The sequence below is a fragment of the Corynebacterium sp. HMSC074A01 genome (assembly GCF_001831515.1).
In the GTDB taxonomy this organism is placed as follows: domain Bacteria; phylum Actinomycetota; class Actinomycetes; order Mycobacteriales; family Mycobacteriaceae; genus Corynebacterium.
In genome coordinates this window covers 54,214-109,662 of the sequence record NZ_KV825619.1, presented here as the reverse complement: position 1 = coordinate 109,662, position 55,449 = coordinate 54,214, and the positions used below count along the sequence as shown (strand labels likewise).

The following is a 55,449-nucleotide window of genomic DNA, read 5'->3' as shown; positions in this document are numbered from 1 at the left end:
CCCCCGGCACCGTGATCTTGGTGCCGGGGGCTTGAAGCGTTGGGTCCTAGCGGTACTGCCCCTCCCCGATCGTCTCGTACGCCCACCGCATGAGCGGGTAGAGCACGATGATGCCAACGGAACCAATCGCGATGCCCTCCAGAGTGACCTGGCCAACCGTAAAGGACAGGTTGCCGATACCCACGATGAGCGCCACTGCGGCCGCAGTGAGGTTAACCGGGTTTGTGAAGTCGACCTGGTTGTCTTGCCAGATGCGCACGCCCAGCATGCCGATGAGCCCGTAGAGCACCAGGCATGCCCCGCCGAGCACGCCGGCCGGGATGGTGAAGATCACCGCACCGAACTTCGGGACAAAGGCCAGTGCGATAGCGAACAACGAGGCGACCCAATAGGCAGCAGTCGAGTAGACCTTGGTCGCGGCCATGACGCCGATATTCTCGGCGTACGTGGTCGTGCCGGAGCCGCCGAAGGTACCGGCAAGGGTGGTGGCGATGCCGTCGCCAATCAGCGCCTTGCCCTGCAGCGGGTCGAGGTCGCGGTGCGTCATCTCGGAGACGGCTTTGACGTGGCCGACGTTTTCCGCGATCAGCACCACCAGTACCGGCAGCGTCACCAGGATGGCGGAGAGGTGGAACTCGGGGCTGTGGAACTCCGGCAGGCCGACCCAGGGGGCCGCGCCGATGGTGGAAAGCGCGTCGTCGGAAAGCCCGCCCGTCGCGGCGGCAAAGGCCCAGCCGACCACGACGCCGATGAGGATGCTCAGGCGCGAGGCCATGCCGCGCGTGGCGACGGTGACCAGCACGATGGTGGCGAGCGTGACGCCCGCGACGGCGGGTTGGGTCTCCACGTTGCTCACCGCGGTTGGCGCAAGGTTGAAGCCGATGAGCGCCACGATCGCGCCCGTGACGGCCGGGGGCATGACCGCGTCGATGACACGCTTGCCGGCCACGTGCACCACCACGCCAACGAGGATGAGCAGCACACCCGTGACGAGCACGCCGCCCAGCTGCGCGGCGATGCCGTACTGCTGCGAGGCAGACAGCGGAGCGATGAAGGCGAACGACGATCCCAGGTAGCTGGGTAGCCGATTGCGGGTGATCAAGAGGAAGATGACCGTACCGAGGCCGGAAAACAGCAGTGTCGTGTTGACCGGGAACCCGGTCAGCGTCGGCACGAGCAGCGTTGCGCCGAACATGGCGACGACGTGCTGCATACCGATGCCGACGGTACGCGACCAGCTCAAACGTTCATCGGGGGCGACAACGGCACCGGGTTTGACGGTGCGGCCGTCGCCATGGAGGGACCAACCAAGTGTCTGTTTCACACCTGGGAGTCTAAGGCGCGCACCCAGGTGTCACCCAATCCCGCGCGGGGCTACTTTGCGACGACGAACTCGGCGTACTGCTCGGCGAGCACGGGCGGCAGGCGCACGTCGATACGCGTGCCGTCTTCCTCGTAGGCCTCGCTGCGCACAGTGCCGGCCTCGTGGATGTGAGAGACGACATCGCCGCGCGTGTAGGGCACGAGCATCTCCACGTGCGCGTCAAGCGTGTTGAGGAACTGCTCGACCTTACCCTCGAGTTCGGGGATGCCCTCGCCGGTGAGCGCGGAAACGAAGACGACGTCGCGGCCGGACTTGTCGAAGGCGTGGCGCAGCTCGGCGAGGACGAGCGGGTCGGCCTGGTCGATCTTGTTGACCACCACGATCTCCGGCGGGATCTCCTCGCCCGAGTCGCGGGTGATCTCCGCGAGCACCTCGTTGACCGCCTCGATCTGCTTGAGCGGGAAGGGGTCGGACCCATCCACCACGTGCAGCACCAGGTCGGCGTTGGTGACCTCCTCTAGGGTGGACTTGAACGCCTCGACCAGCTGGGTTGGCAGGTGGCGGACGAAGCCGACGGTGTCGGTGAGGACGACCGTGCGGCCGTCGGCAAGCTGGGCGCGGCGCGTGGCGGGGTCGAGGGTGGCAAAGAGTGCATCCTCAACGAGCACACCCGCGTCCGTCATCGCGTTGATCAGCGAGGACTTGCCCGCGTTGGTGTAGCCCGCGATGGCGATCTGGGGCGTGGTCGAGCGATTACGGCGGGCGCGCTTGACCTCGCGGACCGTCTTCATGCCCTTGAGCTCGTGGCGCAGGCGCGCCATGTCCGCGCGCAACCTGCGGCGGTCGGCCTCAATCCTGGTCTCACCGGGACCACGCAGACCCACGCCGCCGTTGGAGCCAGCTCGGCCACCGGCCTGGCGCGACAGGTTGCCGCCCCAACCGCGGGTACGGGAGAACAGGTACTCCATCTGTGCCAGCGACACCTGGGCTTTACCCTCGTTGCTCTTCGCGTGCTGGGCGAAGATGTCCAGGATGAGCATGGTGCGGTCAATCACCTTGACGCGCAGCGCCTCCTCCAGCGCCACAATCTGGGAGGGGGAAAGCTCGCCGTCGAAGACAACGGTGTCCGCCCCGGAGGCCTCGACGACCTCGCGCAGCTCGGAAACTTTGCCCGCGCCGATGTACGTGCCCGGGTCGGGCTTGTCGCGCTTTTGGTAGAGCATGTCGATGACTTCCGCGCCCGCGGTCTCGGTCAAGGCCTCTAGCTCGCGCATGTTTGCTTCCATCTCCGCGGTGGTGCCCTCCAGCCACGCGCCGACCAGGATGACCTGCTCAAGGCGCAGCTTGCGGTACTCAACCTCGTAGGCTTCTTCGGCCTCGTCGGTGCGGATCTCGGTGCGCTGGCCCACGCGCCGCAGCGCGTTGCGCGCCTCCAGGTCGAGGGAGCCTGTAGTTGGTTCGCCCGAACCTTCTCGCGGGGGCTGTGGCGCGTTGTGGCGAAAAGCCTCCGCCAGCAGCGCGTCGTGCGCAGCTTCCTGTGGGTCGTGCTCGGGATGGGTATTTACAGTTGAGGTCATTGAGTCCTTTGTTCTCACCAGCATGCTTTCTCGCTATCTTACGTGCTTTGTCCAGCCGCTGGGTGCTTCCTCTCTCGCTTCGCGTTTCCGCCCTGCCGCCGCCACGGACTAGGCTGTGGCCTATGACCGAATCTCTAGACACGCACTCTGACACGCACGCTGATCTGGCCGCCATCGGCCTTGGCTTTGCCAAGTGGCAGGACGCAGTCGAGCGGGCTATCGCCACCGAGCACCTTGCGGTCACCGGCGAGGTCCGCGGCGGGCAGCTAATCCAGTACAGCGACCCGTCCGGCGCGCAGCTCAACATTCTTGCGGTGGAGCCTTTCGCCACCTTCGCTGGCTTTGACTCGGTCACCCGCGCGTACGCGCATATCACACCGCTTAACGACGTGGTGTCTTTGGCCGATATCGTCGACCCGCACGGTAACACCATCACCTCGGTCACCGTCAACTTGGCGCAGGGCCCGCTCATTGTGGAGGAGGCGACCCTGCAGTGGCAGGAGCTGGGGTTGACCGCCCTGGTGCTCGCGCACGAGCGTTACGCCTCCACGGAGGCCTACTTGGCCAACAACCCCGGCACCACCCTCGGGGCGGTGCTGTCTCCCGGTGCGGAGGCCGTCGCGAATGGCGCAGCAACCGCGCCCGATGCTGCGGCCGAGTTCTCCGCCCGCGTGCTGGACGCCGAGTACCGCACCTCTGAGCTGACCGGCCAGCGCTTCATCCACGCCACCGTCGACGGGGCGTTCCCCTTCGACATCTGCCTGCCCGACGGCGAGCTGCCGGAGCGCGACTCCGTCATCGCGGGCAGCGCCGTGCTCACCGGTGCGATCCCGACCCCGGGTGCGGGCGGCGGCTGCGGCGGTTGCGGCGGTTCCTGCGGCTGTGGTGGGCACTAGACCTCCACATCGCTAGGACATTCGCGCTACCATGGCGCGAAATCGACGGTCGGTACGTTTTCAGGAGGTGACGATGCAGCGATGGATCCCTCGCGGAAAGACTTGCTCCAAGCGCTCTACGGGGCGCTTGTCCTTGCGCTAGCGATCCTGCTGGTGGTCTTTTTCCGACTGCCCGGCCTGATCATCGCGATTCTGCTGGTGGTCTTTGGCGTTGCCGTCCACCGCCGCTACAACACCAACCCGGAAGTCGCCTCGCTGAAGGCCTCGCTGCGCATCGCCCGGGACGACATGGCGGAGATCCTGCAAAGCTACGAGGACCTCCAGCACGGCACCTCCACCCAGGCCGTCACCGACCGCACGCTCAACTACCCCGCCCTGGCCAACGGCGATGTCTCCCACCACGCGATTAGCGAATTTTTACTGCGCAGCTCCTCCGCGCGCCGCTTCATCGCGCGTATCGACGGCTACCTCGAGTCCCCCGACATCGACCGCTACCAGCTGGAGCGGCTCATCAGCGTCGCCGACGAGCGAGCTTTGGAGCTCTCCGAGTCCTGGGATGACGCCCGGCGCGCGGCGCGCCAGATCGGGCCTGCCTAGTAGCAGTACTAATCAAGCTCAGCCGCGAGCTGGCCGCGCGCCACGATGCGCGAGGGTCCGGTCATGATGGCGGTGCCGTCTTCGGCAAGTTCGATTTCTACCTCGCCGCCTGGCACACGGACGGTCACGCTGCCGGACTCCTTACCGCTGGCGCGCAGGGCGGCGGTTCCTGCGGCGACGGTGCCGGTGCCGCAGGAGCGGGTCTCGCCCACGCCGCGCTCCCACACGCGCATCGCGCACGCTCCGTCGCGGGCGGCGGTAAGGATCTCCACGTTGACCCCGTTGGGGAAGACCTCCTGGTCAAAGGTCGGGGCGGCAAGCTCCATCTCTGCAAGCGCCTCCGCGGTCAACCCCGGTACCACTGCGGCGAGGTGCGGGTTGCCCACGTCGACGGCGATGCCTTCGTACGCAGTCTCCCCTACCTTCGCCCAGGACTCGCCGAAGACGTTGACCGGGCCCATCCCGACGCGGACGCGGGCGTGGACTGCGTCCGCGTGCTCGACGGTGATGTGCTTGAGCCCGGCGCGGGTGTGCACGTCGAACTCGTCGGCATCTTCGAGTCCCTCGGCTTTCAGCACGTGGGAGAAGGCACGGATGCCGTTGCCGCACATCTCGGCGATGGAACCGTCGGCGTTGCGGTAGTCCATAAACCACGTGCCGTCGGTGCGCACCACGCGCAGCAGCCCGTCGCCGCCAATACCGGCGCGGCGATCGCAAAGCCACGCCACCTGCGCAGGTGTGAGCTCGAGCTGATCGTCGACGTCAATGAGTACGACGAAATCGTTTTCCGTGGCGTGGGCCTTGATGAAGTGCAGCGGGGATGTCATGCCTGCGAGTCTATCGCGGGCGTGTCCAGCGCCGTCAAGGCCCGCTCGAGTGTGTTGCCAGCGGCGGCATCAAGCCAGGAGATGCGGTGGTCGCGGTTGAACCAGGAGCGCTGGCGGCGCACGTAGCGGCGCGTGCCGGTAATCGTTTTATCCTCCGCCTCCTCGCGCGTGAGCGTGCCCGCGAGCATGTCGAGCACTTGGGCGTAGCCGATGGCGCGGCCCGCAGTGGAGTTGCGGTCAAGCCCCTTGCCCACCAGCGTCTCGACCTCCTCGATCAGCCCAAGGGCAAACATGCGCTCGGCGCGCAGCGCGATGCGAGGGTTGAGCCACTCCGCATTGGTGCGCAGTCCCAGGATGCGCGTACCCCAGCGCGGGGGCGCATCCTTCGGTGGCTGTGAGGCCTGGAAGGGTTTGCCGGTCAGCTCGATAACTTCGAGCGCACGGACGGTGCGGCGCGGGTCTTTGTCCTCAATGATGCGCGCAGCCTCCGGGTCAACGGCGGCGAGCTCTGCGTGTAGCGCGTCGGTCCCGATTTCCTGCCTGCGGTCCTCGTACTTCTGGCGGACGGTGGGGTCGGTGGGTGGGAACGTCCAGGCGTCGAGAAGCGACTGGGCGTACAGCATGGAGCCGCCGACGAGGATGGGGACCTTGCCCCGCGCTATGAGCGCTTCGACGGTGTCGACGGCGAGCGCCTGGTACTCGGCGACAGACGCGGTTTTGGTCACCGGCCAGATGTCGAGCAGGTGGTGCGGGATGCCGCCGCGCTCATCTGGGGCGAGCTTGGCGGTGCCGATGTCCATGCCTTGATACAGCTGCATGGAGTCAACGTTGACCACCTCGCCGCCGAGGCGTTGAGCGAGCGCGATGCCCAGGTCGGACTTGCCGGAGGCCGTCGGGCCCACGACTGCGATCGGGCGAATTTCATGTGCACTCACGAGCACACCTCCCACAATCCGACGTAGCGGCCCACGCCCAAGGAGTCGTCGGCGCAGCACAGCTCGCGCTGCTGCGTCTCAAGCCCGGCCAGTTCCTCCCACAGGCGCGGCTCGAACACGCCGAGGGACTCCAGCTGGCCAGGCAACTCGGCCTTGCCAGCGACGAAGTCCTGCAGCTGGACGTGCAGCTCGGGCGCGCCGGGCACGAGCGCAAGCGGGGCGCGGGCGGTCAGCCCCGCGGAGCCGTCCACCACTACCACGGTAAGTACGGTCGGGTCCGGGGTGCCGATGTGCTCGCGGACCTCGCGCACCTGTACCTCGAGCGGGGCCAGCGCGTAGCGGGCGACGAGCTCGGGCAGGTAGTTGCCGGCACCAAGCTGGACCTGCTGCGCACCCCAGGCCGCAAAGGAGCCGGTATGGGCGGTGTAGTCGCGCTGCTCGAGGGGGCAGACGATATCGACGGCGCGGGCCTCTATGCCCTCTAACGCGTCGCGCGCGGCCGCGCGGAGGCACTCCAGCACCCGCCGCGAAGGCTCATGCGCGGGCGCGAGCGCGTCCACGAGGGCCGGAGAGCCGGGCATCAGCAGAATCTGGGCGCGAGTAGTCACGCACCCCACTCTAGTGTCCCGGTCGCGTGGCCTTTCTCGCTGGCCCTGCGATTTCGCAGGTTTTCGGCGCACTTCCTGCCTGTCCCCTGTAGAGTCTGTTGCAGCACCCGCCGTGCGTTTTCGGGCCGTACTCGACTTCGGCCCCGCCGCACGCGCCGGGTGGCACCGGCAGCCGCGTCGCGCGGCACTTTGAACGTAGGGAAAGGACCTGCAATGACCACCTCGGACCAGACACCGGAGAACACGCCCCAGGCGGACGCGAAGCCACAGGCAAAGCCCACACCGGGCGCGAAGCCCTCGCCGGCCGCAATGCCGCACCGCGCGCCCAAGCCGGGACCGCTGCCCGGTGCGCGCCCGAGCTCGGCGAACCCGCAGTCCACTACCCCGTCGCCAGTGCCCCACCCGGCACCTGTCGCACCCGCCTCTGACCCGTCCAAGTTCGGCCGGATCGACGAAAAAGGCGCGGTCTTTGTCACTCGCGGCGGCACGGAGCGCCAGATCGGTTCCTGGCAGGCCGGTACCCCGGAAGAGGGGCTGGCCCACTACGGGCAGCGCTTCGACGACCTGGTCACTGAGGTCGAGCTGATCGAGTCCCGCCTTGCCGCCCACCCGGACGACGCGGCGCAGCTGCGCCAGCGCGCCGAAGAGCTCAAGGCCTCGCTGGATGAGCAGGCTGTCATCGGCGACCTCGACGCGGTCGACGCACGCCTGGATGCGGTCATCGCCGCCTCCGATGTCGCGGGCAAGCAGGCCAAGGAAGCCAAGGCGAAGCGCCGCGCCGACGCCATCGCCCGCAAGGAAGCGCTTGCGGCCGAGGCCGAGGACCTGGCCGAGAACTCTACTGAGTGGAAAGCAGCGGGCGATAGGATCCGCGCCATCTTGGAGGAGTGGCGCACCATCCGCGGCATCGACCACAAGACGGATGACCAGTTGTGGAAGCGCTACTCGCGCGCACGCGACGCCTTCAACCGTCGCCGCGGCTCCCACTTCGCCGAGCTGGACCGCAACCGCGCCGCCGCCAAGCGCGCAAAGGAGGAGCTGGTGGTTCGCGCCGAGGCGCTGCAGGACTCCACGGACTGGAACGAGACCGCCCGCGCCTACCGCGACCTGATGAAGGAGTGGAAGGCCGCCGGCCGCGCCCCGCGCGAGGCCGATGACAAGCTGTGGGCGAAGTTCCGCGCCGCCCAGGACAAGTTCTTCGGTGCCCGCGACGCGGTCAACGCCGAGCGCGACCGCGAGTTCGCCGCAAACGCCGAGGCCAAGGACGCGCTCATTGCGCAGTACGAGCCTTTGATCGACCCAGCCAAGGGCCTGGGTGGGGCGAAGGCGAAGCTCCGCGAGCTGCAGGACAAGTGGGACGAAATCGGCTACGTGCCGCGAGGCCAAGTGCGCGAGTACGAGGACAAGATTGGCGCGCTCGAGCAGCGCGTCGCTGAGGCCGAGGAATCCCGCTGGCGCAAGGCCGACCCGGCAGCGCAGGCCACCGCGAACCAGTTCCAGGTCAAGGCAGACGACTTGAAGAAGCAGGCAGAGACCGCCGAAGCCGCAGGCAAGGCTGACAAGGCCGCCGAGCTGCGCGAGCAGGCCGCCCAGTGGCAGGAGTTCGCCGACGTGGCGACCAAGGCGGTCAACGACAACTAGTGCTGCACCCGCAACTTTTCGTACTTCACCCCGGTGCAGACGAGCTTACGGAGGCCGTGACTGGGGCGTACGCCTTTTCCGCCACCCTGGCCATCCAGGACATCACCGGCCTTGCCACCTCCGGGGTCAGCGCCTCGCACGTGCGCACCCGCTTGGCACCTTCCGCGGAATCCGCCGCCTACCTCTTCGCGCTCACTGACGCCCGCGCGCCGCGCCCCGTGACCGAGCTCGGCTACCCGGAGCTTTTCGCCGAGGACCTCGACTGCGTAGCCACCTGGGTCTTCGTTTCACTGCCGCTGCTGGAGGACCGCGGGGTGATCGAAGCCAACATCACCCTCGACGCGGCCATCGCCCCGCTGCCCGGCGAGCCCATCCCTCCCGCACCGTGGGAGGCAGCTTTGCAGCTTCTCGACGCCCTGTCGTCCCACTTCGCTCGCCCCATCCGCCACATCTGGATCCCCCATCCCCCGGGCGAGCACACCCCTCCAGCGCTGCAGGACTTTGGCTACACCGCCGCTTTCCGCGAGGACCAGGCCACCTTCCCGATCGCACGCCGCACCGCACTCCCCGACTCCACCTGCTACCCCGACGGCACGTTCGAGGTCGTCGAGGGCCCCGGCTTCAACTCCACACGTCCCGGCATCCCGGGCGAGGTGGAGCAATTCGCGCACCTGTTGACCTCCGCCTCACAGGGCTACCCGCGCGGAGAGTTGGAGCTCGACACGATCGAGTGGGACCTTGCGCGCATCGTGGAGGCCGGGCAGCGCCTGGGCAACCGGGGCGGGCACCAGCTCACCGGCCTGGCCTACGTCGATAAGAAAATCGTCGGGCTGTGCGAGCTCGTGCGCTACAGCGCCGACGATAAGACAGTCTGCGAGCTCGGCCTGATCTACGTGCTCCCCGAACACCGCGAAAAGGGGCTTGCCGCAGGCATGATCCGCGCAACGCTTACGCGCGCCCACGAGGTGTGGGAGGACCTAGAAACGGTGTACTGCTCCTACCCCGCTGAGTCCGCGGCGGCGGGTGCGCTCCTTGCAGCTCTTGGTGCCGAGTGCGTCTCTTCGACGACCGCCTGGCACAAGCGCTGATGCTCGCTAGGCGCGCTCACTGTCCTTACGGTGGCGTTCGGCGGCGCGGGCGCGGCGATCGTCGATAAGCAGCGGGTTGCCCTGCTCCCTGGTCGCAGCGCGCTGCGCGAGCGCCACCTCGTCCTTGCCTTGGATCTCCCTGCGCTGCTCGGCGACGGCGGCCTGCTCCTCGTTGCGCGACAGGATCAGCGGGAAGATGGTAAACACCACGATCACCACCGCGAGGATGGCCAGGTAGTAGCCGGCGCCGCGGCCAATGCCCGAGCTGTTCGAATTGCGCAGCCAGATCCCCAGCACGGAGAACACCAGCGAGACCGTGGTGACCATCCATGCGGGCACGGCGACAGCGAAGCGCTGCGTGAGCACTGCGAGCGTGGTCAGGACCGCGACGCCGATGAAGGAGATCCAGGCGAAGAGGTACTCGGTAAGCGCGGTCTGCGCCGCCTTCGCTGCCTCAGTCGCGGCAAGCAGCTGCCAGAGGGAGGCATCACCTACAAACGGCAGGAACACCGCCACCAGGTAGAGCGCCGCTGCGGCTGCGAGTACCCATCGCTTCGCACCCATGACCACGGAAGAGGCGGCTTCCTTTTCCGCGCGGGCAAGCGTCTCGGTGTTGAGCTTCGTCATGTCGCCCAACTGTAGCGCTAACCGCCGCAGCAGGCGGAATCCGGAGCCTGTGCCGCCGGCCGACCGATCGTCGGCAGGCCGAGTCCGACGCCTACCGGCGCGGTCGTCGGCACCTCACCTGCGGCCGAGTTGTCGCCCGCCTTGGTACGGCGGTGCGCGAGCACCCCGTCGTCGGCGATGAGGAAGTGCGGCTTGGAATCGGTGATGCGCACGTGCACGACGTCGCCGGGGCGGATCTCGCCATCGAGGTTGCCCTCTGGGGTGAAGTGGACGAGGCGGCCGTCGCGGGCGCGGCCGGACATCCGGTGGGTGCGGTCGTTCTTCCGCCCGCCCTCGGCTTGGACGAGCAACTCCTGCTCGGTGCCGACGAGCTTCGCGTTTTCCTCGGCGCTGATGCGCTCCTGCAGCGCGATGAGGCGCTCGAAGCGCTCCTGGACGACCTCCTTGGGCACCTGGTTGTCCATCTCCGCGGCCGGGGTGCCGGGACGCGGCGAGTACTGGAAGGTAAACGCGGAGGTAAAGCGCGCCTTCTCCACCACGTCGAGCGTGTCCTGGAAGTCTTCTTCCGTTTCGCCGGGGAAGCCGACGATGATATCGGTGGTCAGCGAGGCGTGCGGCAGCTTCTCGCGCACCTCGTCCAAGATGCCGAGGAACTTCTTGGTGCGATACGAGCGACGCATGTCCTTGAGCACCTTGTCGGAGCCAGACTGCAGCGGCATGTGCAGCTGCGGGCACACGTTCGGGGTCTCGGCCATCGCGTCGATCACATCGGAGGTGAATTCCGCCGGGTGCGGGGACGTAAAGCGCACCCGCTCCAGGCCCTCAATCTCGCCACAGGCGCGCAGAAGCTTGGAAAAGGCCGAGCGGTCGCGCGCTAAGTCCTCGTCCACGAAGTTAACTCCGTAGGAGTTGACGTTCTGCCCCAGCAGCGTGATCTCCGAGACCCCCTGGTCCACCAGGGCCTGTACCTCAGCCAGGATGTCGCCCGGGCGGCGGTCGACCTCCTTGCCGCGCAGGCTCGGCACGATACAGAAGGTGCACGTGTTGTTGCAGCCCACCGAGACAGAGACCCAGCCCGCGTACGAGGACTCGCGCTTCGCCGGCAGTACGGAGGGGAACACCTCGAGCGACTCGACGATTTCCACCTGCGCCTCCTCCTCCACGCGCGCACGGTCGAGCAGCGCGGGCAGGGCAGACAGGTTGTGCGTGCCAAAGACAGCATCCACCCACGGGGCCTTTTCCAACACCGTGTCGCGGTCTTTTTGCGCCAGGCAGCCACCGACGGCGATCTGCATGCCCGGGTGCTGCTCCTTGGTCTTCTTCAGCTGACCGAGCGTGCCGTAGAGGCGCTTGTCGGCGTTTTCCCGCACCGCGCAGGTGTTAAACACCACCAGGTCCGCTTCCGTGTCCGTATCCGCGGCTACGTAACCGGCCTCTTCCAGCATGCCGGAGAGGCGCTCGGAGTCGTGCACGTTCATCTGGCACCCGAAGGTGCGCACCTCGTAGGTACGCGGGTGCGAGGGTTCTTCTGCCAGGTCCGTGGTGTGGGAAAAGTTCTGCTGCGTCACGGCGAACAGTCTATCCCCGCGCGCGGAATCCACCCAACCGTATGTACGCGCGCGGCGGCCAGGGTCCCGTCAGCAAAAATTGCGGCAGCGTTACCCACAGTTTGGGGGAAATTTACACAAACTTTCACAATCGGGTGGCATAGGTCACGTTTATGGAGTACCAGTTAGACCTATGACACAGGAAACTGAACCCATGATTCGCATGGAGGGCGTGCAGAAGTACTTCGGTGACTTCCACGCCCTGACAGACATCAACCTGACCGTGCCCAAAGGCGAGGTCGTGGTCGTGCTCGGGCCGTCCGGCTCCGGCAAGTCCACCCTGTGTCGCACGATCAACCGCCTCGAAACCATCGAGGAGGGCACGATCCACATCGACGGCAAGCTGTTGCCCGCCGAGGGCAAGGAGCTGGCAAAACTGCGCGCCGACGTCGGCATGGTGTTCCAGCAGTTCAACCTGTTTCCGCACCTGACCATCCGCGACAACGTCACGCTTGGCCCGATGAAAGTGCGCAAGATGAGCAAGGCCGATGCGCAGAAGCGCGCGGCGGAGCTGCTCGATCGCGTCGGCATCGGCAACCAGGCTGAAAAGTACCCCGCGCAGCTCTCCGGCGGCCAGCAGCAGCGCGTCGCCATCGCGCGTGCGCTCGCCATGGAACCGAAGGTCATGCTTTTCGACGAGCCGACGTCCGCCCTCGACCCCGAAATGGTCGGAGAAGTCCTCGATGTGATGGGCGAGCTCGCCGCAACCGGCATGACGATGGTGGTGGTTACCCACGAGATGGGCTTCGCCCGCAAGGTAGCCGACCGCATCCTGTTTATGGCCGACGGCGAGATCGTGGAGGACACCGACCCGGAGTCCTTCTTCACCAACCCCCAGTCCGGTCGCGCGAAGGACTTTCTGGCAAAGATCCTCTCGCACTAATCGGACCATATCCCACACCCTTACCCCTTTATCTTGCAAGGAGACCACTCATGAACCGCGCACTTCGCACCCTGACCACCACCGCCGTCGCCGCGCTGGCGGCCACCACCCTGGTTGCCTGCGGCGGCTCGGAAGGCGAAGCCTCCGGCGACGGCCTGCTCGCACAGATCGAGGCCGGCAGCGTCACCCTCGGCACCAAGTACGATCAGCCGGGCCTCGGCTTGCGCGAGGCCGACGGCACCATGTCGGGCCTCGACGTGGAGGTGCTGACCTACGTGGTCAACTCCATCGCTGACGAAAACGGCTGGGAGCACCCGGAGATCACCTGGCGCGAGACCCCGTCCGCCCAGCGCGAGACCCTCATCCAGAACGGTGAGGTTGCGGCCATCGGCGCGACCTACACCATCAACGAGTCCCGCTCCGAGGCCGTCAGCTTCGGCGGCCCGTACCTGCTCACCCACCAGGGCCTGCTGGTTCGCAGCGATGCCAACGACATCGCGGGTCTCGAGGACCTGGACGGCCGCATCCTCTGCTCCGTGACCGGTTCCACCCCGGCACAGAAGGTCAAGGACGCGCTGCCGGGTGTCCAGCTGCAGGAGTACGACACCTACTCCTCCTGCGTCGAGGCACTGCGCAACGGCAACGTTGACGCCCTGACCACGGACGCCACCATCCTCGGCGGCTACGCAGCCCAGTCCCCGGGCGACTTCGAGGTCGTCGAGCTGGAGAAGGACGGCGAGCCGTTCACCAACGAGAACTACGGGATCGGCGTGCAGAAGGACGACACCGCTGCAGTCGACGCGATCAACAAGGCGCTCGAGGCGATGTACTCCGACGGTTCCTTCAAGAACTTCGTCGATGAGAACCTCGAGGGCGGCGTTGGCGTCAACGAGGCAACCCCGGGCGATCTCTCCTTCCTGGAGAGCTAGTTCAGCCCACCCACCCCGCGCGCGTATCGACGGGGCGTCGATACGCGCGCACAGCTTGTAGGAGTACTCCATGGACGCCTTATGGGCCGACCTTTTGCCGAATCTCTGGCCGGCGTTTTTCACCACGATCAAGCTGACCGTCTATTCGGCGATCGGCGCAATGATCCTCGGCACGATTCTGACCGCAATGCGGGTCTCGCCCGTAGGCATCCTGCGCGGGCTTGCCACCACCTACATTGAGACGGTGCGCAACACCCCGCTCACCCTGGTGATCCTGTTTTGCTCCTTCGGGCTGTACCAGAACCTCGGGCTGACGCTGGCCAGCCGGGATTCCTCGACGTTTATCATCGACCAGAACTTCCGGCTCGCCGTGCTCGGCTTCATCCTCTACACCAGCTGCTTCGTGGCGGAATCGCTGCGCAGTGGCATCAACACCGTCCACTTCGGGCAGGCGGAAGCCGCACGTTCTCTGGGCTTGAGCTTCGGGCAGATCTTCTCTCTGATCATCTTCCCGCAGGCCGTGCGCGCCGCGATCGTGCCGCTGGGCAATACGCTGATTGCATTGACCAAGAACACCACGATCGCCTCCGTGATCGGCGTGGCCGAAGCCTCGCTGCTGATGAAGTCCACGATCGAGTTTCACGCGAACCAACTGTTTGTCATCTTCGGCGTCTTCGCCGCCGGATTCCTCATCCTCACGCTGCCGATGGGCCTTGCTCTCGGCTGGCTGTCTGACCGATTGGCGGTGAAGCGCTAATGTCCGTCCGCGCAACAGTTCTTTACGACGCACCGGGACCAAAGGCCATCCGCCGCAACCGCATCTACACGGTGCTGACGGTGCTCGCACTTGCCGCCGTGGCGTGGTGGGTGCTTTCCACCCTCGCCGACAACGGGCAGCTGAGCGCCGCAAAGTGGACGCCGTTTATCCAGGGTAACACCTGGACAACCTACATCCTCCCGGGTCTGCTCGGCACGCTGAAGGCAGCGGCGCTGTCGATCCTCTTCGCCATCGTCTTCGGTGTGATCTTCGGCCTCGGGCGACTCGCGGAGGCGAAAATCGTCCGCTGGTTCTGCGGCGTCATCATCGAGTTCTTCCGCGCGATCCCCGTGCTGATGCTCATGATCTTCCTCTACCAGTTCTTCGCGGTATTCAAGATCGTGCCGCCGAAGGGGCTCGCCTTCTGGGCCGTGGTGGTTGCACTGACGCTCTACAACGGTGCCGTCATCGCCGAGATCCTCCGCGCAGGCATCAAGTCCCTACCCAAGGGTCAGACCGAGGCAGCCCAGGCGCTCGGCATGTCGCACTGGCAGACCATGTGGCAGATCCTGCTGCCCCAGTCCATCGCGGCCATGCTGCCGGCGCTGATCTCCCAGATGGTCATCGCCCTGAAGGACTCGGCGCTGGGCTACCAGATCGGCTACATCGAAGTGGTTCGCTCCGGCACCCAGGTCGCGTCGGCCAACCAGAACTACATCCCGGCGCTGATCGTGGTGGGCATCATCATGATCGCGATCAACTTCCTGCTCACCCGCCTGGCCTCTCGCGTAGAGCGCCAGCTGCGCGCAGGCCGCGCCCGCCGCAACCCGTTCGCGCTCGTTCCCGAGCAAGCCGACCAGGGCCTGGACACGAAGGACAACGTCAACGTGGACTGGCACGACCCGGACTACGTGCGGATCGACAACCCCGACCGCTAGCTCTCTCGCAGCTCCTCGAGCCTGGCGTCAAGCACCTCTCGGCCGATGGCCAGCGCCATGCCCTCGGGGAAGCCGCGACGCGCCATCGCCCCCACCACCCGGCGCAGCACCTTGTTGTACTCGCCGCGGTCGGCGGGCACGCGCTTGACCTGGCGGGCTTTCTTCTCAGCGACCTCGCGGGCGGTGTGTTCCTCGTCCTCTTCGCTGAGCTGCGCGAGCGCGTCGGCTCGGTCCGCGCGGCCCACGCCTTTCTGCACAAGCTCGCGGTCGAGCGCGCGAGAGGACTTGCCGCGACGCTTCGCGCGCTGACGAACCCACTCGTGGGCAAAGGCGGCGTCGTCGATAAGCCGGTTGCGCTCAAGTTCATCGAGCACTTCCTCGACCACCTGCGGTTCGAACTCCGCGCGCACCAGGCGCTCGCGTAGCTCCTCGCGCGAACGGGCGCGTTGATCGAGCAGGCCGAGCGCACGCTTGCGCACCGGGGCGAGTGCCTCCTCGCGGGTGCGGTCGAACAGCTCACTGGAGCCCTCGCCACGCTCGTATGCGGCAAGCGCCGCCTGCAGGCGCTCCAGCTTTTCCGGATCCGGCTGCGCCACTACTTCGCGTCCGCCGCGGCGGCCTCTTCATCGTCGAAGTCGATGTTTGGCACCATGTCCACCGGATCGTCCGACAGCTCGTCTTCGTCCTTGACGTTCGCGTACGCGCCAACACCCAAGGCGCGGAAGATCTTGTCCTCGATCTCGTTGGCCAGATCCGGGTTGTCCTTGAGGAAGTTGCGGGCCTTCTCCTTACCCTGGCCGAGCTGGTCGCCCTCGTAGGTAAACCAGGAGCCGGACTTCTTCACGATGCCGTTGTCCACGCCCAGGTCAATGATGGAGGACTCGCGCGAGATGCCCTCGCCGTACATGATGTCGAACTCGGCGATCTTGAACGGCGGGGAAACCTTGTTCTTGACCACCTTCATCTTCGTGCGGTTACCAATAGAGTCCTGGCCGTCCTTCAACGTCTGAATACGGCGCACATCGCAGCGCACGGAGGCATAAAACTTCAGCGCCTTACCGCCCGTGGTGGTCTCCGGAGAGCCGAACATCACGCCGATCTTCTCACGCAGCTGGTTAATAAAGATGGCGGTCGTGCCCGAGTTATACAGCGCACCGGTCATCTTGCGCAGCGCCTGCGACATCAGGCGCGCCTGCAGACCGACGTGCGAGTCGCCCATCTCGCCCTCGATCTCCGCCTTTGGCGTCAGGGCGGCGACGGAGTCAATCACAATGATGTCAATCGCACCGGAGCGTACCAGCATGTCCGCGATCTCCAGGGCCTGCTCACCGGTATCCGGCTGGGAGACCAGCAGGTTATCGGTGTCCACGCCGAGCTTCTTCGCGTAGTCCGGGTCAAGCGCGTGCTCCGCGTCAATAAACGCCGCGATGCCGCCAGCGCGCTGGGCAGACGCGATCGCATGCAGCGCCACAGTGGTCTTACCCGAAGACTCCGGGCCGTAGATCTCTACCACGCGGCCGCGCGGCCACCCACCGATGCCAAGCGCCACGTCAATCGCGGTATTGCCAGAGGAGATGGACTGAATCGGCGGGCGGTTATCATCGCCCAGGCGCATAATTGCGCCCTTGCCAAAGTCCTTCTCAATCATCGCCATCGCGGCATCGAGGGCATTTTGGCGATCATTGCCGCTCGCAGCGGCAGCCTTCTTCTTCGCAGCCATGTTGTTTGCTCCTTAAACCTTCGCTTCTTCTCAATGCTTCTTGCGGCAGGTATGCCACGTTCCCTTTATTAGACGCACCGACTATAGGGGGCGGTTCCCTTCACACCGCAAAGTTTTCTTCACCCGGCTTCCAAGGGGAACTACCGCACACAGTAGAACAGCGCGCGAACACTCTCAGAGCATACACGCATACATGTTCGACTCCACACGCGGCGCGCCGCATCAAGCGCCGGACTAGGTGCCCGGCCTATCGACACCGAGTCTGCGCTCTTCGGGGACATCGAAGGCGTCGCAAAGCCGCGCCCAGGCCTCCTTCGGGTCGACCCCGTTTTCGATCATCTGGGCTGCGGTCTCGCCCTCCCCCGTGAGCACTTGCGATTGGATGATCCATCCGGCCCGATCGGAACCGAATTCGTCGTCCACCAACTGCCGGAACTCCGTCAAACGCATGCCGTCTAACCTACACGCCGCACCGAAACGCCGACACAAACCCGGCCCGTAGTGCGAAGGATTGAACACCATTCAGTAATGTCACTGCCATGAGTACGCAGCCCTCCTCCAACCCAGCGCCAAGCAAGAAAGCAGGCGCCCGCTCCACCTCCCCAGTCGACATCGCTTATATCGCCGTCTTCGCCGCGATCATCTGTGTCCTCGGCTTCGTCTCCATCCCCGTTGGCGCAGCCGGCGTGCCCATCGTGCTGCAGAACGCCGCCGCGATCCTCGCGGGTCTCGTCCTCGGCGCACGCCGCGGCACCGCGTCTGTGGCGATCTTCCTCCTGGTCGGCCTCGCCCTGCCCGTGCTCGCTGGCGGGCGCACCACCATCTACGCGCTCGGCTCCCCGACGGTGGGCTACCTGGTCGGCTACCTCGTCTCCGCCGCCGTCGCCGGTGCGATCGCTTACGCTGGCCTGCGCGGTGGCAAGGGCACCCGCGTCGGGATGTTCATCCTCGCCGGCTACCTCGGCCTGTTCCTGCAGTACCTCTTCGGCGTGTTTGGCCTGATGTTCCGCGCCGATATGAACTTCGGTGCCGCCTGGGCCGCCCAGGTTCCTTTCCTGCTGCCGGATTCGGGCAAGGTCGCGCTGATGATCGTCATCGCGCTCGCTGTCCACGCCGCCTTCCCGGACATGCGCCGTCGTTAAGATGCCCACCATCGAGTTCCGCGGTGCCACCGTCGCTTACGACGGCCGCACCGTGCTGGCCCCGCTCAACCTCACGCTCACGGAGCGCCGCATCGGCATCATCGGGTCAAACGGCTCCGGCAAATCGACCACGGTGCGCCTGATCAACGGGCTCATTGAGCCCACCGAGGGCGAAGTGCTTGTCGACGGCCTGTCGCCGACCACCGACGGCAAAACCGTGCGCAAGCGCGTCGGCTTTGTCTTCTCCGACGCCGAATCACAGATCGTCATGCCGCGCGTGGCCGATGACGTCGCCTTCTCCCTGCGCCGCTTCAAGCTGCCGCGCGCGGAAGTCCGCGCTTGTGTCGACGCGGTCCTCGAGCGTTTCGGATTAGGAGAGAAGGCGGAGAACTCCCCGCACACGCTCTCCGGCGGCGAAAAACAGCTGCTCGCGCTCGCCTCCGTACTGGTCATCGAGCCCGAGACGGTCATCGCCGACGAGCCGACCACGCTGCTCGACCTGCGCAACCGCCGCCGCATCATCCAGGAGCTCGGCGCGCTGGACCAGCAGGTCATCGTAGTCACGCACGACCTCGACATGCTCGCGGGCTTCGATCGCGTCATCTGCATCGACGACAGCGAGCTCGTCTACGACGGCGCACCCCCGGACGCCATCGCGTTCTACACCGACCTGATGGATTCCAAGCCATGATCCGCGCACTCCCCCTAGGTGTCTACGTCGAAGGCGACACGGTTCTCCACCGCGCAGGCCCGACGCAGAAGTTCGTCGCGCTGGTGGTGTTCATCCTCGCCGTCACGCTGCTGCCCACGGTGCCGTGGCACGCGCTCGCCGCCTTCGGTCTCACCGTCGCGCTCTATGCGGTAGCGAAGATCCCGCCGAAGATCGCCTGGGACCAAGCACTCCCCGTGCTTCCGCTCCTGCTCTTCCTTGCTGCGTTTTTGTGGTGGCAAAACGGGCTGCAGTCCGCTGCGACGACGTTCTTCGCGCTGCTCGCCACCGTGGCCGCGGCGAACCTGCTCACGCTGACCACGCCCGTCGAGGCCCTACTCGACGCCCTCGACCGCAACCTCGCCCCGCTCGCGCGCTTCGGCGTGCCGGTCGAGACCATCAGCTTGACGATCGCCCTGACCATCCGGCTCATCCCGCTCATGCTCGCCACCGCGAACGAGGTACTCGACGCCCGCAAGGCTCGCGGCGCCGGCTTCTCCCTTGCCGCCTTCGGCATCCCGCTCGTGATCCGCTCGGTGCGCCGCGCCCGCCTGATTGGCGAGGCGCTCATGGCGCGGGGCGCGGTGGACTAGGGCCGTTTTCACTCAGGCTGACGCAGAAAGCGCAAGTAGCACTTCGATAGTGCCGAAATTTTCGACGGTATCGAGCTCCGATCTGCGCTGTTTAGCCCGCGGCCGAGCTACATGACGAACGTAGTGGCCGCTGATTGACGAAAATCGCGACGTCTTCGTCGTCCTGGTTTCGTCATGTAGGCGAGCCAAGCGAGCCACCCCAAAAGACCCAACGAAAAAGCGCCAGGGGAAGCCTCCCCCTGGCGCTGTAACTGTTCGGCTTAGCTCTCGCCGCGCAGCTCGCGCATGCGCTGTGCCACCGCGTCATCGCTCACGTTCGCGCCGGAAGCATCTGCAGCGCCCGAGCCAGCATCAGCGGAACCCTCGATCGCCGGCTTCTGCCCGGAGGACAGCTCGCCCGCCATCTCTGCACGGATCTGCTCGAGACGGCCGTGGCCAGCCATCTGGATGCCTGCCTGCTCCACCTCGGCCATGCGGCCCTGGACGGAGTTCTGCGCCAGCTCTGCGGAGCCAAGCGCCTTGGCGTAGCGACGCTCGATCTTGTCGCGCACCTGGTCCAGGTTCGGACCCTGCGCCGTGATCGAGTTCATCGACTGCATGGTCTCGGAGACCTTCTCCTGCATCTTGGCCTGCTCCAGCTGGCTGAGCAGCTTGGAGCGCTGCGCGACCTGCTGCTGCAGGTGTGCCGCGTTGCGCTCGACGGCCTGCTTGGCCTGGGCTGCCTGCTGCAGCGCCTGGTCGTGCAACTGCTTGGTCTCCTCGATGCTCTCCTCGGCGGTGACCAGCTGGGCAGCGAACGCCTCGGCGGCGTTCTCGTACTCCTGGGCCTTCTGCGCGTCGTTGTTCGCGCGGGCCTTGTCCGCCAGCTGCAGTGCCTGCTTGGTGTTGGCCTGCAGCTTCTCTACCTCTTCGAGGCGACGGTTGAGCTGCATCTCGATCTGGCGCTGGTTGCCAATGACGGCAGCAGCCTGCTGCGAGAGCTCCTGGTGCTGACGCTGCGCCTCGCTGATCGCCTGCTCAATCTGCACCTTGGGGTCAGCGTTCTCTTCGATCTTGTTATCGAAGAGGGCCATGAGGTAGTTCCAGAACTTTACAAATGGGTTAGCCATCGGAGTTCAAAGACCTTTCGTTTATTGGTCGATCACACTAAGTAGTCACTACTGTAGTGCGGCCGGTGCCATTACGCTTCCGCTGCCGCCGGAGAAGTGGAAGCCAGCTCCTCCTGGATGGAATGCAGCGACATATTCGCCACCACTTCCATCAGCAGCTCCGCCACCGTGGTGTCCAGCGCAGCGCATATTGCGGCGAGCAGCTCCGAGGAGACTTCCTTGCGGCCGCGTTCCAGCTCGGAAAGGTACCCGGAGGACACGCGCGCCTGCTTGGCCAGCTCGCGCAGCGTGACGTTCTTGTCGGCGCGGTAGGCGCGCAGCGACATGCCGAGCGCTTCGCGCAGCAGCGGTTCGCACCCGGGCGCGCCCGAGTGCAGTGCGTCATCCACCGCGCCGGCAAGCGCGGCGGGGCGGGTCATCGGTGCTTCGTGTACAAGAGTTGTTGTTGCCATCACGAGTAATAACGGTCTAGGTCTCTGTTTTGTTCCCGTCGCGGGCAGAAAGATCTTCCCGCAGCGTATCTACAAGAATCCGTAGCGCAGCGTCCACAGCGGCGCTCCGGATCTCCTGGCGCGAACCCTGCAGCAGCGCGTCACCCCCAGCTGGCGCCGCGAAGCCGCGCGCAGGCGTCGCCACGCCGATCCAGACTTCCCCGACCGGGTGGCCGTCCTGGGAGTCCGGCCCGGCCACGCCGGTCAGCGAGACACCGTAGTCGGCACGGCAGGTACGGCGCGCGCCCTCAGCCATGGCGCGCGCCGTCTGCGGGCTCACCGGACCATACGCGGCGAGCACCTCATGAGGTACCCCGGCGAGCGTCTCCTTGAGCTCCGTCGCGTAGGTGACCAGCCCGCCGCGCAGTACTGCGGAGGCGCCGGGCACAGTCGCCACGGTGGCTGCAGCGAGCCCCGCAGTGAGAGACTCGCAGAAGGCGAGGGTGAGACCCGCGCCCGTCGCTAAGCGGACAAGCTCACGCTCCATCGTTGGCCTTCCGCGCATCCACCAGGTACTGCACGCCGGTGACCACGGTGACGGCGACCGCGATCAGCATGACAATCAGCGTCGGGATATCCATCCAGCCGGGCAGCGGGCACAGGTACATGCCAACGCCGAGGGTTTGCAGCACCGTCTTGAGTTTGCCACCCTTGGAGGCGGGCACGACGTGGCCTTGGCGCAGCATCCACATCCGCCAGAAGGTAATGCCCAGCTCACGGACGATGATCACCACCGTGATCCACACCGGCAGCGGGCCGGCGATATTGAGCGTGACGAGCGCCGTGATCATCAGCGCCTTATCGGCGATGGGGTCGGCGATCTTGCCAAAGTCGGTCACGATGTTCCTGGCGCGGGCGATGTCCCCGTCCAGCTTGTCCGTGATCATGAGCGCCACAAACAGCCCGAACGCCCACCACCAATGTTGCGCGAGCACGAGCCACGCAAACACCGGAATAAACAGGATGCGCAAAGAGGTCAGCGCGTTCGGCAAATTCCAATTGGACTGAGTGTTCACGCCCACCACCCTACTCACCCATAGCTCGTGGCCTAGACTGCCACCCATGAAGTATTTTGCATTTACCTATACCTACGGCTCCGACACCGCGCTTGTCGACGCCACCCGTCCCGCCCACCGCGAGTTCATCTCCAGCCAGCTCTCGCTGGGCCGAATTGTCGGCTCCGGCCCCTACGCGGGCGGGGAGCAGGCACTGATCATCCTCCAGCTGCCGGATACCGCATCGGTGGCCGACGCTGAGGAGATCATGGACGCTGACCCGTACACGGTCGAAGGGGCGCTGGCCGGGCGTGAAGTCCACGAGTGGAACCCGGTGAGCAACATCTTCGCCGGAGATTAAGCCCGGGTCTAGCCCTGCTTCGGCTTGCCGCCGCGGGCAACATGTAAGTGGTCCGTCTCGCGCGAGCCGGTCGCCGTGTGGTCGCCCTTACCGGAGGTTGCCGGGTCGTCGATCCACTCGATGTGATGGCCATCGCGGTCGACCTTGCGGCGGTTGCCGTGGTCGTCGTAGTCAATGTGGAACGACGGCCCATCCGGGTCGAGGCGCCCGGCCTTGATGTCCGCGCGATCCTTGATCATGGAAGCAACCGCGGTCACTGCCAGCACGCCGATGATGACCAGCAGCGAGGTGACTGTGCCGATCTCCGGGACGGAAAGGCCCTCGCCGCCGTTGATAAACGACAGGTTGTTCTCGTGCAGGGCGTGCAGCAGCAGCTTGACGCCAATGAAGCCGAGCACGACCGCCAGGCCGTAAGGCAGGTATACCAGCCTGTCCAACAACCCGTTCAGCAGGAAGTAGAGCTGGCGAAGCCCCAGCAGCGCGAAGGCGTTGGCGGTAAAGACCAGGAAGGACTCCTGCGTGATGCCGAAGATGGCGGGGATGGAGTCGAAGGCGAACATCACGTCGACAAACCCGATGGACAGCAGCGCCACGAACAGCGGGGTGACGGCCTTCTTGCCAGCCTGCGTGGCCGAAACCAGCCGGTCGCCGTGGTACGAACTGGTCACCGGAATGACCTTGCGCAGGGTCTTGACCACCATCATGTCGTTCGGGTCGGGGTCTTCCTGGTCGGTCGCTTCGTCGTAGACCAGCTTGATTGCGGTGTACAGCAGGAAGACGGCAAACAGGTAGAAGACATCGGACCACGCCTCGATGATCACCGCACCGAGCAGAATGAATGCGAGGCGGCAGATCAGCGCAATCACGATGCCGATGAGCAGCACCTTCTGCTGGTAGGCGCGAGGGATCTTGAACGCGCCCATGATCAGGGCGAAGACGAAGAGGTTATCCACCGAAAGCGACAACTCGGTGATGTAGCCGGTAAAGAACTGCATCCCGTGCTCGGCGTCCCACAGCCACCAGACAATACCGCCGAAGATGCAGGCCATGGCCATATAGAACCCGGCCCACCCGGCGGACTCCTTCATCGATGGCTCGTGCGCGTTCCGCACGTGTGAGAAGAAGTCGAAGATGAAGAATCCGAGGATCACCGCTGAGGTGAGCAGCCAAATTGAAAGAGGCACATGCATAAGCTTTCCTCCGGTCAGAAGTTACGATGAAATGACCGGAGGTCTCCCCCACCCCTTGATATGGGGCTGCCCAGACCGGGGCGCGAGGTGCGCTGCCGTGCTGACGATCCGGGCACTTACGGGGTACTCCCCTCCAAGCGCGTCCAACTCTACACCACCGGGAGCACGAAGCGAGAAGACACCGTCCGCTGAGGTCAGTGGCGCCTACACAGCGAAAGGGTCATCGTTCGGGTCCAGGTGGAGACGAAGCTCGACCGCGTTCGCGATTTCACGAGCGACTGCCTCACCACACACATCAGCAACGAACGCCATCGCCATATCTGTTCCAGCTGAGACTCCAGATGACGTCCAACGGTCGCGATCGTGCACCCAACGGGCCGAGCGACGCCAGTCAATGTCGTGGCCGAAACTGGTGGCCCAGGTAAACGCTCGCTTATTGCTCGTAGCCGCATGACCTTCCAGGAGTCCTGCCGCGGCTAGCAGCGCCGAGCCGGTGCACACCGACATCACCACGTGAGCTTCGCGCGCCAGGATTTGTAGCTGGCTGAGGAAGCACTCGTCGCGCACCAACTCGCGGGTCCCCTTCCCTCCTGGGACGAACACTACATCGCTGCTGAGCGACGAATAGTCGCGGTCGGCCTCAAAGCGAACCCCTTGAGACGAGCGCACAGGCCGCCCATCAGGGGAAAGCAACGTAGTTTCCCAGCCAGCAACCTTTGAGAAGATCTCCAGTGGGCCGGCCACGTCGAGCAGCTCGAACCCGTCAAACAGAACCAACGAGATCCGCTTTGAGCTGCGCTGCTGCATCTAGAACGCGCCGCCAGTCGGGTTGTAGGTTGCCTGCACGGTGCGGGTCTCATCGTCAGCATCCGATCCATCGCTTGCCGACACCCCGTCGTCCCCCACATCCGCTTCCTTCGGAGCCTCGGCCGGGTCGGCCCCCTTGATCATCCAGATGATGGTCTCGAGCTCCTCGGGCTTGACTAGCACCTCGCGTGCCTTCGACCCTTCGGAGGGGCCGACCACGCCGCGCGATTCCATCAGGTCCATGAGGCGGCCGGCCTTGGCAAAACCGATGCGCAGCTTGCGCTGCAGCATCGAGGTCGAGCCGAGCTGCGAGGTGACCACGAGCTCGACTGCTTCGAGCAGGTCGTCGAGATCCTTGCCGATGTCGTCGTCAATGACCTTCTTCTCCGCCTGCTTTTCCTCGGTGACGCCCTCGACGTAGTCGGGTTCATCCTGGGACTTCGCGGCGTCGACAACCGCCTGGATCTCCTCGTCCGTGACGAATGCGCCCTGGAGACGCTGCGGCTTGCCGGCCCCCTGCGGGATGAACAAGCCGTCGCCCATGCCGATGAGCTTCTCGGCGCCGCCCTGATCCAGGATGACGCGGGAGTCCGTCAGCGACGAGGTCGCGAACGCCAGGCGCGAGGGCACGTTCGTCTTGATCAGGCCCGTGACCACATCTACCGATGGGCGCTGCGTGGCCAGCACCAGGTGGATACCGGCCGCACGTGCCTTCTGCGTGATGCGCACGATCGATTCCTCGATCTCCTTCGGCGCGGTCATCATCAGGTCGGCGAGCTCGTCGACCACGCAGACGATGAAGGGGTACGGCCGCATCTCGCGCTCGGAGCCTGGCGGGGCCTGGATATCGCCGCTGCGCACCTTGCGGTTGAAGTCCTTGATGTGACGCACGCGTGCCTGCTTCATGTCCAGGTAGCGCTGCTCCATCTCCTCGACCAGCCACTGCAGCGCGGCCGCGGCCTTCTTCGGCTGCGTGATGATCGGGGTGATCAGGTGCGGGATGCCCTCGTACGGGGTCAGCTCCACCATCTTCGGATCCACCAGGATCAGGCGCACGTCCTCCGGGGTGGCGCGCGTGAGCAGCGAGACCAGCATCGAGTTCACAAACGCGGACTTACCGGAACCGGTGGAACCCGCAACGAGCAGGTGCGGCATCTTCTGCACCGAAGAGGCGATGAAGTCGCCCTCGATGTCCTTGCCCAGCCCGATGAGCATCGGGTCCTCATCGGCAGCGACCTTCGGCGCATCCAGCACGTCGCGCAGGCGCACCATCTCGCGGTCGCGGTTCGGGACCTCAATGCCCACCGCAGACTTGCCCGGAATCGGGGTGAGCAGTCGCACGTTATCCGTCGCCACTGCATACGCGAGGTTGGACTGCAGGTTGGTGATCTTCGAAACCTTCACACCTGGCCCAAGCTCGACCTCATAGCGCGTCACTGTCGGCCCGCGCGAGAACCCGGTGACCTGGGCGTCGACCTTGAACTCCTCGAAGACATCAGTAATCGCCTCGATCATGCGATCGTTGGTCTCGGTGCGCGTCTTCGGGGCGTCACCTTCGATGAGCAAGCTTGTCGACGGCAACGTGTAGTCCGTATCCCGCGCCACCTTCCGCGCCAACTGCTGGGTCGGCGCTGCGTCGGCATCTGCGGCCTCCAGCTCCGACTTCGGCGTGGAGGCGGGCACCGCGGCGGCGTCGATACCCGAGCGGGCCACGATCGCCTTGCGCACCGCGTCACGCGAGCTTGCCACCGCGTCCCCGGCGGCTTCGGCAGCCTGCCCCGCAGCTGCGGCCTTGCCGGCAGCAGCTGCGCCCGCGGTCACGCCGGCGGCACCAGCGGCAGCCGCCGCAGTCCGGCCTGCACCCTTGACGGTTGCGGCTGCGGTCTTCCCCGCGGCGTCGGCAATGTCCGCCCCACGAGAGAGCACCTTCGTCTCCTCGGGCTGTGCTTGACGACGCCCACGGCGCTCCGTCCGCTCAGTGCGCTCGGTTTGCTGAGTGCGCTCTGGGGCCGAGAAAGCTTCCGTGACCGGCTCGCCGAAGTCGTCGCGACCTTCCTCGCCAACGTCGCTCGCCGGGGCGACATCGCGCCCGTCCGCCGGGTAGTTGTCCAGTGGCGTGCGAGTCTTGCGCACGCGGCGTTTGCGCGGGCGCTGCTCGGTGTCCTCACCGTAGTGGGTGTCGCGCTCGCGGGGCTGGCGTTCCGTTCGCGGCGTTGTACGCGGCCGGGGTCGGCGACGCTCGCGGCCTTCCGCGATGTCATCCAGATCTCGCTCGACGTGACTGTAGAGGTCGTCGTCTTCGTCGTCCCACTCCTCGTCGAGATCCGCCTCTGGGTTGCGGGCCGAGTCAACAAGGTCGTTGACCCACGCGACGACCATGTCGTAGGCCTCGCGCACGGTAATGCCAGTGGTCTTTAGTGCCCCGTAGACAATCACGAGCGCGAGGAGCGGTACCGCCACGTAGGAGGAAAAACCGGCGGCGAGCACACCCCCGGTGTAGGCACCGATGATGCCACCGGCGATGCGGCGGGTCTCCCAGTCAGAGGGGTTGCCCGCGAAGACGTGCACGAGTCCGAGCATCGCCACAGCGATGATGCTCAGCCCGATCGTGACTCGCGTGCGCACCTCGCCCGGGGCCCGCACGTTAAGCATGAGCGCGATGGCGACACCTACGAGCAGCACCGGGAGGATGAGCGCGCCCGCCCCGATTACCCAGTGGGTAGCCTTGGCGATCAGCTCGCCGATGGGGCCGGCGATATCCAACCACACCGAGGCACCGATGACCGCGGCGAGACCAATCAGTAGGAGACCCCAAGCATCAGCGTGCTCGGCGAAGGTGCCGCGGTAGGGCGTGCGCGACTGGTGCGCGTCAGCCTCCTCGTATTGCGGATCAGCGGCTTCGCTGGCCTCAGCATTCTCGCTGTAGCGGCTGGTGCCAGGGTGCTCGAGGGTGCTGCCGTTTTTCCTCCTGCGCTCGCGCCTGCGGTCTGGTTGCACGTGCTCCTCTTCGTCGTCGAATAGGTCGAAATCGTCGTCTATATCTTCATCGTCGTGCTTCCGGCGCGCACTGCCGAGCTTTCTCGTCAGCGAACCGAAGGCACTGCCCACCCCGCGGGCGGCCGAGCCTAACGAACGGCCAACCGCCCGCGTGGCAGAACCAACGCGCTCGTCGGTGGTTTCCGCCGCGACCATCGACGAAGTCGGTGGGTGCGTCAGTGACACTGGGCCACTGCGACGCGCGGACGACCCGCCGGACTGTGGGCGGGTTGAGCGTGGGGCGGAATTTTTGACAGACATGGGTGCAACTCTAATACCTCAAGTCACATTATTCACAGAGGCATCGCGGGGTGGTGCGGACTTTCTTCCGCACCACCCCGCTAAGTTTGCGCCGTTTTAGCCCAAAGTGATGTCGTAACCGGCGAGCAGTCCGCCACCATCGACGCGCACCTGCGCAGCCGACGTACGTCCCGTCACCCACAGCAGCAGCTCGGCAGGCGGACCAAAGACGCGCACAACGCGGTCCCCTTTGTCCGCGACCCCTGCGCGCTCCCCCAACGTCACCGGCGGGAGATGCTCGGGAGTCAAAATCACCGGCACCGGAGCTTTCCGCAGCGTGAGCTTGCCGTAACGCTTGGCCAGCTTGAGCAGCTTCGCCTGCGTCACCGCGCTGAATTCGCGGGGCACGGCACCTGGTTGCGCGCGGCGGACATCCTCGTGGTGGATGTAGTGCTCACCCTCATTCGCCGGGCCAAAAAGCGCGCCCACCACTGGGTTGGGACCAGCCAACCAGTCAGCGACAACTTCCGCATAAGGCCGGCGCTTGGCAGCTTCCATCTCCCGGTCAAGACCCTTGCCCAACGCCGGCACGAACGCACCGGCGATCCAAGGCAGGCGCTGCTCACGCACATACAGGTGCGCGGCTAGGTCACGAGTGCGCCACCCCTCAAGAAGCGTGGGCGCGTCCGGCCCGAGTTCCAGTAACAGCGCGCCGAGCTTTTCCCGTTCACTAGAAGCAAAAGACATGCCTTTTACCCTAGTCTTTCGTCGCAAGCTTAGCCGCGAGAGCTAGACAGCTGCCGCTCCAAAGAGACAAAACTACGAACGACAGGCGCAAACGCCGCGACCACCGGATCCGTCGTCACGATCTTGCCGCCAGCACCCCAGCCGAGCTCAACAACCTGCTTACCGTCGGCGTAGCATTCGCCCAGTCCGCCCTTGAAATTCATCACGCACATAATCGTGTCCGGTTTATAGTTGCCTACAACGCGGATTCCCTGGACGTCACTGTTCCGGTAGTCCGGGTTGCCCAGCTTGATCGCGTCGTAGTTCTTCCAGCTGGAGCCGTACCCGGGCTCGTAGGGCACCTCGGTGCCTTCCGGCAGCGGGCGGCCACCCGTCCAGTCGGTCTCATCCTCCACTGCTGATGCAGCAGGGATGACAGGGACAGAAATTACTGTGGCGGCGAGAAGCGCCGCGGTCATTCTCCTAAGCGTCTTCATGCCACGACATTCTATACACCTGTCAGCCATGCGTCATCCCTTTCGCGTGAAACTTCCGCCCCTGCGGAAATAGTCTGGGAGACTACTGGACAAGGTGCTGTTGTCGGCACCCAGTGCATGAACGTCCCGTCCGAACTTCCGCCCCTGCGGAATTAGTCTGGCAGTTCGCTGAATATGTGTCTGCATGGAGAGACTGCTGCCGGGACAAGGTTCATTCGAATAAACGGTGGGCCCGCTCTCCCCATATCCACGATGCCCCTCCAAGTTGCGCGACCAGATAGGCGCTTGTGAACGGGGCATGGCTCTTGACGCGAATGTCTGCGGTCGCAGACTCCACACGCCTTGCAGTTTTCAGTCTACCGCTGCGTGCTCCAAGAAGTCTTCGGACTCCGTGTCCAAAAGTTCATCTTGGTTTCTCAAACGGAGCTAGCTCCATTTAGACCAACGCTGCCTGCAAAACCCAAGGTCGCGCCAAACCGAATCCCCTAAACGGAGCTAGCTCCATTTGGACCCACGCCACCTGCAAAACCCCAGGTCGCACCAAACCGACTTCCCTAAACGGAGCTAGCTCCATTTAGACCTGGCACGCCCAGGCTTAGCAGCCCAGACCTGACACGCCCAGGACGAGCTCGGCCGTAAGCTGCCGCACACCAAGTCCGAACAGACCAAGCCCAAAAACACGTCACCCCCTCGGCCAAAAGCCGAGGGGGTGTACGGAAACCAAGCGGGTGGTGCTTAGAGCGACTCGCGGGTGGCTTCGATGTCCTCGTCGTCAACAGGCAGGTTCTCCGCCGCCATCGGCACGACGGTTGGCAGGATCACCGGCTCACGCTTGTACTTCTGCTCGATCGAGCGGGAGAGCTTGCGGCGCAGCTGCTGCACCATGCGGTACGGGTCGTTCTCACCCTCGGCCGCAAGGTCGCCCATCACGTTCTCGACGGCTTCGACGAGCTTCTTGTTGAAGTCGCGGTCGTCGTCAGAGAAGCCCGTGGTGGAGACGCGCGGTGCCTCGAGGAGCTGGCCGGTGCGGTCGTCGATCACACAGGTGATGGAGACAACGCCGCCGGAAGCCAGCGAGGAACGGTCCGCCAGCACGTCCGGGTCCACGTCGCCCATCGTCGCGCCGTCTACGTAGAGCTGGCCGACCTGGTACTGGCCGACCACCTTGATCTTGCCGGCCTGCATGTCGACGACCACGCCGTTCTGGGCCAGGGCGGTGTTCTCCGGGCGCACGCCCGTGGAGATTGCCAGCTCCTTGTTGGCGCGCATGTGGCGCCACTCGCCGTGCACCGGCATCGCATTGCGTGGACGCGCAGCGTTGTACAGCTGCAGCAGCTCGCCGGCGTAGCCGTGGCCGGAAGCGTGGACGTGCTCCTCCGCATTGGTGATCACCTTCGCGCCGATCTGGGCGAGGTTGTTAATCACGGCGAAGACCGCTTCCTCGTTGCCCGGGATGAGCGAGGAGGACAGGATGATCGTGTCGCCGTCTCGCACCGTGATCTGGCGGTGCTCGCGGCGCGACATGCGCGACAGTGCGGCCATCGGCTCACCCTGCGTACCGGTGGTGATAAGCACCGTCTTGTGGGGTGCCATCTTCGCGGCTTCCTCGATCGGGATGATCGTCCCCTTCGGTGCCTTCAGCAGGCTCATCTTCTCCGCGATCTCCATGTTGCGCAGCATGGAGCGGCCGTTGAAGGCCACCTTGCGGTTATTCGCCACTGCGGCGTTGACCGCCATCTGCACGCGCGCCACGTTGGAGGCGAAGGAGGCGATGACCACGCGCTGCTTCGCCTGCGAGACCAGGCGGATCAGGGTGTCCTCGATGCCCGCCTCGGAGGCAGAGATGCCCGGGATGGTGGCGTTGGTGGAGTCGCAGAGGAAGAGGTCCACGCCCTCGTCGCCAAGCCGCGAAAGCGCCGGAATATCGGTGGGCTTGCCGTCGTACGGGGTCTGGTCGACCTTGACGTCGCCCGTCATCACGACGTGGCCCGCGCCGGTCTTGATAGACAGGCCGAGGCACTCCGGGATGGAGTGGTTGACGTGCCAGAAACGCAGGCGGAACTGGCCGAGCGTGACCTCGGAATCCTTGTTCACCTCGTGCAGCTTCGGACGCTGGCGGTGCTCCTGCGTCTTCGCCGCGATCAGAGCGTTGGTGAAGCGCGAGGAGTAGATCGGGATATCCGGGCGCAGCTTGAGCAGCCACGGAATCGCGCCGATGTGGTCCTCGTGGCCGTGCGTGACCACCAGGCCCTCGATCTTTTCCAGCTTGTTCTCGATGGGGCCGAAGTCCGGCAGCACCAGATCCACGCCCGGCTCGCCGGAGTTGGGGAAGAGCACGCCGCAGTCCACGATGAGCAGACGGCCGTTGTACTCGAAGACCGTCATGTTGCGGCCGATCTCAGAAATGCCGCCAAGCGCGTAGATGCGCAGGGTGTCCTTCGCAGGCTTCGGCGGGGCCGGCAGACGCTTGGTCAGGTCCGCGCCCTGCATGGACTTCATCGGGTTGCGACGACCGCCGCCCGAGCCACCACGACCACGGCGGCGACGATTGCGGTTGTTCCCACCGCGGTTGCCGCCGTTTCCGTTACCCTGGCGCTTCGCGTTACCGCCGCCATTGTTACCGTTGTTGCCGCCTGTGTGTCCGTTGCCGCTTCCGTTGTCGGCGTCATTGTTGGGGGACTGCTGTGCAGGTGCCTTGAATGCGGGCTGCTGCTCAGCAGGCTCCGGCGGACCCGCCTTGCGGGTGACCTTGCGGGAGCGATTACGGGGTTCGTTCATACTTAAAGGACTCCAGCCTTTTCCATATCCTCACGGAGCACCTCGAGCTGCGCTTCCGTCGCGTCAACGACAGGCAGGCGGGGCGCTCCAACGTCGATGCCCTGCAGGCGCAGGGCTGCCTTTGCAAAAGTTGCGCCACCAAGCACGCCCTGCTGGTGAGCAAGGACGGCCATGGTGTTGGCGTTGATTTCCCGCGCGCGGGCGAGGTCGCCTTCCTCGAAGCTTGTGATCATCTCGCGCATCGCCCTCGGAGCCGCGTGCCCCACGACCGAAATCATGCCGGTCGCACCCACGGACAGCCACGGCAGGTTCAGCGGATCGTCGCCCGAATACCAGGCCAGGCCAGTGTCCTGGATCAGCGGTGCGGCCTCCAGGAAGTCGCCCTTGGCGTCCTTGACCGCCTGAATCGTGTCCAACTTCGCCAGCTCGGCGATCGTGGCCCCGTCAATGGGGATGCCGGAGCGGCCCGGGATGTCGTAGAGGCAGACTGGCAGCTCGGTCGCTTCCGCAACCGCGGTGAAGTGCGCCTTCACGCCGTCTTGCGAGGGTTTGGAGTAGTACGGCGTGACGACCAGCAGTGCGTCAGCCCCGGCGTCGCGCGAGGCTTGCGCCAGCTCCACCGAGGTTTTCGTGTTGTTCGTGCCGGCGCCCGCGATCAGCTTCGCACGGTCCCCCACTTCTTCCCTGACTGCCTTGAGCAGCGCAAGTTTCTCTTCCACCGTGGTGGTCGGGGACTCCCCCGTCGTTCCTGCGAGGACGAGCGAATCGATGCCTTGATCAACAAGGTGGGCTGCCAACTTTCGGCCCGCGGCGCAGTCGAGTGCACCGTCAGAATCAAACGGCGTGACCATTGCGACGCAGACGGTGCCAAAGACTTCTGCACCGAGGTTAGCTTTCATTGATGTGCCCATGCCCACAAACCCTACCCCCTTGGGCCCCGTTGTGGTACAACAGCACGCCGCTTGTTCGGGGCAGTTGCTTTACGACGCCCCGCCAACGCCCCCTTAAGCCACGTACGGACTCGTGGCCATGCGGGTGCCGTCGGCAAGCGTGCTGACCAAGAAGTCGTCGAAAAGCGCGGGGGCCTGCTCCCGCAGAATCTCCAGGCACGCGACTGCGAGCGTGCGGATCTCTACATCCGCGTGCTCCGAGGCGCGTGCGGCGATAAACCCGCGCCACGTGCGGTAGTTGCCGGTGACCACGAAGCGAGTCTCGGTAGCGTTGGGCAGGATGGCGCGCGCCGCCTGCCGCGCTTTCTTCTTGCGCAGCAGCGCGTTCGGCTCGGCGGCCATGTGCTCGTCGAGAGCCGTAAGCAGCTCCTCGTAGACAAAGCGGGAGTCGTCCACCGCGGCGAGGAACATGCGCTTGAGCTCCTCGTCCTGCGCGATGATACCGGGGACGACGACCTCGTTGTCGGTGTTGTGCACGAAGCGCTGCGACAGCTGGGAGAACGAGAAGTGGCGGTGACGCAGCAGCTCGTTGCCCGCAGAGCGCGACAGGCCCCGAATGTAGAGGGTGGCGGTGGCATGTTCGAGCAGGGCATCGTGGCCGACGTCGAGGATGTGGTGCAGGTACGCCTCGTTGGTCGCGGTGTGCGGGTTGGGCCGGTCGAAGGTTTCGTAGCAGGCGCGGCCGGCGAACTCGACGAGCGACTCCGCGTCCGTGGCCCCCTCCTCGGGCTGCCAGTCCACCGACTGCGGGGGCGTAAACGTCGTCGCGGCGATGAGCTGCACATCCAAGTGCGAAGAAACAGCCATGTGCCTACAGCCCCAGGTAGGTGTCCAGGCCGATCGTCAGGCCCGGGTGCTCGGCAACCTGGCGCACGCCGGTGAGCACGCCCGGCACGAAGGAATCGCGCCCGTAGGAGTCCTGGCGGATAGTCAGCGACTGATCCAGCGTGCCGAAGATGACCTCCTCGTGCGCGACCATGCCCTGCATGCGCACGGCGTGGACCTTGACCCCGTCGACGTCCGCGCCGCGCGCGCCGTCGAGGGCCTGCTCGGTCGCGTCCGGCATCGGGGCCATGTTCGCTTCCCTGCGCGCCTCGGCGATGCCCTGCGCGGTCTTGACCGCGGTGCCAGACGGCGCATCCAGCTTGTTCGGGTGGTGCAGTTCGACGACCTCCGCGGACTCGAAGAACGGTGCGGCCTGGCGTGCAAACGCCATGGTCAGCACTGCGGAGATGGCGAAGTTCGGCGCGATGAGCACGCCGACCTCCGGGTTGGCGTCGAGCCAGGAGCGGACCTGCGCGTAGCGCTCGTCGTCAAACCCGGTGGTACCGACCACGCAGTGAATGCCGTGGGTGATGCAGAACTCCAAGTTGTCCATCACCGAGGCCGGAGTGGTGAAGTCCACGATGACCTCCGCGCCGTTGTCCACCAGCACGTCGAGGCTGTCGCCGCGGTCGACCTCAGCGACGAGCTCCAAATCCTCCGCCTTGTTCACCCCAGCGACAACGGCGGTGCCGACGCGCCCCTTCGCGCCGAGGACGCCAACTTTTACAGTCTTCGCAGTCATGGTGTGCTCCTTTACAGCCTTTTTCGTGTTACCCGTTGCTGGCAACTCTAGCCCGCGGGCGGCAGGTGCACCGCACCGGGCGTACACAGGTCGCGGCCAGCACAAGCTCACTACCCATATACTTAAAGCATGACTCACACGCACCACCAGTCCCGTCCGCACCCTGCCGTCACGCTCGCCGGTGTACTGTGCGCTTCCGCGCTCGCACTTGCCGCGTGTGGACAAAGCGCCGATTCCAACGACGCCACCACTGCCCCCTCCTCTACCGAGACAACCGCCTCCGCGGAGGCGCAGGCGAGCACGCCGAGTGAGACTACTACGGCGGCTGCGGGGGACGAGGGGGCGTCGACAAGCGAGAAGCCCCAGCGCATGGCGAGTGCGAGCAGCCCCTTCAAGGTCGAGGACGTGCGCGTGACGCAGACGCAACCTGCGGATCTGATGCTGCAGGACATTCGCGTCGGCCAGCACGAGGGTTACGACAGGGTCGTGTTTGAGTACGCGGGCACCGGTGCCCCCAGCTACCTCGCCGGCTACGTGGATACGCCGCGGCAGCAGGCCTCGGGCAACCCGATGCAGGTGCCGGGCGCGGCGCACCTTGAGCTGATTGTGCAGGGCACTGCGGGCGACATGATGCGCTACGACGAGCCGATTACCCAGATCGGTTCCAAGGGTGTGTCCACTCGCAGTGTGCAGGACGTGTACCTGGCCTCGATTTTCGAGGCGGATTCGCAGTTCTTTCTCGGCCTCGACCGCCAGCGCGGTTTCCACGTCTTCACGCTGGAGAACCCGACGCGGATCGTCGTGGATATCGACGCAAACTAGGTTTCGCCCTGCGACACGCGGGCATGCGGTATGGATCACCGCATGCCCGCTTTTGTTGTCTCTGCGCACCATGACGGCGAATTGGTAACGTGGGCCACATAATAATTTGCAAGTGACCGCTATTGCTGCGTATCGTCCGCTATTATCTACAACAATTCATCCACACTTCCTCTCGACGGCGTACTCGCGCCGACTGTGAAAGGTAACGAACATGTTTGACCCGTACAGGCGGCCCACGGTGGCCGTCATCGGTGCCGGCCCGGCTGGTGCCACCGCTGCCGCCGAGTGCTCGTTCTCCGGCTTCGACACCACGCTGTTCGATATGCGCAGCACGATTGGCGGCCACCTCACCGCCCCGGACGCGGAGCCGGTGTCCAAGCACTTCCGCTACCGCACCCCGTACTTGAAGGTGACCAAGGTGGACGGCTCCGCAGCTTCTGCCGCCCGCCACCTCGCCGCGGCCGTCAACGCTGGCGGCGCACAGTTCCGCGCGAACACCACCGTGACCAAGGCTGCGTTCAACGAGGGCGAAGGCCAGTGGGAAGTCACCTTCAGCGGCGCCGACGGCACGACCGGCACCGAGCGCTTTGACATCCTCATCCGCGCCACCGGCGAGGCCTCGCCGTGGATCGAGGTGCCGGGACGGCCGAACATCGCCGCCGACGACCTCTACCTCCACTACGGTGCCGAGGTTGTGGGCTTGCCGAACGCGCTGTTTGTCGACGGCCCTTTCCCCACCGACCGCGCACTCAAGCGCCACCCGCTGGCCGTGTTTGAGGCTCGCGGCGACTATGCCCGCCGCTACGCACGCCAGCTGGAGATCCGCGGCCCGGGCGCGCTGACCGTCAAGCGCGACAAGTGGCTCGTCCAGCCCGGTGCCGTGCGCGGTATCCGCTCCAAACTGTCCGAATTCGACCCGGCCGCGCACGCATTCCAGCGCGCCTCCAACCACGCGGACGAGGCCCGTAAGTCCGCCCGCACCCACGCCGGCTAACGCTTACACCGCTTCTTCAAGGAGACACACATGACTACCGTTCACCCACCCAAGAACGACACCACCGACACCGCAGCAGCGGCAGACCCGGTCACCGACATCGCCGCGCCGGAAGCGGGCCTGCCCGAGCTCGGCCCCGACTCCATCCTGTGGAACCGCTTCGGCGACTGGCGCTCCGCTTTCGTCGCGCTGTCCGCCGGCGTGCTGCAGATCGCACAGCGCGACATCAGCCGCTCGCTGGTGCAGCAGTCCAACGTGTTCGACAACGAAGTCGCCCGCCTCGTCCGCTCCGCGTTCCCGATCATCCGCGCAGTCTACGAGGGCCCCGAGGTCGGCTCCATGATCCGCGACTTCCACAAGGACATCAAGGGCACCCACCCGGACGGCTCGCGCTACCACTCGCTCAACCCGGAGGTCTACTACTGGGCACACGCCACCTTCGTGGCCATGCCGTACCTGCTCGCGGGCAACTTCATGCCGGACATGACCCGCGCCGAAAAGGAACAGCTCTTCCAGGAGTGCCGCACCTGGTACAGCTTCTACGGCGTCGCCGAGCCGGACAACGCCCCGAAGACCTACGACGAATACGTCGAGTACATGGACGCGATGATCGACAAGCTGGGCCCCAGCGAGACAATCGACCGCTCCCGCATCATCAACGGCCTGACCCTGGACACCCCGGACCCGTCCGTACCGAAGTGGGCGTGGAAGCCGATCGCTCCCTACGTGTCCAAGCTGCTCCTGTGGGTTGCCATCGGCATGATCCCGGACAAGCTGCGCGACAACCTGGGCTGGGAGTGGACCAAGTCCGACGCCCGTCGCCTCAAGGCACTGTCCACCGGCACGCGCCTGGTCTTCTCCGTCCTGCCTCGCAAGGCTCGCATGGTGCCGATCGCCTCGCGCGCCTTCGAGAAGGCAGAAGCCGAGGGCGGCTTCCACTACTAGGTTTGTCGTACGAGGTTTGTCGATACACCATTAAGCGCCAGGTTCCGCTATCTCGCGGGCCTGGCGCTTTTGCATGGGTGCGGCGGGGCGCTGCGCGGTTCCATTGCGCGGTGCCCTAAACGGAGCTAGCTCCATTTAGACCAACCCCGGCCACAAATCCCCAGGTCGCACACAACCGAAAACTCCAAATGGAGCTAGCTCCATTTAGACCACCCCGGTGCCAAAACCCCAGGTCGTGCAAAACCGACAACCCTAAACGGAGCTAGCTCCATTTAGACCAGCGCCGCCACCAAAACCCCAGGTCGCGCAAAGCCGGAAACCCCAAACGGAGCTAGCTCCATTTGGACCAGCGTTTAGACAACCAACGTTTAGACCAGGGTCAGCCGCACGAGACACACCACAGCAAAAAGACCCGGCCAGCCCCTCCCACGATGTCCAACACGTGGCAGCAGCTGCCGGGCCCTACAAACCCGGACAGCCCGCCCTGTTTAGGGAACCGTGAGGCGCACCGACGGCGCGTCGAAGTTCGTCCCGTAGAGCGCGACCATCTCCATGGTCACGCCGGTCAGGGAGATTTCCTTCATCAGCATGTCGGGGATCTCCATGTTCGGCACTGGGTGGCGATCCGGTACGCCGAGTTGGTCGAGCACCGAGTTGATGTCGGCGTCCAGGTTGACGGTCACCGGGATGGTGCGCACGTCGCGCACTGCCGGGGTTGCGGTCAGGCCGGTGGCGACGATCTTGACCGGGCCGTCGATCACCTTGGTGTCCACGTTGCCAGTGCTCAGCTTCGCCCCGCCGCCGAAGCCCGGGATCTGCAGGCCGAGGTTGCGGCCGACGAGCCGATCACCGGTCAGGATCAGGGCGCGCTTCGGGGTGCCCGCGACGTTGACATAGTCCATTGTGGCGTGCACGTTGCCGGTAATGGTGACCTTGTCAGCGGTGACCGTGGCTGGTGTCGCCGCAGGTGCGAGCGGGCCCGCGGCCCTCGCGCCGGCGTCCGGTCCCGGGGTGGGACTCGGCGACGGGGTGGTCGCGCTCGTCGTTGTTGCCTGTCCGCTCGGGCGTGCTGACGGCTGCCCGCCGCCTGGTGGCGGGGGGACGTTGAGGGAGGGCAACGGGACGTCGGGAAGCTGCGGGAGCTCAAGCTGCGGGGTCGGCAGCTGCGGGAGCTGCACCGCCGGCGCGGGTTGCGCGACCTTGCGTACGGTCTCTTCGGCGGACACGGTCTGCGCGTCGCCAAGCAGGAGGCCGACAATTGCCGTAGCTGCTGCGAGCGCGACGACCGAGTTCAGCGTCGAGCCACCCAGTCGGGTGCTCCCGCCGCGGCCTTCGTCGCCGTCTTCCGAGCCTGCGAACTCTTCCTCCGCGAACGGATCGAAGTCGTCGTCTTCCTCTTCCGGCTCGGTTTCCTTGACACTCCTTTTCTTCGAGCGCTTCTCCTTCGGCGCGTCCACGTCTTCCCCAGGCTCCCAACCGAGCGCGAGCGAGCCGCCAACGATGCCAAAGAGCGAGCCAACGACGAAGCCGCCGAGATTGGAGGTGGGCAGGGCCACCACGGCCACAATGATGGCGAGTACGCCGAGGTAGACGGCGGTCGCTGGCTGCAGCCAGCAGCCCAGCCCGAACATGAACATCAGCACGCCGATCAGCAGCGTCGAGACGCCGGAGACCGTAGAAATCATCACCAGGATGTCAGAAAGTTGCACGGTGATGTAGGCGGGCGCGGCGATGACAAACCCGGAGATCATCATGAGCAGGCCGGGAATGAAGGGCCGGTTGCGACGCCACCGCTTGAAGCGCTGGGCAGTGCTTAGCTGCTCCTCGGCGTCCTCCGCCTCAACTCGCTCGAGTTCGGCGGTTTCGGCAGTGCTTGTCGACGCCCCGTCGTCAAGCGAATCTTGCGGTTCTTTCGGATCAGAGGCCGCAGGCATTCTCACGTCCCCTCTCCACGGTCACGCCCACGCCGGAGGCGGACAGATACTCCACACCGATGGAAGTAGTGGTGATGTCGTCTGCACTCAAGGAGACTTTGCTGGAGTGCAGACCCCACGTCCCGGGAGCGGCCTTCGGAGTGACTTGGTTGGCATCGATGCCCACGTTGGCGTCGGTTAGCTGCAGCGCGCCCTTGATGTCGTTAGCTCCCACCAGGAGGTTGCGCACCTCCACGCTCTGGTCGCCGTTGGCGCGCAGGGCAAGGGTGCCCTCCCCGACCATTGGAAGATCCGGCAAGCTCGCGGACAGGCAGAGGTTCGACGCATAGGCATGACCGAACTTGAGGCGCGCGACGGGAATGGTGTTGTCCTCCTGCATCTGTTCGCTGTCTACGAACAGCGCAAAGTCTTCGCCGTCAAGGTGCGTCATGCTCACCTTAAACAACGTCCCGGACAGGGCGAGGTTTGCGGTCAACCCGCCCTGGGCCACCGCCACGCCTGTCGCGCCAAAGGCGGCCAGCCCCGCGGTCAGCGCGACTGCGGTCTTCTTCCAATTGAATTTCCCCATGGGATCTACCTTTCATCAATGGGAAACCGTGAACGTAATGCTCCTGCTCACTCCCGTTTCGCGCACGTCAAGGCGAACTGCACCAGCTGGCGAAGCGTCCGAAACGACACAATCGAGTATGATCTGCCACACGCTACCACGCTTCGGGTGGCGTACACCAACACAATCGCGCATGTGTGGCATTTCCATGTGATCCTGCCACACTCGGGGCACGTGCGCGGCACTTTCTCGACACGCCGCACCCCGAACACATGCCGGGGCAACCCCACGGCAGCTACCACTTCCCGACGACCCACACCTACCGCTACTCGCCCTACCGATAGTGAGGTACGGGTAATACTTTCGCTTCGGAAACTGTGTGGCCTACTTCCCATAGACGTAACAGTTGTGCTACCGTTCACATATCAACCGTGATGTCGACAAACACATGAAAAGAGGCAGCTGATGGCTACTCCAGTTTCCGCCGACAAACCCAAGGGCGGCAAGCGCGAAATCCGCCGCTCCCCCCTCGGCCCGGACTCCCTCCTGTGGAAGTGGGGCTCCGATAACCGAATCCAGCTCCTCCGCGGCTACACGGGCATCATGCAGAACATGCACCCCGCGATCGGTCAGTCCCTGCTGGATCACTCCAAGTTCTTCGACGAGCCTTTCGCCCGCCTGGAGCGTTCCACCCCGCAGATCATCATGTCTATCTATGACGATGAGGGCCTGTCCAAGCAGATCCGCGACTACCACACCACCATTAAGGGCAAGCTGCGCAACGGCGAGCGTTACCACTCCATGAACCCGGAGACCTTCTGGTGGGCACACGCCACCTTCGTCTACCGCGTCATCTACGCTCAGGAGCTCTTCGGCACCCCCTTCACCCACGAGGAGAAGGACCAGATCGTCCGCGAGGGCGTGACCTGGTGGGATAAGTACGAGATGTCCGAGCGTCCGGTCATCGACAACTACGACGACCTGATGGCGTACATGGACGAGATGGTCGACACGGTGCTGGAGCGCAACGAGACCGTCGACTTCGCGCTGCGCACCGCACGCGAAGAGATGATCACTCCGCCCGACGGCGTGCCGCTGAAGGTGTGGAAGGTCATTTGGAAGCCGATCATGCGCCCGGTCATCTGGCTCACCTACGGCACCCTGCCGGAGAAGGAGCGCCGCATCCTCGACCTCGAGTGGACCAAGAAGGACCAGAAGCGCTTCGACCGCATCGCCAAGCTGGTGAAGAAGGTCTTCGAGATCCTGCCCGAGGACAAGCGCTACATGGAGCCGGGCCGCTCCCAGATGATCAAGCACGGCATGATCGAGGGCAAGTACAAGGAGCCGCGAAACATCGCCCCGTACAACAACGGCGGTGACCCGGAAGAAGAGCTCAAGGCTGCCGACGGCATCACCGTTGCCGCGCGTGAGCCGGGCGAGAAGGGCAACGACGACGGCGGTGCCGCTGCACGCCGCGCCGCAGGCTGCCCGTTCTAACCTCGCACCTCAGTACCCCACGCCCCAGGTTCGCACACCCGCAACCTGGGGCGTGGGTCCTTGCACACAGTCAACTTTTCACTGGAGAGTTTCCCATGCCAATTCGGCGCCTGAAAGCACAACCGCTGCCGGAGCACTTCCACGAGATGCTGCTCAACCTCACCACCAACCACGCCACCGGCTCGCTCTACAACGGCGAGCGCCAAGAGGTGACCTCCCCGTTCGTCGACGAGCCCATCGGCTGGGTCGGCGTTGGCACCAAAACTGATGTCGACGAAGCCTTCCGCCGTGCCCGCGCAGCGCAGAAGCAGTGGGCCGCCCGCGAGATCAGCGAGCGCGTCGAAGTGCTCTCCCGCTTCCACGACCTGGTCTACCGCAACCAGGACCTCTTGGCAGACGTCGTCCAGCTGGAGACCGGCAAGGACCGCACCGCAGCGTTCGACGAAGTACTCGACGTGCTCAACAACGCCCGCTACTACTGCAACAAGGCGGAAGGCCTGCTCTCCGACACCAAGCGGGCCGGCGCCTTCCCGGTGATCTCCAAGACGGTCGAGCAGCGCGTACCGAAGGGCATCGTCGGCCAGATCAGCCCGTGGAACTACCCGCTGGCTCTCGGCGTGTCCGATGCGATCGCGGCGCTGATTGCCGGTAACGGTATCGTCGCAAAGCCTGACTGGCAGACCCCATTTTCCAACCTCATCGCGCTGCACTTCCTCATTGAGGCGGGCCTGCCGCGCGAGCTTTTCCAGATCGTCACCGGCTCCGGCCGGGAAGTCGGTCACGCTATCTCCACGCAGTGCGACTACCTCATGTTCACCGGCTCGACCCAGACCGGCAAGATCCTCGGCGAGACCGTCGGCGAGCGCCTTGTGGGGTACTCCGCGGAGCTGGGCGGCAAGAACGCGATGCTGATTGCGCCGGACGCGGACATCGAAAAGCACGCCAACACCATCGCCACCGCGTGCTTCTCCAACTCCGGCCAGCTGTGCGTCTCCATCGAGCGCATCTACGTGCCCGACGCCATCTTCGACCGCTTCATCGACGCCTTCCGCAAGGCCACCGAGTCCATCACGCTCGGCTCGGGTCTGAACTGGGATTACGAGATGGGCTCGCTGATCAACCAGGATCAGCTCGACCGAGTGCAAGCGTTTGTCGACGATGCGCTTTCCAAGGGTGCCACCCTGATCACCGGCGGCAAGGCCCGCCCGGATATCGGCCCGTACCACTTCGCCCCCACCATCTTGACTGATCTGGGCCCGGACACCGACCTGGAAACCCAGGAAGTCTTCGGTCCGGTGGTCTACGTCCAGCGCGTCCGCGACATGGATGAGGCCGTTGAGCTGGCCAACTCGCTCGACTACGGGCTCAATGCCTCCGTCTTCGGTGCGCCGAAGACCGCGTGGGCGCTGGCCAAGCGCATCGAATCCGGCAGCGTGACCATCAACGACGGTTACGCCTCCACCTGGGCCGCCATCTCCACCCCGCTGGGTGGTGTGAAGCAGTCCGGTCTCTCCCGTCGCCACGGTGCCGAGGGGCTGACCAAGTACACGGAACCGAAGAACATCTCCGAGCAGCGCATCATGCCGATGCGCGGCCCGTCCCAGTTACCACGCAAGTACTACGGCACGCTGCTCAGCACCGCGCTGAACCTGGGCAAGAAGCTGCGCTTCCTCCCCTAGGGAGTACGCACACACGCACGAGAAAACGCCTCCCGCAGTTTTGCGGGAGGCGTTTTCACTATCGCTCAAAGGCGGTGGGGACTAGTCCTCCACGGGAACCAGGGAGATCTTGCCGCGATTGTCGATGTCGCGGATTTCCACCTCGACCTTGTCGCCGACGTTGATCACGTCCTCGACCTTCTCCACGCGGGTGTTGCCGCCCAGGTTGGAGATGTGGATCAGGCCGTCGGTGCCCGGCAGAATGGAGACGAACGCGCCGAAGGCGACGGTCTTGACCACCGTGCCCAGGTAGCGCTCGCCCACCTTGGGCATCTGCGGGTTGGCGATCGCGTTGATCTTCTCAATCGCCGCGTCCGCTGCCGAGCCCTCGGTTGCGGAGACGTAGATCGTGCCGTCATCCTCGATGCTGATGTCCGCGCCGGTCTCCTCCGTAATCGAGTTGATCATCTTGCCCTTCGGGCCGATGACCTCGCCGATCTTGTTCACCGGAACAGTGACGGTGGTGATCTTCGGTGCGAGCGGGTTCATCTCGTCCGGGCCCTCGATGACCTCGGCCATGGTCTCCAGGATGGTCTCGCGTGCCTCGTAAGCCTGGTCCAGGGCTGCGGCCAGCACGTCGGACGGGATGCCGTCAAGCTTGGTGTCCAGCTGCAGCGCGGTGATGAACTCGGTGGTACCTGCCACCTTGAAGTCCATGTCGCCGAAAGCGTCCTCGGCACCCAAGATGTCGGTCAGTGCGACGTACTTGGTCTCGCCCTCAACCTCGCCAGAGACCAGACCCATGGCGATGCCAGCTACCGGTGCGGCCAGCGGCACGCCCGCGTTGTACAGCGACAGCGTGGACGCGCAGACCGAGCCCATCGAGGTCGAGCCGTTGGAACCCAGCGCCTCGGAGACCTGGCGGATGGTGTACGGGAAGTCCTCCTTGGAAGGAATAACCGGCAGCAGGGCGCGCTCTGCGAGTGCACCGTGGCCGATCTCGCGGCGCTTCGGCGAACCGACGCGACCGGTCTCGCCGGTGGAGTACGGCGGGAAGTTGTAGTGGTGGATGTAGCGCTTCGTGTCCTCCGGGTGCAGGGAGTCGATGTGCTGCTCCATCTTCAGCATGTCCAGGGTGGTCACGCCGAGGATCTGGGTCTCGCCGCGCTCAAAGAGGGCGGAGCCGTGGGCGCGCGGGATCAGTTCGACCTCGACCTCCAGGTCGCGGATGTCGTTGACGCCGCGGCCGTCAATGCGGAAGCCCTCGGTGAGGATCTTCTCGCGCACGATCTTCTTCTGCACCGCGTTGTAGGCAGCGCGGATTTCCTTCGAGGTGGCGGCGTGCTCGTGGTCGTCCTCGTCCACGTCGAACTTGTCCAGCAGCGACTCCTCGATCTCCTCCATGTAGGCGTTGGAGGCGTCCTCGCGCTCGGCCTTAGACTTGATCGTCATGATCTTGCCCAGCTTCTTGGCGGCCTTCTTCTCCAACTGCTTGTACACCTCGTCGGAGTACGGCGGGAAGAGCGTGAACTCCTTGGTCTCCTTGCCCACCTCTGCGGCCAGGTCGGCCTGTGCCTTGGCCAGGGTGCGGATGTACGGCTTCGCCGCCTCCAGGCCCTCTGCCACGGTGGACTCGGTCGGGGCCGGGAAGCCCTCCTTGACCAGCTTGACCACGTTGACGCCCGCGCCGGCCTCGACCATCATGATGGCGACGTCTTCGCGGGTCTTCTTGCCGTCCTTGCGCTCGACCATGCGGCCGGCGACGACCATCTCGAACAGGGCGCGCTCGTGCTGCGCCGCGTTCGGGAAGGCGACCCACTGGCCCTGCGGGTGCTTATCGTCGGCAATCAGCGCCATGCGCACGCCACCGACCGGGCCGGAGACCGGCAGGCCGGACAGCTGGGTCGCGGCGGACGCGCCGTTGATGGCGACGACGTCGTAGTACTCGTCCGGTGCCATCGACAGCACAGTGATCACGCACTGCACCTCGTTGCGCAGGCCCTTGGCAAAGGTGGGGCGCAGCGGTCGGTCGATCAGGCGGCAGGCCAGGATCGCCTGCGTGGACGGGCGGCCCTCGCGGCGGAAGAACGAGCCGGGTATGCGGCCCGCGGCGTACATGCGCTCTTCGACGTCAACGGTGAGTGGGAAGAAATCGAAACCCTCGCGAGGCTGGTTCGATGCGGTGGTGGTGGCCAGCATCATCGTGTCCTCGTCCAGGTAGGTGGTCACCGAGCCGTCGGCCTGGCGGGCCAGCTGGCCTGTCTCGAAACGGATGGTGCGGGTACCAAAGTCGCCGTTGTCCAGCGTGGCAACGGCTTCGGTGATGCCAAACTCCTCATCGACGTGGACGTCGTACGAGTTTTTGGGGCTAAAGCTGCTCAAAAGATCCCTCTCCTTGGGTCTTGACAAGGCGGTCATCGGTGCCGCCGGGTATCGCGTTCATTTTGCAACGGCACACATTCTACCAGCACCTCCATGTATTGCAGCTTCAGATCTCACGGAAACGCAAACCCCGCCGCCCCAGAAGGCTGGGTGCGGCGGGGGAAAGGTGCGAAGTCGCTTAACGACGCAGGCCAAGGCGAGCGATGAGGTCGCGGTAGCGCTCAACGTTGTTCTCGCGCAGGTACTGCAGCAGGCCACGACGGCGGCCGACCAGCAGCAGCAGACCACGACGGGAGTGGTGATCGTGCTTGTGGTCCTTCAGGTGCTCGGTCAGGTTGTTGATGCGCTCGGTCAGCAGCGCAACCTGTGCCTCCGGGGAACCGGTGTCGGTCTCGTGGAGGCCGAACTCCTTGAGGATCTCAGCCTTCTTCTCAGTGGACAGTGCCATGAGCATGCTCCTTGGTATTTCAGTTCGCGCTCTAGATCAAAAGTCTTGTACTGCACCGCAACTGCCGCGAACCGCAGTCGATTGGCGCAAGACCTCGAAAGAGCTTACACGACCGGGGTGGCAGAAGCCAAAGTGGTCAGTCGCTGCATGAGCTCGTCGAGGAAGCGCGCGGTGTCCACGCGCACGGCCACGGCGGCATGCTTGTCCGGGTCGTTCAGTCGGGTCTCGTCGCCGATCGTGCGCCCGCGGGTCGGCCCCTCGGTGTCGACCTTCATGTTGATCCCGAGGGTGTCCACCAAGCTCGGGTCAAGCGCGACCGCGACTGCCAGCGGGTCGTGCAGCCCGCACCCGCCCAGGTGCGGGGAGGTCGTCTTATACGCGTCGATGTAGTAGTTCGTGGCGGCCGCGAGGAAGTCTCCGCCGCGCGTGCCAAGCTTTTCCCACTGCGCAGTTTCCGTCCGCGTCAACAGCGTCTGGAGCGTGACGTCGAGGCCGATCATGGTGACGTCGCGCAGGCTCCGGAACATCAGATCCGTGGCCTCGGGGTCCTGGTTGATGTTCGCCTCCGTCCAGGCGTTGACGTTGCCAGGCACGGTCAGCGCGCCACCCATCATCACGATGTGGGCGTTGTCTCGGAAGACGTTGGAGGCCTCGATCGCCGCGGCAATCGTGGTCGACGGGCCAGTCGGCACGATCACCAGGTCATCGCCGTAAGCCTCCACCGAGTCGATAAGGAAGTCCACCGCAGAGGTCTCCTCTACCCCGCGTGCGGCATCAGGGATCTCCACCTCGCCGATGCCGTTTGTGCCGTGGATGAACGCGGAGATCTCCTGGACTGTGAACGAGTCCTTCGCACGTGCGTGGCCCGGGCCAGCGAACACGGGCACGTCGGTGCGGCCAAACAGCTCCAAAAGCGCGAGCGTGTTGCGCACGGACTGCTCCACCGTCACATTCCCGTAGGTACACGTCACGCCGATGAGCTCGGCGTCCTCGGAGCCGAGCGCGTAGGCAAGCGCCAGCGCGTCGTCGATGCCGGTGTCCAGATCCAAGATGAGCTTGCGTGACATGGGTTCGCGTCCTTTCGCTGACGTACGGGGCTTTTAGGACATGCTACTTCACGCCGAGGATCTCGCGCGTGCGCTCAACGTCGCGCGCCATGTTCTCCAACAGTTCCTCGACGGAGTTGAATTTCACCATGTCACGGACCTTGTCCACGAACTCCACGCGCGCCATCCGGTCGTAGAGGTCCGCGTCACGGTCCAAGATGTAGGACTCCACGCTGCGGCGCGTGTCCCCGAACGTCGGGTTGGTGCCGACCGAGATCGCAGCCGGGTAGCGCACGCCCGGTTTCACATCGCCGTCGATCGGTGCGGTGTCAATGATGGTGAGCCAGCCAGCGTAGACCCCGTCGGCCGGCAGCGCGGAGACATCCTCGACGTACTGGTTCGCCGTGGGGTATCCCAGCTCGCGGCCGCCGCGGCCCGCGCCGCGCTCGATGGTCGAGATCACCGAAAATGGCCTGCCCATGTAGTCGGTGGCCACGCTGATGTTGCCGGCGGTGAGTTCGTCGCGGATGGCGGTGGAGCAGATGCGCACGTCGCCGTCGTTAAGCAGCTGCACGATGGTGACCTCAAGCCCGAAGCGCTCCCCGAGCTGCGCCATCGTCTGCGCGGTGCCGGCGGCGTCCTTGCCGAAGGTGAAGTTCTCGCCGACGACCACTTCGCGCGCACCGAGCGTGCCCTGCAGCACCCCGGTGACGTAGTGCTCGGTGCTATCGCCCGCGAGCTCCTTGCGGAAGTCGATGACCAGCAGGTAGTCCACGCCCAGCGCCTCGATCTGGCGGGCGCGCTCCTCCAAGCTCAACAGCGCCAGCGGGGCGCGCTCCGGCGCGAAGACTGCCACCGGGTGCGGGTCGAAAGTCATGACGACGCTGGGCACACCCTGTGCTTTCGCTTTTTCCACCGCGGTGGTGATCAGCAGCTGGTGGCCCCGGTGCACCCCGTCGAACACGCCGATGGTGACGACGCTGCCGCCTTCGGTGAGGTGTTCGGGAACGTCTGAAAGCCCGTGCAAAATATCCACGCGCAATAGCGTACGGCATACTTGAAAACCATGACAGATCCCCTCGCAACCTCTGGAATCGTCGTGGTAGACAAGCCTGCAGGCATGACGAGCCACGATGTCGTCGCGAAGCTGCGCCGCGCCTTTTCCACCCGCAAGGTGGGCCATGCCGGCACGCTGGACCCCATGGCCACCGGCGTGCTCGTCGTGGGCATCGAGCGCGGCACCAAGCTGCTCGCCCACCTCGTGGCCAACGACAAGCGCTACGCCGCCACCATCCGGCTCGGCCAGTCCACCACCACCGACGACGCTGAGGGCGAGGTCACCGCCACCCACGACGCCTCGCGCATCAGGGATGCGCAGATCGAAGCCGAAGTAGACCGGCTTACCGGCGAGATCATGCAAAAACCCACCGCGGTCTCTGCGATCAAGATCGACGGCAAGCGCGCCCACGAGCTCGTCCGCGAGGGCAAAGACGTCGACATCCCGGCCCGCCCGGTCACCATCTTTAGCTTCGACATCGGTGAGATCCGCCGCGAGGGCCCGTTTATCGACGTCGACGTGCGCGTCCACTGCTCCTCGGGCACCTACATCCGCGCGCTCGCCCGCGACCTCGGTGCCGCGCTCGGCGTCGGCGGTCATCTCACCCAGCTGCGCCGCGAGTCCGTCGGGGCATTTTCGCTTGCCGACGCCACGCCGCTGGCCACCCTCCAAGACTCCCCCAGTCTTTCACTGCCCCTCGACGAAGCGCAGCTGCGCGCCTGGCCTGTGCTCGAGGTCACCGCAGACGAGTACGACGCGCTCGCGCTGGGCAAGTGGCTGACACCCCGCGGGCTCGACGGCGTCCACGCCGCGAAGGGCCCGGACGGGCGCGTGGTCGCCTTAGTCAAAGAGCAAGGCAAACGCCTGGCCACCGTGTTTGTCGCGCGTCCGGCGACGCTCGGCTAACAGACTCAGCTAACACACAAAGGCCGAGGCGATCACGTAGCCGTCGCCCACCACCCAGCGCCCCTCAAACATAGGCGTGGGCGTGGGCCGGGCCAGGATGTAGGAGACGAAGGTGCCGTCCGGGCGCAAACAGATGTCCGCCTCGTCGAAGTCGAGGAAGAGCCGCGTCATGGGGAACCAGCACTTGTAGGTGGCCTCCTTCGCACAGAACAGCAGCCGGTCGGCCCACTCGAAGCCGTCGGCTTGCATCCCGCGCACCATCTCGTACTCGTCACCGCGCGTAATCGCAGCCAGCACGCCTTCCGGCAGCGGCTCGGCAAGTTCTGCGTCTAAGCCCATGGAGCGCACCCACCTGGTGGGCGCGGCCACCGCAGCGCGGAAGCCGATGGTATGCGTCAGCGAGCCGGTGTAGCCCTCCGGCCACAGCGGCATGCCCTTCTCCCCGCGCAGGATGGCCCCGGCGTTTTCGCAGCCGAGTTCTTTCAGTGCTTCGTGGGCGCACCAGCGGGCGTCGCCAAACTCGCCCTTGCGCAGATCAACCGCGCAGCTGACCTGCGCCTGCTCGCTCGGCAGGAGGTTTTCGTACTTGCTCAAGTCGTTGCCGCCGTCGGTGCGCAGGTAGACAAAGCGCGCCTCTGGCGGAAACAGTGCCAGGTTCTGCATCTACGCTCCCACCTCCATCACCGGGTATGGGAAGGGGTGGCGACGCGGGAAGCGCTCCCACTCGCGTGGATACCCCAGGGAAACCTCGATGTGCTCAATGCCGTCGATCTCCATCACCCCGGGCATGTGCAGGTGCCCATAAATCACAGCCTGCGCGTTGTAGCGCTTCGGCCAGGAGCGGGTGTGCCGGGTCCCGCACCACAAGGCGATTTCTGACCACTGCATGCGCAGCGTCGGCTCCTGCACGAGCGGCCAGTGGTTGATCAAAATCGTCGGCCCGCTGATACGGGAAAGCCGCTTGGTGGTGTAGGCGAGTCGGTCCCAGCACCACGCGCGGACGTCGACAAACGAGGCGATGGCGAACTGGTCCGTCATCACGATGTTCTTCTCGTGCGCGGCCTCGATCGCTTCCTCCACCGTCATGTTCGCGCCGCGGAAGGAGTAGTCGTAGAGGGTAAACAGCGGGGCGATGGTCACGCCGCCGAACTGCGGGTACGGGTCCTCCGGCGTAATCACGCCGATTTCGCGCATCGCCTGCACCAGCGCCGTGTATTTGTCGCGGCCGCGGTAGCGATCCGCAGAGCGCGAGAAAAGCTCGTGGTTGCCCGGTGCCCAGATCACCGTGTCGAAGCGCTGCGCCAACTGCTCCATCACCTGCACGATCAGCTCCAAGCGCTCGGCGACATCGCCGGCCACGATCAGCCAGTCGGAGGGGTCGCGCGGCTGGATGGCGTCGATCTTCGGCCCGTTGCGTTTTACGGCCGCGTGCAGATCGCTCACGGCCCACAGTGTGGTGCTCATTCTCGGCTCCTCTCTTTCTGCCGCTTTACGACGCCCGCGCGGTCGCCCCAGTCCGCGCCCACTTATCCCCACGGAAACGGATCACCACGCCCACCAGGCGCAGCACCACCGAGGCGAGGTGGCCTGCCCAGATGCCGGTCAGCCCCCAGCCGAAGGTGACGGAAAGCAACGTAATCGGCAAAAACGCACCGAGCACGGACACGATCGTCAGGTTACGCAAAAACGCCGCGTCCGAGGCACCCAGCAGCACGCCGTCGAGGGCGAAAACCACGCCGCCAACAAGAATCATGGCGATGAGCAGCCACCACGGGATAACCAGGGCGTCGAGGACGGCACCGTCGCGGGTGAAGATGGACTTCAGTGGGGCGTCGAAAAGCGCGAAGATCGTGGCGAGCACCACGCCGAAGCCGACCGAGAAGCGGGTGGCCTGCGCACCCACCGAGCGCGCCTCAGAGACGCGGCCCTTGCCGAGCGAGGCGCCGGTGAGCGTCTGCGCGGCGATCGCCATCGAGTCGAGCACGAGCGTGAGGAAGTTCCACAACTGGAGCAGGATCTGGTGGGCGGCGAGCGTGGCCACGCCGAAGCGGCCCGCGACCGCGGCTGCCGCCAAAAACGAAATCTGGAAGGACAGCGAACGCAGGATGAGGTCGCGGCCGAGCACCAGCTGGTCGCGCATGACCGCCCAGCGCGGTGCCCAGGACCCACTGTGCTCGCGGATCAGCACCACGAGGAAAAGCGTGGCGGTAATCCCCATGCCGATCACGTTGGCCACCGCCGAGCCGACCAGCCCGAAGCGGTGCACCAGCACCGGCAGAATGAGCGCGCCCGGCACCAGGCCACACAGCGTGAGCAGGAAAGGCAGGCGGGTGTTTTGGATTCCGCGCATCCAGCCGTTGCCCGCCATGATGATCAGCGTCAGCGGGATAGCAATTGCGGCCACGTGCATCCAGCTTGCGGCCTGCGCCGCCGTGGCGTGGTCGTTGGTCAGCGCGAACGCGATCGGCTCAGCGAACAACCAGATGATCGTGGCCAGGCACAGACCAACCAGCACCGCCACCCAGGTCGCCTGCACGCCCTCGGCAATCGCCGCGTCGCGCTTGCCCGCTCCGAAGAGCCGGGAGCTGCGCGCGGTGGTGCCGTAGGACAGAAAGGTCAGCTGGGTGGTCACCGTCGACTGGATCGTGGTGCCCGCCGCCAGCGCCGCCAGCTGCGCGGTGCCCAGGCGGCCCACCACCGCTGTATCCAACAGCAGGTAGAGCGGGTTGGCCGCGAGCACGCCGAGCGCTGGCAGCGCGAGCCCCAGAATCGTGCGCGCGCTGACCTCCGGACCCCGGTTCGTCTGCGGATGAGCCGATGAATGTGATGTGGACTTCGCTGCCACGCGCACGCTCCTTCTACGTCAAGTTGAGTGCGGTACAAATCTTCACGGGCCTCGGGCTCTGCCCGCTGCCCCTAGCGTGCGGCGCGCTCCTCACGAGTCGGCAGCGCCGCGATCAGGTCGCGCACCACCATATCCTGCGAGCCGTGGGCGGTATAACCCGCCGCCGGGATGTGCCCGCCACCGCCGAAACGCTGCGCAAGCTTGGACACATCGATCACGCTCGAGCGCAGCGACACCGCCCAGCGCTTCGGCCCGTTCTGCTTGAGCACCATGCCGACATCAGTGCCTTCGAGTGCGCGGGCGTAATCGATGATCGCCTCGACGGTGGTCTGGCTCATCCGCGCCAGCGCCTCCGCCCGGATGGTAAAGACGCTGAGCTTGAGTCCCTCCTCGCGGAAATTCTGCAAATCGGCGAGCACCCCGCCCATGATCTGCAGGTCGCGCGCGCTAGCCTTGTCCGTCAATTCCAGGGAAATCTGGCGCGTATCAAGGCCGTAGCCCATCAGCTCGCCTGCCAGCTGGTGCATGCGCGGCGTGCCCCAACGGAAGTTCCCCGTGTCGGTGACCAGGCCCGCGTACAGGCAGTACGCCATGTCGTGGTCCAGCTCTACGCCCAGGTAGTCGAAGAGCTCGCGGATAATCGTCGTGGTGGACTCGGCGTCGAGGATGAGGTTGTGCGCGCCGAACGCCGGGTTGGTCTCATGGTGGTCAATCACCACCACACGCGAAGGGTCGTCCGCGATCTGCGTGCGGAACAGCCCCGTGCGGTCCACCGACGCGCAATCCACCGTCACCACGAGCCCGTCCTCCGGCAGCTGGCCGCCGTAGGTGATCTCGTCAACCCCAGGAACCGTGAGCAGGTTCTCGGGGTGCGGGTAGGTCTGCCCGATGAACACGTGCGCGTCGATACCCAGCGAGCGCAGCCCAGCGGTCAGCCCGCACGCCGAGCCGACCGCATCCGCGTCCGGCTTGATGTGCGCGACCACCGAAACCTTCTTGGCTGCTCGCAGCACCTCGGCGATCTCAGTGAACTGCGCTTCCGCGCCCGGGAACAGTGCGCCCATTTACGCGCCAGTCCCTACGCCGCTATCCCCGTCCGTCTTGTACGGGTTGTCCTCGCCTGCCGGCTTCGCGCTCTCGCGCAGGCGCGCAGTCTCCTCGTCGCGGGCACGCGCGCGGTTGAGCAGCTCCTCCATCCGCGCGGAAGCCTCCGGCACGGTGTCCAGCTCGAACGCGAGCGTCGGCGTGAACCGCACGGAGAGCTGGTCCCCGACGATCTTGCGCAGCTGGCCGCGGGCGCGGTGCAGCGCCTCGGCGGCCTGCTCGTAATCGGGCTCATCGTCAATATCTCGGCCGCGCACCGTGTAGTAGACGGTCGCGTCGTGCAGGTCGCCGGTCACGCGGACATCGGTGACGGTGACCAGCTCCAACCTCCGGTCTTTGACCTCTCGCTCGATCGCGGAAGCAACAATCGCGTGAATCTGCTTCGCCATGCGTTGCGCACGCGGGTTGTCAGCCATGTCATCATCTCCTTGTGTCTCGTCAGCGTCCTTCCAAGTTTAGACGCTTGCACTGCCTATCGACGCCACAGCGCCCCCGCCCCAGCACAAAGCCGGGAAGGGGGCACCGCTTTTCGTGTCTACCCACGCCAGCTGCGTTGAGCCGGCGGGGTCTCCGGTCTAGTCGCGCGGGACCTCGACCATCTCGTAGACCTGGATCTGGTCGTCGACCTGGATGTCCGGGTACGACAGGACCATACCGCATTCGTAGCCCTTGGCTACCTCAGTGACGTCGTCCTTCTCGCGGCGCAGCGACTCGATCGTTGCATCCGGAGTAATGACGTTGCCGTCGCGGACCAGGCGCAGCTTCGCACCGCGCTTGACCTTGCCTTCGGTAACCATGCAGCCGGCGATGAGGCCGACGGCGGAGGCCTTGAAGATCTGGCGGATCTCCGCGGCACCCATCTCGCGTTCCTCGTAGATCGGCTTGAGCATGCCCTTGAGCGCTGCTTCCACCTGATCGATCACGTCGTAGATGACCGAGTAGTAGCGGATGTCCACGCCCTCGTTGTTGGCCTCCTCGGTAGCCTTGCCCTCGGCGCGGACGTTGAAGGCCACGATGACCGCATCGGATGCGGCAGCGAGCACCACGTTGGTCTGGGTGACAGCACCGACACCACGGTCGATGATGTTCACCTCCACCTCGTCGTCCACCTCGATCTTGAGCAGGGCCTCCTCCAGGGCCTCCACCGAACCGGCGTTGTCGCCCTTGAGGATGAGGTTGAGCTGGTTGGTCTCCTTGAGCGCCTGATCCAGGTTCTCCAGGGACACGCGCTTCTTCGTGCGCGCCTGCATGGCGGCACGCTGACGCGCGTCACGCTGCGCCGCGATCTGACGTGCGACGCGGTCGTCTTCGACCACGAGCAGGTTGTCGCCCGGGCCGGGGACACCGTTGAGGCCCTGGACCTGGACCGGGCGGGACGGTCCTGCCTCTTCGACGTCGTCGCCCCACTCGTCGACCATGCGGCGCACGCGGCCGAAGTTGCCGCCCACCACGATGGAGTCGCCGACGCGCAGCGTACCGCGCTGGACGATGACGGTGGAGACCGGGCCGCGGCCGCGGTCCAGGTGGGACTCGATGGCCACACCCTGGGCGTCCATGTCCGGGTTTGCCGTCAGCTCGAGCGCCGCATCGGCGGTGAGCAGGACGGCCTCCAGCAGGTCGTCGATACCCGTGCCCTGCTTGGCCGAGATATCGATGAACATGGTGTCGCCGCCGTACTCCTCCGGGATCAGCCCGTACTCGGTGAGCTGGCCACGGATCTTGTCCGGTTGCGCCTCCGGCTTATCCACCTTGTTGACTGCGACCACGATCGGCAGGTCTGCGGCCTTGGCGTGGTTGATCGCCTCCACGGTCTGCGGCATGACGCCGTCGTCCGCGGCAACGACCAGAATAGCCAAGTCCGTGGACTTCGCACCGCGGGCACGCATGGCGGTAAACGCCTCGTGGCCCGGGGTATCCAGGAAGGTGATCTTGCGCTGCTGGCCGTCGAGCTCTACCTCAGTCTGGTAGGCGCCGATGCCCTGGGTAATGCCGCCGGCCTCGCCGCGACCCACGTTTGCCTTGCGGATCGAGTCCAGCAAGCGAGTCTTACCGTGGTCGACGTGGCCCATGACGGACACCACCGGCGGGCGCTGCTCGAGCGCCTCTTCGCCGCCCTCGTCCTCGCCGAACTGCAGGTCGAAGGACTCGAGCAGCTCGCGGTCCTCGTCCTCCGGAGAGACGATCTGCACCTCGTAGTTGATCTCGGCGCCCAAAAGCTGCAGCGTCTCCTCGGAGACCGACTGCGTAGCCGTGACCATCTCACCCAGGTTAAACAGCGCCTGGACCAGGGAGGATGCATCGGTGTTGATCTTCTCCGCAAGATCCGACAGGGTCGCGCCCTGACGCAGGCGAACCGTCTTGCCGTCGCCGTCAGGCAGACGCACGCCACCGATTACGTTCGGCTTGTGCATCTCCTCATATTCGGCCCTCTTCTGGCCCTTCGACTTGCGACGACGCCCCGGTGCGCCACCCGGACGCCCGAATGCACCTGCGGTACCGCCGCGACGACCGCCGCGTCCGCGGAAACCGCCACCGCGCGGCGGGCCACCCGGACCGCCACCACGACCACGACCGCCGCCACCGTTGCGACCGCCGCGGGAGCCGGCAGCCTTTGCCGGCATCTGCTTCGGCGAGGGCGCTGCCGCCATATCTGCCGGCGACGGACGACGTCCACCACCGGAGCGGTTGCCGCCTGGACGCGGTGCGCCCTGGCCCTGGGAGCCCTGCCCCGGGCGTGGTCCACCCTGGCCGCGGCCACGGCCGCCGCCCTGGTTCTGACCACCGCGGCCGCTGCCGGGGCGCGGTGCCGGGCGCGGCGCGGAGGAGTTCGAAGAAAATGGGTTGTTGGCTACCCTCGGGCGCCCACCCGGCTTTGCCACCGGACGCGGCATGGAGCCGGGCGTCGGAGCGTCCTTCTTCGCAGCCTGACCCGGCTTCGGCGCGGCAGGCTTGGCAGCCTGGCCGGGCTTGGGTGCCGCAGGCTTGGCAGCCTGGCCGGGCTTGGGTGCTGCGGGCTTGGCGGCCTGGCCGGGCTTCGGTGCCGCAGGTTTCGCAGCCTGTCCCGGATTCGGCGCGGCGGGCTTGGCGGCCTGGCCGGGCTTGGGTGCCGCAGGCTTGGC

At 65.4% G+C, this 55,449-nt stretch carries 53 protein-coding genes; 18 read left to right on the top strand and 35 right to left on the bottom strand.

Going from position 1 to position 55,449, the window contains the following annotated elements; translation table 11 throughout:
• Window positions 1–46 precede the first annotated feature (46 nt).
• Complete coding sequence (locus HMPREF2550_RS07115) at window positions 47–1,324, bottom strand: uracil-xanthine permease family protein (RefSeq protein ID WP_070790497.1); 1,278 nt, start codon at window positions 1,322–1,324, stop codon at window positions 47–49.
• Between the two features lie 50 nt (window positions 1,325–1,374).
• Window positions 1,375–2,901 (bottom strand): GTPase HflX, encoded by a 1,527-nt coding sequence (gene hflX, locus HMPREF2550_RS07110; RefSeq protein ID WP_070790496.1) that lies wholly within the window; start codon window positions 2,899–2,901, stop codon window positions 1,375–1,377.
• A gap of 122 nt (window positions 2,902–3,023) precedes the next feature.
• On the opposite strand from hflX, the gene HMPREF2550_RS07105 reads away from it, so the two are divergent.
• Together HMPREF2550_RS07105 and HMPREF2550_RS07100 are read left to right on the top strand one after the other, a co-directional pair.
• Entirely contained in the window at window positions 3,024–3,797 is a 774-nt protein-coding gene (locus HMPREF2550_RS07105) for a hypothetical protein (RefSeq protein WP_070790495.1), read from the top strand.
• An 81-nt stretch (window positions 3,798–3,878) separates the two neighbouring features.
• Window positions 3,879–4,394 (top strand): hypothetical protein, encoded by a 516-nt coding sequence (locus HMPREF2550_RS07100; protein WP_070790494.1) that lies wholly within the window; start codon window positions 3,879–3,881, stop codon window positions 4,392–4,394.
• A gap of 8 nt (window positions 4,395–4,402) precedes the next feature.
• On the opposite strand, the gene dapF is transcribed toward HMPREF2550_RS07100, so the two are convergent.
• From dapF to HMPREF2550_RS07085, 3 genes are read right to left on the bottom strand one after another with little or no spacing between them, the layout of a single operon-like run.
• Window positions 4,403–5,221, bottom strand: a complete 819-nt coding sequence (gene dapF, locus HMPREF2550_RS07095) for a diaminopimelate epimerase (protein WP_070790493.1) — start codon at window positions 5,219–5,221, stop codon at window positions 4,403–4,405.
• A complete protein-coding gene (gene miaA / locus HMPREF2550_RS07090) occupies window positions 5,218–6,141 on the bottom strand; it encodes a tRNA (adenosine(37)-N6)-dimethylallyltransferase MiaA (RefSeq protein WP_070790568.1) in 924 nt (307 codons plus the stop codon). Before miaA ends, dapF begins: the two co-directional genes overlap by 4 nt.
• Window positions 6,142–6,152: 11 nt before the next feature.
• Window positions 6,153–6,764: a hypothetical protein gene (locus tag HMPREF2550_RS07085; RefSeq protein WP_246819781.1), complete on the bottom strand. Its 612-nt coding sequence runs from the start codon at window positions 6,762–6,764 to the stop codon at window positions 6,153–6,155.
• Between the two features lie 309 nt (window positions 6,765–7,073).
• On the opposite strand from HMPREF2550_RS07085, the gene HMPREF2550_RS07080 reads away from it, so the two are divergent.
• Entirely contained in the window at window positions 7,074–8,405 is a 1,332-nt protein-coding gene (locus HMPREF2550_RS07080; RefSeq protein ID WP_070790566.1) for a DUF349 domain-containing protein, read from the top strand.
• Window positions 8,405–9,493: a GNAT family N-acetyltransferase gene (locus tag HMPREF2550_RS07075; protein ID WP_070790492.1), complete on the top strand. Its 1,089-nt coding sequence runs from the start codon at window positions 8,405–8,407 to the stop codon at window positions 9,491–9,493. The genes HMPREF2550_RS07080 and HMPREF2550_RS07075 overlap by 1 nt, the downstream gene beginning before the upstream one ends.
• Window positions 9,494–9,499: 6 nt before the next feature.
• On the opposite strand, the gene HMPREF2550_RS07070 is transcribed toward HMPREF2550_RS07075, so the two are convergent.
• Together HMPREF2550_RS07070 and miaB are read right to left on the bottom strand one after the other, a co-directional pair.
• The gene (locus tag HMPREF2550_RS07070; protein WP_070790491.1) at window positions 9,500–10,120 is read right to left on the bottom strand and encodes an Rv2732c family membrane protein; all 621 of its coding nucleotides are present in this window, start codon (window positions 10,118–10,120) and stop codon (window positions 9,500–9,502) included.
• Window positions 10,121–10,137: 17 nt separating this feature from the next.
• Window positions 10,138–11,688: a tRNA (N6-isopentenyl adenosine(37)-C2)-methylthiotransferase MiaB gene (gene miaB / locus HMPREF2550_RS07065; RefSeq protein WP_070790490.1), complete on the bottom strand. Its 1,551-nt coding sequence runs from the start codon at window positions 11,686–11,688 to the stop codon at window positions 10,138–10,140.
• 193 nt (window positions 11,689–11,881) lie between these two features.
• Between miaB and gluA the strand changes: the two genes are divergently transcribed.
• The 4 genes from gluA (at window position 11,882) to HMPREF2550_RS07045 (ending at window position 15,234) form a co-directional block, all read left to right on the top strand.
• Window positions 11,882–12,610, top strand: coding sequence for a glutamate ABC transporter ATP-binding protein GluA (gene gluA, locus HMPREF2550_RS07060; RefSeq protein WP_168167132.1), 729 nt, complete (start codon window positions 11,882–11,884; stop codon window positions 12,608–12,610).
• A gap of 50 nt (window positions 12,611–12,660) precedes the next feature.
• On the top strand, window positions 12,661–13,539 hold the full coding sequence (locus tag HMPREF2550_RS07055; RefSeq protein ID WP_070790489.1) for a glutamate ABC transporter substrate-binding protein: 879 nt from the start codon (window positions 12,661–12,663) through the stop codon (window positions 13,537–13,539).
• A gap of 70 nt (window positions 13,540–13,609) precedes the next feature.
• Window positions 13,610–14,296, top strand: coding sequence for a glutamate ABC transporter permease GluC (gene gluC / locus HMPREF2550_RS07050; RefSeq protein ID WP_070763756.1), 687 nt, complete (start codon window positions 13,610–13,612; stop codon window positions 14,294–14,296).
• Window positions 14,296–15,234: an amino acid ABC transporter permease gene (locus HMPREF2550_RS07045; protein ID WP_070790488.1), complete on the top strand. Its 939-nt coding sequence runs from the start codon at window positions 14,296–14,298 to the stop codon at window positions 15,232–15,234. The genes gluC and HMPREF2550_RS07045 overlap by 1 nt, the downstream gene beginning before the upstream one ends.
• Here the strand turns inward: HMPREF2550_RS07045 and recX are convergent.
• The 3 genes from recX to HMPREF2550_RS07030 form a co-directional block, all read right to left on the bottom strand.
• On the bottom strand, window positions 15,231–15,830 hold the full coding sequence (gene recX / locus HMPREF2550_RS07040) for a recombination regulator RecX (protein ID WP_070790487.1): 600 nt from the start codon (window positions 15,828–15,830) through the stop codon (window positions 15,231–15,233). The two genes, HMPREF2550_RS07045 and recX, sit on opposite strands and share 4 nt — an antisense overlap.
• Window positions 15,830–16,954 carry a recombinase RecA gene (gene recA, locus HMPREF2550_RS07035; RefSeq protein ID WP_038591069.1) on the bottom strand — a complete coding sequence of 375 codons (1,125 nt, stop codon included), beginning with the start codon at window positions 16,952–16,954 and terminating at the stop codon, window positions 15,830–15,832. The genes recX and recA overlap by 1 nt, the downstream gene beginning before the upstream one ends.
• A 234-nt stretch (window positions 16,955–17,188) precedes the next feature.
• On the bottom strand, window positions 17,189–17,404 hold the full coding sequence (locus HMPREF2550_RS07030) for a DUF3046 domain-containing protein (protein WP_070790486.1): 216 nt from the start codon (window positions 17,402–17,404) through the stop codon (window positions 17,189–17,191).
• 89 nt (window positions 17,405–17,493) lie between these two features.
• Between HMPREF2550_RS07030 and HMPREF2550_RS07025 the strand changes: the two genes are divergently transcribed.
• The 3 genes from HMPREF2550_RS07025 to HMPREF2550_RS07015 are packed head-to-tail and all read left to right on the top strand — an operon-like array spanning window position 17,494 to window position 19,398.
• Window positions 17,494–18,096, top strand: coding sequence for a biotin transporter BioY (locus HMPREF2550_RS07025; RefSeq protein ID WP_083319830.1), 603 nt, complete (start codon window positions 17,494–17,496; stop codon window positions 18,094–18,096).
• A gap of 1 nt (window position 18,097) precedes the next feature.
• Window positions 18,098–18,787, top strand: coding sequence for an energy-coupling factor ABC transporter ATP-binding protein (locus HMPREF2550_RS07020; RefSeq protein WP_070790485.1), 690 nt, complete (start codon window positions 18,098–18,100; stop codon window positions 18,785–18,787).
• Window positions 18,784–19,398, top strand: a complete 615-nt coding sequence (locus HMPREF2550_RS07015) for an energy-coupling factor transporter transmembrane component T family protein (protein WP_070790484.1) — start codon at window positions 18,784–18,786, stop codon at window positions 19,396–19,398. The genes HMPREF2550_RS07020 and HMPREF2550_RS07015 overlap by 4 nt, the downstream gene beginning before the upstream one ends.
• Before the next feature lie 260 nt (window positions 19,399–19,658).
• Here HMPREF2550_RS07015 and HMPREF2550_RS07010 read toward each other — a convergent pair whose 3' ends face one another.
• The 4 genes from HMPREF2550_RS07010 to pgsA all read right to left on the bottom strand — a co-directional run bounded on the left by HMPREF2550_RS07010 (window position 19,659) and on the right by pgsA (window position 22,062).
• Window positions 19,659–20,507, bottom strand: coding sequence for a PspA/IM30 family protein (locus HMPREF2550_RS07010; protein ID WP_070790483.1), 849 nt, complete (start codon window positions 20,505–20,507; stop codon window positions 19,659–19,661).
• A gap of 71 nt (window positions 20,508–20,578) precedes the next feature.
• Window positions 20,579–20,959 (bottom strand): helix-turn-helix domain-containing protein, encoded by a 381-nt coding sequence (locus HMPREF2550_RS07005; protein WP_070790482.1) that lies wholly within the window; start codon window positions 20,957–20,959, stop codon window positions 20,579–20,581.
• Window positions 20,960–20,975: 16 nt separating this feature from the next.
• On the bottom strand, window positions 20,976–21,485 hold the full coding sequence (locus tag HMPREF2550_RS07000) for a CinA family protein (RefSeq protein WP_070790481.1): 510 nt from the start codon (window positions 21,483–21,485) through the stop codon (window positions 20,976–20,978).
• Complete coding sequence (gene pgsA, locus HMPREF2550_RS06995) at window positions 21,475–22,062, bottom strand: CDP-diacylglycerol--glycerol-3-phosphate 3-phosphatidyltransferase (RefSeq protein WP_070790480.1); 588 nt, start codon at window positions 22,060–22,062, stop codon at window positions 21,475–21,477. Before pgsA ends, HMPREF2550_RS07000 begins: the two co-directional genes overlap by 11 nt.
• On the opposite strand from pgsA, the gene HMPREF2550_RS06990 reads away from it, so the two are divergent.
• Entirely contained in the window at window positions 22,061–22,354 is a 294-nt protein-coding gene (locus HMPREF2550_RS06990) for a YciI family protein (RefSeq protein ID WP_070790479.1), read from the top strand. The two genes, pgsA and HMPREF2550_RS06990, sit on opposite strands and share 2 nt — an antisense overlap.
• Before the next feature lie 8 nt (window positions 22,355–22,362).
• On the opposite strand, the gene HMPREF2550_RS06985 is transcribed toward HMPREF2550_RS06990, so the two are convergent.
• From HMPREF2550_RS06985 to dapB, 9 genes are all read right to left on the bottom strand, one after another.
• Window positions 22,363–23,544, bottom strand: a complete 1,182-nt coding sequence (locus HMPREF2550_RS06985; RefSeq protein WP_070790478.1) for a TerC family protein — start codon at window positions 23,542–23,544, stop codon at window positions 22,363–22,365.
• Window positions 23,545–23,748: 204 nt separating this feature from the next.
• The gene (locus tag HMPREF2550_RS06980; protein WP_070790477.1) at window positions 23,749–24,351 is read right to left on the bottom strand and encodes a DJ-1/PfpI family protein; all 603 of its coding nucleotides are present in this window, start codon (window positions 24,349–24,351) and stop codon (window positions 23,749–23,751) included.
• Complete coding sequence (locus tag HMPREF2550_RS06975) at window positions 24,352–27,648, bottom strand: FtsK/SpoIIIE family DNA translocase (RefSeq protein WP_083319828.1); 3,297 nt, start codon at window positions 27,646–27,648, stop codon at window positions 24,352–24,354.
• Window positions 27,649–27,744: 96 nt separating this feature from the next.
• A complete protein-coding gene (locus HMPREF2550_RS06970) occupies window positions 27,745–28,374 on the bottom strand; it encodes a TIGR03085 family metal-binding protein (RefSeq protein ID WP_070790475.1) in 630 nt (209 codons plus the stop codon).
• Between the two features lie 29 nt (window positions 28,375–28,403).
• The gene (locus HMPREF2550_RS06965) at window positions 28,404–28,850 is read right to left on the bottom strand and encodes a hypothetical protein (RefSeq protein WP_141760551.1); all 447 of its coding nucleotides are present in this window, start codon (window positions 28,848–28,850) and stop codon (window positions 28,404–28,406) included.
• A 735-nt stretch (window positions 28,851–29,585) separates the two neighbouring features.
• Window positions 29,586–31,628, bottom strand: coding sequence for a ribonuclease J (locus HMPREF2550_RS06960; protein ID WP_070790473.1), 2,043 nt, complete (start codon window positions 31,626–31,628; stop codon window positions 29,586–29,588).
• A gap of 2 nt (window positions 31,629–31,630) precedes the next feature.
• Complete coding sequence (gene dapA, locus HMPREF2550_RS06955) at window positions 31,631–32,539, bottom strand: 4-hydroxy-tetrahydrodipicolinate synthase (protein WP_070790472.1); 909 nt, start codon at window positions 32,537–32,539, stop codon at window positions 31,631–31,633.
• Window positions 32,540–32,632: 93 nt separating this feature from the next.
• On the bottom strand, window positions 32,633–33,385 hold the full coding sequence (thyX, locus tag HMPREF2550_RS06950; protein WP_070790471.1) for an FAD-dependent thymidylate synthase: 753 nt from the start codon (window positions 33,383–33,385) through the stop codon (window positions 32,633–32,635).
• Between the two features lie 4 nt (window positions 33,386–33,389).
• Complete coding sequence (gene dapB / locus HMPREF2550_RS06945; RefSeq protein ID WP_070790470.1) at window positions 33,390–34,145, bottom strand: 4-hydroxy-tetrahydrodipicolinate reductase; 756 nt, start codon at window positions 34,143–34,145, stop codon at window positions 33,390–33,392.
• Between the two features lie 129 nt (window positions 34,146–34,274).
• Here dapB and HMPREF2550_RS06940 point away from each other — a divergent pair, with 129 nt between their 5' ends.
• From HMPREF2550_RS06940 to HMPREF2550_RS06930, 3 genes are all read left to right on the top strand, one after another.
• Window positions 34,275–34,967, top strand: coding sequence for an AMIN-like domain-containing (lipo)protein (locus tag HMPREF2550_RS06940; protein ID WP_141760550.1), 693 nt, complete (start codon window positions 34,275–34,277; stop codon window positions 34,965–34,967).
• A gap of 211 nt (window positions 34,968–35,178) precedes the next feature.
• Complete coding sequence (locus tag HMPREF2550_RS06935; RefSeq protein WP_070790468.1) at window positions 35,179–35,961, top strand: NAD(P)-binding protein; 783 nt, start codon at window positions 35,179–35,181, stop codon at window positions 35,959–35,961.
• Between the two features lie 30 nt (window positions 35,962–35,991).
• Complete coding sequence (locus HMPREF2550_RS06930) at window positions 35,992–36,906, top strand: oxygenase MpaB family protein (protein ID WP_070790467.1); 915 nt, start codon at window positions 35,992–35,994, stop codon at window positions 36,904–36,906.
• 488 nt (window positions 36,907–37,394) lie between these two features.
• Here the strand turns inward: HMPREF2550_RS06930 and HMPREF2550_RS12390 are convergent, their stop codons facing one another.
• Both HMPREF2550_RS12390 and HMPREF2550_RS06920 read right to left on the bottom strand, forming a co-directional pair.
• On the bottom strand, window positions 37,395–38,840 hold the full coding sequence (locus HMPREF2550_RS12390) for a DUF6114 domain-containing protein (RefSeq protein WP_070790466.1): 1,446 nt from the start codon (window positions 38,838–38,840) through the stop codon (window positions 37,395–37,397).
• A complete protein-coding gene (locus HMPREF2550_RS06920; RefSeq protein WP_070790465.1) occupies window positions 38,824–39,408 on the bottom strand; it encodes a DUF6230 family protein in 585 nt (194 codons plus the stop codon). Before HMPREF2550_RS06920 ends, HMPREF2550_RS12390 begins: the two co-directional genes overlap by 17 nt.
• 444 nt (window positions 39,409–39,852) lie before the next feature.
• Here HMPREF2550_RS06920 and HMPREF2550_RS06915 point away from each other — a divergent pair, with 444 nt between their 5' ends.
• Both HMPREF2550_RS06915 and HMPREF2550_RS06910 read left to right on the top strand, forming a co-directional pair.
• On the top strand, window positions 39,853–40,884 hold the full coding sequence (locus HMPREF2550_RS06915; protein WP_070790464.1) for an oxygenase MpaB family protein: 1,032 nt from the start codon (window positions 39,853–39,855) through the stop codon (window positions 40,882–40,884).
• A gap of 95 nt (window positions 40,885–40,979) precedes the next feature.
• The gene (locus HMPREF2550_RS06910) at window positions 40,980–42,563 is read left to right on the top strand and encodes a succinic semialdehyde dehydrogenase (protein WP_070790463.1); all 1,584 of its coding nucleotides are present in this window, start codon (window positions 40,980–40,982) and stop codon (window positions 42,561–42,563) included.
• A gap of 81 nt (window positions 42,564–42,644) precedes the next feature.
• Here the strand turns inward: HMPREF2550_RS06910 and HMPREF2550_RS06905 are convergent, their stop codons facing one another.
• From HMPREF2550_RS06905 to HMPREF2550_RS06890, 4 genes are all read right to left on the bottom strand, one after another.
• Window positions 42,645–44,924, bottom strand: coding sequence for a polyribonucleotide nucleotidyltransferase (locus HMPREF2550_RS06905; RefSeq protein ID WP_246819779.1), 2,280 nt, complete (start codon window positions 44,922–44,924; stop codon window positions 42,645–42,647).
• A gap of 178 nt (window positions 44,925–45,102) precedes the next feature.
• Window positions 45,103–45,372, bottom strand: coding sequence for a 30S ribosomal protein S15 (gene rpsO, locus HMPREF2550_RS06900; protein ID WP_070763704.1), 270 nt, complete (start codon window positions 45,370–45,372; stop codon window positions 45,103–45,105).
• 104 nt (window positions 45,373–45,476) lie between these two features.
• Entirely contained in the window at window positions 45,477–46,439 is a 963-nt protein-coding gene (locus tag HMPREF2550_RS06895; protein ID WP_070790461.1) for a nucleoside hydrolase, read from the bottom strand.
• 43 nt (window positions 46,440–46,482) lie between these two features.
• A complete protein-coding gene (locus HMPREF2550_RS06890) occupies window positions 46,483–47,454 on the bottom strand; it encodes a bifunctional riboflavin kinase/FAD synthetase (protein ID WP_070763700.1) in 972 nt (323 codons plus the stop codon).
• Between the two features lie 30 nt (window positions 47,455–47,484).
• Between HMPREF2550_RS06890 and truB the strand changes: the two genes are divergently transcribed.
• Window positions 47,485–48,381 (top strand): tRNA pseudouridine(55) synthase TruB, encoded by an 897-nt coding sequence (gene truB / locus HMPREF2550_RS06885; protein WP_070790460.1) that lies wholly within the window; start codon window positions 47,485–47,487, stop codon window positions 48,379–48,381.
• Window positions 48,382–48,390: 9 nt separating this feature from the next.
• Here the strand turns inward: truB and HMPREF2550_RS06880 are convergent, their stop codons facing one another.
• The 6 genes from HMPREF2550_RS06880 to infB all read right to left on the bottom strand — a co-directional run.
• Complete coding sequence (locus tag HMPREF2550_RS06880; protein ID WP_070763696.1) at window positions 48,391–49,044, bottom strand: 4'-phosphopantetheinyl transferase family protein; 654 nt, start codon at window positions 49,042–49,044, stop codon at window positions 48,391–48,393.
• Window positions 49,045–49,845, bottom strand: a complete 801-nt coding sequence (locus HMPREF2550_RS06875; protein WP_070763694.1) for a metallophosphoesterase family protein — start codon at window positions 49,843–49,845, stop codon at window positions 49,045–49,047.
• A 25-nt stretch (window positions 49,846–49,870) separates the two neighbouring features.
• Window positions 49,871–51,226, bottom strand: coding sequence for an MATE family efflux transporter (locus HMPREF2550_RS06870; RefSeq protein ID WP_070790459.1), 1,356 nt, complete (start codon window positions 51,224–51,226; stop codon window positions 49,871–49,873).
• 71 nt (window positions 51,227–51,297) lie between these two features.
• Window positions 51,298–52,290: a DHH family phosphoesterase gene (locus tag HMPREF2550_RS06865; protein ID WP_083319826.1), complete on the bottom strand. Its 993-nt coding sequence runs from the start codon at window positions 52,288–52,290 to the stop codon at window positions 51,298–51,300.
• A complete protein-coding gene (gene rbfA / locus HMPREF2550_RS06860) occupies window positions 52,291–52,746 on the bottom strand; it encodes a 30S ribosome-binding factor RbfA (RefSeq protein ID WP_070790458.1) in 456 nt (151 codons plus the stop codon).
• Window positions 52,747–52,905: 159 nt separating this feature from the next.
• The coding region (gene infB / locus HMPREF2550_RS06855) for a translation initiation factor IF-2 (RefSeq protein ID WP_246819778.1) at window positions 52,906–55,449 on the bottom strand (2,544 nt) is incomplete at its 5' end.

What these genes read in the sequence shown, in the direction of transcription:
- hflX (WP_070790496.1), bottom strand. Translation starts at nt 2,901, where the DNA reads ATGACCTCAACTGTAAATACCCATCCCGAGCACGACCCACAGGAAGCT.
- HMPREF2550_RS07105 (WP_070790495.1), top strand. Translation starts at nt 3,024, where the DNA reads ATGACCGAATCTCTAGACACGCACTCTGACACGCACGCTGATCTGGCC.
- HMPREF2550_RS07100 (WP_070790494.1), top strand. Translation starts at nt 3,879, where the DNA reads ATGGATCCCTCGCGGAAAGACTTGCTCCAAGCGCTCTACGGGGCGCTT.
- dapF (WP_070790493.1), bottom strand. Translation starts at nt 5,221, where the DNA reads ATGACATCCCCGCTGCACTTCATCAAGGCCCACGCCACGGAAAACGAT.
- HMPREF2550_RS07080 (WP_070790566.1), top strand. Translation starts at nt 7,074, where the DNA reads ATGCCGCACCGCGCGCCCAAGCCGGGACCGCTGCCCGGTGCGCGCCCG.
- HMPREF2550_RS07070 (WP_070790491.1), bottom strand. Translation starts at nt 10,120, where the DNA reads ATGACGAAGCTCAACACCGAGACGCTTGCCCGCGCGGAAAAGGAAGCC.
- gluA (WP_168167132.1), top strand. Translation starts at nt 11,882, where the DNA reads ATGATTCGCATGGAGGGCGTGCAGAAGTACTTCGGTGACTTCCACGCC.
- HMPREF2550_RS07055 (WP_070790489.1), top strand. Translation starts at nt 12,661, where the DNA reads ATGAACCGCGCACTTCGCACCCTGACCACCACCGCCGTCGCCGCGCTG.
- gluC (WP_070763756.1), top strand. Translation starts at nt 13,610, where the DNA reads ATGGACGCCTTATGGGCCGACCTTTTGCCGAATCTCTGGCCGGCGTTT.
- HMPREF2550_RS07045 (WP_070790488.1), top strand. Translation starts at nt 14,296, where the DNA reads ATGTCCGTCCGCGCAACAGTTCTTTACGACGCACCGGGACCAAAGGCC.
- recA (WP_038591069.1), bottom strand. Translation starts at nt 16,954, where the DNA reads ATGGCTGCGAAGAAGAAGGCTGCCGCTGCGAGCGGCAATGATCGCCAA.
- HMPREF2550_RS07030 (WP_070790486.1), bottom strand. Translation starts at nt 17,404, where the DNA reads ATGCGTTTGACGGAGTTCCGGCAGTTGGTGGACGACGAATTCGGTTCC.
- HMPREF2550_RS07025 (WP_083319830.1), top strand. Translation starts at nt 17,494, where the DNA reads ATGAGTACGCAGCCCTCCTCCAACCCAGCGCCAAGCAAGAAAGCAGGC.
- HMPREF2550_RS07020 (WP_070790485.1), top strand. Translation starts at nt 18,098, where the DNA reads ATGCCCACCATCGAGTTCCGCGGTGCCACCGTCGCTTACGACGGCCGC.
- HMPREF2550_RS07015 (WP_070790484.1), top strand. Translation starts at nt 18,784, where the DNA reads ATGATCCGCGCACTCCCCCTAGGTGTCTACGTCGAAGGCGACACGGTT.
- HMPREF2550_RS07010 (WP_070790483.1), bottom strand. Translation starts at nt 20,507, where the DNA reads ATGGCTAACCCATTTGTAAAGTTCTGGAACTACCTCATGGCCCTCTTC.
- HMPREF2550_RS07005 (WP_070790482.1), bottom strand. Translation starts at nt 20,959, where the DNA reads ATGGCAACAACAACTCTTGTACACGAAGCACCGATGACCCGCCCCGCC.
- HMPREF2550_RS07000 (WP_070790481.1), bottom strand. Translation starts at nt 21,485, where the DNA reads ATGGAGCGTGAGCTTGTCCGCTTAGCGACGGGCGCGGGTCTCACCCTC.
- HMPREF2550_RS06990 (WP_070790479.1), top strand. Translation starts at nt 22,061, where the DNA reads ATGAAGTATTTTGCATTTACCTATACCTACGGCTCCGACACCGCGCTT.
- pgsA (WP_070790480.1), bottom strand. Translation starts at nt 22,062, where the DNA reads ATGGGTGGCAGTCTAGGCCACGAGCTATGGGTGAGTAGGGTGGTGGGC.
- HMPREF2550_RS06985 (WP_070790478.1), bottom strand. Translation starts at nt 23,544, where the DNA reads ATGCATGTGCCTCTTTCAATTTGGCTGCTCACCTCAGCGGTGATCCTC.
- HMPREF2550_RS06980 (WP_070790477.1), bottom strand. Translation starts at nt 24,351, where the DNA reads ATGCAGCAGCGCAGCTCAAAGCGGATCTCGTTGGTTCTGTTTGACGGG.
- HMPREF2550_RS06975 (WP_083319828.1), bottom strand. Translation starts at nt 27,648, where the DNA reads ATGTCTGTCAAAAATTCCGCCCCACGCTCAACCCGCCCACAGTCCGGC.
- HMPREF2550_RS06970 (WP_070790475.1), bottom strand. Translation starts at nt 28,374, where the DNA reads ATGTCTTTTGCTTCTAGTGAACGGGAAAAGCTCGGCGCGCTGTTACTG.
- HMPREF2550_RS06965 (WP_141760551.1), bottom strand. Translation starts at nt 28,850, where the DNA reads ATGAAGACGCTTAGGAGAATGACCGCGGCGCTTCTCGCCGCCACAGTA.
- HMPREF2550_RS06960 (WP_070790473.1), bottom strand. Translation starts at nt 31,628, where the DNA reads ATGAACGAACCCCGTAATCGCTCCCGCAAGGTCACCCGCAAGGCGGGT.
- dapA (WP_070790472.1), bottom strand. Translation starts at nt 32,539, where the DNA reads ATGGGCACATCAATGAAAGCTAACCTCGGTGCAGAAGTCTTTGGCACC.
- thyX (WP_070790471.1), bottom strand. Translation starts at nt 33,385, where the DNA reads ATGGCTGTTTCTTCGCACTTGGATGTGCAGCTCATCGCCGCGACGACG.
- dapB (WP_070790470.1), bottom strand. Translation starts at nt 34,145, where the DNA reads ATGACTGCGAAGACTGTAAAAGTTGGCGTCCTCGGCGCGAAGGGGCGC.
- HMPREF2550_RS06940 (WP_141760550.1), top strand. Translation starts at nt 34,275, where the DNA reads ATGACTCACACGCACCACCAGTCCCGTCCGCACCCTGCCGTCACGCTC.
- HMPREF2550_RS06935 (WP_070790468.1), top strand. Translation starts at nt 35,179, where the DNA reads ATGTTTGACCCGTACAGGCGGCCCACGGTGGCCGTCATCGGTGCCGGC.
- HMPREF2550_RS06930 (WP_070790467.1), top strand. Translation starts at nt 35,992, where the DNA reads ATGACTACCGTTCACCCACCCAAGAACGACACCACCGACACCGCAGCA.
- HMPREF2550_RS12390 (WP_070790466.1), bottom strand. Translation starts at nt 38,840, where the DNA reads ATGCCTGCGGCCTCTGATCCGAAAGAACCGCAAGATTCGCTTGACGAC.
- HMPREF2550_RS06920 (WP_070790465.1), bottom strand. Translation starts at nt 39,408, where the DNA reads ATGGGGAAATTCAATTGGAAGAAGACCGCAGTCGCGCTGACCGCGGGG.
- HMPREF2550_RS06915 (WP_070790464.1), top strand. Translation starts at nt 39,853, where the DNA reads ATGGCTACTCCAGTTTCCGCCGACAAACCCAAGGGCGGCAAGCGCGAA.
- HMPREF2550_RS06910 (WP_070790463.1), top strand. Translation starts at nt 40,980, where the DNA reads ATGCCAATTCGGCGCCTGAAAGCACAACCGCTGCCGGAGCACTTCCAC.
- rpsO (WP_070763704.1), bottom strand. Translation starts at nt 45,372, where the DNA reads ATGGCACTGTCCACTGAGAAGAAGGCTGAGATCCTCAAGGAGTTCGGC.
- HMPREF2550_RS06895 (WP_070790461.1), bottom strand. Translation starts at nt 46,439, where the DNA reads ATGTCACGCAAGCTCATCTTGGATCTGGACACCGGCATCGACGACGCG.
- truB (WP_070790460.1), top strand. Translation starts at nt 47,485, where the DNA reads ATGACAGATCCCCTCGCAACCTCTGGAATCGTCGTGGTAGACAAGCCT.
- HMPREF2550_RS06880 (WP_070763696.1), bottom strand. Translation starts at nt 49,044, where the DNA reads ATGCAGAACCTGGCACTGTTTCCGCCAGAGGCGCGCTTTGTCTACCTG.
- HMPREF2550_RS06875 (WP_070763694.1), bottom strand. Translation starts at nt 49,845, where the DNA reads ATGAGCACCACACTGTGGGCCGTGAGCGATCTGCACGCGGCCGTAAAA.
- HMPREF2550_RS06865 (WP_083319826.1), bottom strand. Translation starts at nt 52,290, where the DNA reads ATGGGCGCACTGTTCCCGGGCGCGGAAGCGCAGTTCACTGAGATCGCC.
- rbfA (WP_070790458.1), bottom strand. Translation starts at nt 52,746, where the DNA reads ATGGCTGACAACCCGCGTGCGCAACGCATGGCGAAGCAGATTCACGCG.